Annotated in this window: 43 protein-coding genes, 10 tRNA genes, 1 other RNA gene and 1 riboswitch (1 of these 55 running past the window's edge); of the genes, 27 read left to right on the forward strand and 27 right to left on the reverse strand. The window is 71.1% G+C overall.

All coding sequences use genetic code 11. The features are described 5' to 3' along the window. Nucleotides 1-146: 146 nt before the first annotated feature. From ACIQZN_RS33075 to ACIQZN_RS33090, 4 genes are all read right to left on the reverse strand, one after another. Nucleotides 147-743: a LytR C-terminal domain-containing protein gene (locus ACIQZN_RS33075; RefSeq protein WP_404002143.1), complete on the reverse strand. Its 597-nt coding sequence runs from the start codon at nucleotides 741-743 to the stop codon at nucleotides 147-149. 128 nt (nucleotides 744-871) lie between these two features. Then, on the reverse strand, nucleotides 872-1,168 hold the full coding sequence (locus tag ACIQZN_RS33080; RefSeq protein ID WP_018101777.1) for a type II toxin-antitoxin system VapB family antitoxin: 297 nt from the start codon (nucleotides 1,166-1,168) through the stop codon (nucleotides 872-874). Between the two features lie 69 nt (nucleotides 1,169-1,237). Continuing rightward, nucleotides 1,238-1,858 (reverse strand): HhH-GPD-type base excision DNA repair protein, encoded by a 621-nt coding sequence (locus ACIQZN_RS33085; protein WP_404002025.1) that lies wholly within the window; start codon nucleotides 1,856-1,858, stop codon nucleotides 1,238-1,240. A 93-nt stretch (nucleotides 1,859-1,951) separates the two neighbouring features. Then, on the reverse strand, nucleotides 1,952-4,024 hold the full coding sequence (locus ACIQZN_RS33090) for a TerD family protein (protein ID WP_404002028.1): 2,073 nt from the start codon (nucleotides 4,022-4,024) through the stop codon (nucleotides 1,952-1,954). A 280-nt stretch (nucleotides 4,025-4,304) separates the two neighbouring features. On the opposite strand from ACIQZN_RS33090, the gene serS reads away from it, so the two are divergent. After that, entirely contained in the window at nucleotides 4,305-5,597 is a 1,293-nt protein-coding gene (gene serS, locus ACIQZN_RS33095) for a serine--tRNA ligase (RefSeq protein ID WP_404002031.1), read from the forward strand. A 7-nt stretch (nucleotides 5,598-5,604) separates the two neighbouring features. On the opposite strand, the gene ACIQZN_RS33100 is transcribed toward serS, so the two are convergent. Continuing rightward, complete coding sequence (locus ACIQZN_RS33100) at nucleotides 5,605-6,498, reverse strand: phosphorothioated DNA-binding restriction endonuclease (protein ID WP_404002034.1); 894 nt, start codon at nucleotides 6,496-6,498, stop codon at nucleotides 5,605-5,607. 535 nt (nucleotides 6,499-7,033) lie between these two features. Here ACIQZN_RS33100 and ACIQZN_RS33105 point away from each other — a divergent pair. Further along, on the forward strand, nucleotides 7,034-8,479 hold the full coding sequence (locus ACIQZN_RS33105; RefSeq protein WP_404002037.1) for a hypothetical protein: 1,446 nt from the start codon (nucleotides 7,034-7,036) through the stop codon (nucleotides 8,477-8,479). Between the two features lie 287 nt (nucleotides 8,480-8,766). Here ACIQZN_RS33105 and ACIQZN_RS33110 read toward each other — a convergent pair whose 3' ends face one another. The 4 genes from ACIQZN_RS33110 to ACIQZN_RS33125 form a co-directional block, all read right to left on the reverse strand. Beyond that, nucleotides 8,767-9,189 (reverse strand): PIN domain nuclease, encoded by a 423-nt coding sequence (locus tag ACIQZN_RS33110; RefSeq protein WP_124278040.1) that lies wholly within the window; start codon nucleotides 9,187-9,189, stop codon nucleotides 8,767-8,769. After that, nucleotides 9,186-9,401: a type II toxin-antitoxin system VapB family antitoxin gene (locus tag ACIQZN_RS33115; protein ID WP_111336282.1), complete on the reverse strand. Its 216-nt coding sequence runs from the start codon at nucleotides 9,399-9,401 to the stop codon at nucleotides 9,186-9,188. The genes ACIQZN_RS33110 and ACIQZN_RS33115 overlap by 4 nt, the downstream gene beginning before the upstream one ends. Before the next feature lie 105 nt (nucleotides 9,402-9,506). Further along, nucleotides 9,507-11,945 (reverse strand): helicase-associated domain-containing protein, encoded by a 2,439-nt coding sequence (locus ACIQZN_RS33120; RefSeq protein ID WP_404002040.1) that lies wholly within the window; start codon nucleotides 11,943-11,945, stop codon nucleotides 9,507-9,509. A 278-nt stretch (nucleotides 11,946-12,223) separates the two neighbouring features. Continuing rightward, nucleotides 12,224-12,308, reverse strand: a tRNA-Ser gene (locus tag ACIQZN_RS33125). A 110-nt stretch (nucleotides 12,309-12,418) separates the two neighbouring features. Here ACIQZN_RS33125 and ffs point away from each other — a divergent pair. The 6 genes from ffs to ACIQZN_RS33155 all read left to right on the forward strand — a co-directional run bounded on the left by ffs (nucleotide 12,419) and on the right by ACIQZN_RS33155 (nucleotide 20,784). Then, an RNA gene (gene ffs, locus ACIQZN_RS33130) (signal recognition particle sRNA small type) lies at nucleotides 12,419-12,515 on the forward strand. Nucleotides 12,516-12,578: 63 nt separating this feature from the next. Beyond that, nucleotides 12,579-14,807 (forward strand): DNA polymerase III subunit gamma and tau, encoded by a 2,229-nt coding sequence (locus ACIQZN_RS33135; RefSeq protein WP_404002043.1) that lies wholly within the window; start codon nucleotides 12,579-12,581, stop codon nucleotides 14,805-14,807. A gap of 70 nt (nucleotides 14,808-14,877) precedes the next feature. Continuing rightward, complete coding sequence (purD, locus tag ACIQZN_RS33140; RefSeq protein WP_404002046.1) at nucleotides 14,878-16,146, forward strand: phosphoribosylamine--glycine ligase; 1,269 nt, start codon at nucleotides 14,878-14,880, stop codon at nucleotides 16,144-16,146. A 241-nt stretch (nucleotides 16,147-16,387) separates the two neighbouring features. Beyond that, nucleotides 16,388-18,112 (forward strand): hypothetical protein, encoded by a 1,725-nt coding sequence (locus ACIQZN_RS33145; protein WP_404002049.1) that lies wholly within the window; start codon nucleotides 16,388-16,390, stop codon nucleotides 18,110-18,112. A gap of 194 nt (nucleotides 18,113-18,306) precedes the next feature. Continuing rightward, nucleotides 18,307-19,758 carry a N,N-dimethylformamidase beta subunit family domain-containing protein gene (locus tag ACIQZN_RS33150; protein WP_404002051.1) on the forward strand — a complete coding sequence of 484 codons (1,452 nt, stop codon included), beginning with the start codon at nucleotides 18,307-18,309 and terminating at the stop codon, nucleotides 19,756-19,758. 111 nt (nucleotides 19,759-19,869) lie between these two features. Continuing rightward, entirely contained in the window at nucleotides 19,870-20,784 is a 915-nt protein-coding gene (locus tag ACIQZN_RS33155) for a phosphoribosylaminoimidazolesuccinocarboxamide synthase (protein WP_404002054.1), read from the forward strand. Nucleotides 20,785-20,833: 49 nt separating this feature from the next. Here the strand turns inward: ACIQZN_RS33155 and ACIQZN_RS33160 are convergent. From ACIQZN_RS33160 to ACIQZN_RS33195, 8 genes are all read right to left on the reverse strand, one after another. Next, nucleotides 20,834-20,906 (reverse strand) — tRNA-Gly (locus ACIQZN_RS33160). Nucleotides 20,907-20,928: 22 nt separating this feature from the next. Next, nucleotides 20,929-21,540, reverse strand: coding sequence for a response regulator (locus tag ACIQZN_RS33165; protein ID WP_404002057.1), 612 nt, complete (start codon nucleotides 21,538-21,540; stop codon nucleotides 20,929-20,931). A gap of 2 nt (nucleotides 21,541-21,542) precedes the next feature. Further along, entirely contained in the window at nucleotides 21,543-22,874 is a 1,332-nt protein-coding gene (locus tag ACIQZN_RS33170) for a sensor histidine kinase (RefSeq protein ID WP_404002146.1), read from the reverse strand. An 18-nt stretch (nucleotides 22,875-22,892) separates the two neighbouring features. Then, nucleotides 22,893-23,693 (reverse strand): ABC transporter permease, encoded by an 801-nt coding sequence (locus ACIQZN_RS33175; protein WP_404002059.1) that lies wholly within the window; start codon nucleotides 23,691-23,693, stop codon nucleotides 22,893-22,895. Further along, on the reverse strand, nucleotides 23,690-24,634 hold the full coding sequence (locus tag ACIQZN_RS33180) for an ABC transporter ATP-binding protein (RefSeq protein WP_404002062.1): 945 nt from the start codon (nucleotides 24,632-24,634) through the stop codon (nucleotides 23,690-23,692). The genes ACIQZN_RS33175 and ACIQZN_RS33180 overlap by 4 nt, the downstream gene beginning before the upstream one ends. A 173-nt stretch (nucleotides 24,635-24,807) precedes the next feature. After that, nucleotides 24,808-24,880, reverse strand: a tRNA-Gly gene (locus tag ACIQZN_RS33185). Between the two features lie 79 nt (nucleotides 24,881-24,959). After that, nucleotides 24,960-25,031, reverse strand: a tRNA-Gly gene (locus tag ACIQZN_RS33190). A gap of 133 nt (nucleotides 25,032-25,164) precedes the next feature. Next, nucleotides 25,165-25,500, reverse strand: a complete 336-nt coding sequence (locus ACIQZN_RS33195) for an Lsr2 family protein (protein ID WP_404002064.1) — start codon at nucleotides 25,498-25,500, stop codon at nucleotides 25,165-25,167. A gap of 386 nt (nucleotides 25,501-25,886) precedes the next feature. Here ACIQZN_RS33195 and purS point away from each other — a divergent pair, with 386 nt between their 5' ends. From purS to purL, 3 genes are read left to right on the forward strand one after another with little or no spacing between them, the layout of a single operon-like run. Beyond that, nucleotides 25,887-26,147, forward strand: coding sequence for a phosphoribosylformylglycinamidine synthase subunit PurS (gene purS / locus ACIQZN_RS33200; protein WP_404002067.1), 261 nt, complete (start codon nucleotides 25,887-25,889; stop codon nucleotides 26,145-26,147). Further along, nucleotides 26,144-26,824: a phosphoribosylformylglycinamidine synthase subunit PurQ gene (gene purQ / locus ACIQZN_RS33205; protein WP_404002069.1), complete on the forward strand. Its 681-nt coding sequence runs from the start codon at nucleotides 26,144-26,146 to the stop codon at nucleotides 26,822-26,824. Before purS ends, purQ begins: the two co-directional genes overlap by 4 nt. Continuing rightward, entirely contained in the window at nucleotides 26,821-29,070 is a 2,250-nt protein-coding gene (purL, locus tag ACIQZN_RS33210; RefSeq protein ID WP_404002071.1) for a phosphoribosylformylglycinamidine synthase subunit PurL, read from the forward strand. The genes purQ and purL overlap by 4 nt, the downstream gene beginning before the upstream one ends. Before the next feature lie 123 nt (nucleotides 29,071-29,193). Here the strand turns inward: purL and ACIQZN_RS33215 are convergent, their stop codons facing one another. Continuing rightward, on the reverse strand, nucleotides 29,194-30,768 hold the full coding sequence (locus tag ACIQZN_RS33215) for an MFS transporter (RefSeq protein WP_404002074.1): 1,575 nt from the start codon (nucleotides 30,766-30,768) through the stop codon (nucleotides 29,194-29,196). A gap of 125 nt (nucleotides 30,769-30,893) precedes the next feature. Here ACIQZN_RS33215 and ACIQZN_RS33220 point away from each other — a divergent pair, with 125 nt between their 5' ends. The 4 genes from ACIQZN_RS33220 (at nucleotide 30,894) to purM (ending at nucleotide 35,456) form a co-directional block, all read left to right on the forward strand. Next, the gene (locus ACIQZN_RS33220; protein ID WP_404002077.1) at nucleotides 30,894-31,532 is read left to right on the forward strand and encodes a TetR/AcrR family transcriptional regulator; all 639 of its coding nucleotides are present in this window, start codon (nucleotides 30,894-30,896) and stop codon (nucleotides 31,530-31,532) included. Nucleotides 31,533-31,630: 98 nt separating this feature from the next. Then, nucleotides 31,631-32,431, forward strand: coding sequence for a sterol carrier family protein (locus tag ACIQZN_RS33225; protein WP_404002079.1), 801 nt, complete (start codon nucleotides 31,631-31,633; stop codon nucleotides 32,429-32,431). Between the two features lie 364 nt (nucleotides 32,432-32,795). Next, on the forward strand, nucleotides 32,796-34,322 hold the full coding sequence (purF, locus tag ACIQZN_RS33230; protein WP_026171337.1) for an amidophosphoribosyltransferase: 1,527 nt from the start codon (nucleotides 32,796-32,798) through the stop codon (nucleotides 34,320-34,322). 60 nt (nucleotides 34,323-34,382) lie between these two features. Next, nucleotides 34,383-35,456: a phosphoribosylformylglycinamidine cyclo-ligase gene (purM, locus tag ACIQZN_RS33235; RefSeq protein ID WP_404002082.1), complete on the forward strand. Its 1,074-nt coding sequence runs from the start codon at nucleotides 34,383-34,385 to the stop codon at nucleotides 35,454-35,456. Between the two features lie 126 nt (nucleotides 35,457-35,582). On the opposite strand, the gene ACIQZN_RS33240 is transcribed toward purM, so the two are convergent. Both ACIQZN_RS33240 and ACIQZN_RS33245 read right to left on the reverse strand, forming a co-directional pair. Beyond that, complete coding sequence (locus ACIQZN_RS33240) at nucleotides 35,583-35,840, reverse strand: DUF3073 domain-containing protein (RefSeq protein ID WP_404002085.1); 258 nt, start codon at nucleotides 35,838-35,840, stop codon at nucleotides 35,583-35,585. 290 nt (nucleotides 35,841-36,130) lie between these two features. Then, nucleotides 36,131-37,222 (reverse strand): Leu/Phe/Val dehydrogenase, encoded by a 1,092-nt coding sequence (locus ACIQZN_RS33245; RefSeq protein ID WP_404002088.1) that lies wholly within the window; start codon nucleotides 37,220-37,222, stop codon nucleotides 36,131-36,133. Nucleotides 37,223-37,399: 177 nt separating this feature from the next. Between ACIQZN_RS33245 and ACIQZN_RS33250 the strand changes: the two genes are divergently transcribed. Further along, nucleotides 37,400-38,245, forward strand: coding sequence for a hypothetical protein (locus ACIQZN_RS33250; protein WP_404002091.1), 846 nt, complete (start codon nucleotides 37,400-37,402; stop codon nucleotides 38,243-38,245). A 534-nt stretch (nucleotides 38,246-38,779) separates the two neighbouring features. Beyond that, nucleotides 38,780-38,986, forward strand: coding sequence for a developmental transcriptional regulator BldC (bldC, locus tag ACIQZN_RS33255; protein WP_003949541.1), 207 nt, complete (start codon nucleotides 38,780-38,782; stop codon nucleotides 38,984-38,986). Nucleotides 38,987-39,748: 762 nt separating this feature from the next. Here the strand turns inward: bldC and ACIQZN_RS33260 are convergent. From ACIQZN_RS33260 to ACIQZN_RS33285, 6 genes are all read right to left on the reverse strand, one after another. Beyond that, nucleotides 39,749-39,823, reverse strand: a tRNA-Asp gene (locus ACIQZN_RS33260). A gap of 105 nt (nucleotides 39,824-39,928) precedes the next feature. Further along, a complete protein-coding gene (hrpA, locus tag ACIQZN_RS33265) occupies nucleotides 39,929-43,849 on the reverse strand; it encodes an ATP-dependent RNA helicase HrpA (protein ID WP_404002094.1) in 3,921 nt (1,306 codons plus the stop codon). 138 nt (nucleotides 43,850-43,987) lie between these two features. Further along, nucleotides 43,988-44,061, reverse strand: a tRNA-Phe gene (locus ACIQZN_RS33270). 24 nt (nucleotides 44,062-44,085) lie between these two features. Next, nucleotides 44,086-44,160: transfer RNA gene (locus ACIQZN_RS33275), tRNA-Asp, on the reverse strand. Between the two features lie 38 nt (nucleotides 44,161-44,198). Next, nucleotides 44,199-44,271 (reverse strand) — tRNA-Glu (locus ACIQZN_RS33280). 80 nt (nucleotides 44,272-44,351) lie between these two features. Then, the gene (locus tag ACIQZN_RS33285; protein WP_404002097.1) at nucleotides 44,352-45,869 is read right to left on the reverse strand and encodes a metallophosphoesterase; all 1,518 of its coding nucleotides are present in this window, start codon (nucleotides 45,867-45,869) and stop codon (nucleotides 44,352-44,354) included. A gap of 85 nt (nucleotides 45,870-45,954) precedes the next feature. Here ACIQZN_RS33285 and ACIQZN_RS33290 point away from each other — a divergent pair, with 85 nt between their 5' ends. The 7 genes from ACIQZN_RS33290 to ACIQZN_RS33320 all read left to right on the forward strand — a co-directional run bounded on the left by ACIQZN_RS33290 (nucleotide 45,955) and on the right by ACIQZN_RS33320 (nucleotide 54,978). Continuing rightward, complete coding sequence (locus tag ACIQZN_RS33290) at nucleotides 45,955-46,305, forward strand: metallopeptidase family protein (RefSeq protein WP_018101725.1); 351 nt, start codon at nucleotides 45,955-45,957, stop codon at nucleotides 46,303-46,305. 136 nt (nucleotides 46,306-46,441) lie between these two features. Beyond that, nucleotides 46,442-47,029: a hypothetical protein gene (locus ACIQZN_RS33295; protein ID WP_404002100.1), complete on the forward strand. Its 588-nt coding sequence runs from the start codon at nucleotides 46,442-46,444 to the stop codon at nucleotides 47,027-47,029. A gap of 241 nt (nucleotides 47,030-47,270) precedes the next feature. Beyond that, nucleotides 47,271-49,361, forward strand: a complete 2,091-nt coding sequence (locus tag ACIQZN_RS33300) for a DEAD/DEAH box helicase (RefSeq protein ID WP_404002103.1) — start codon at nucleotides 47,271-47,273, stop codon at nucleotides 49,359-49,361. Nucleotides 49,362-50,153: 792 nt separating this feature from the next. Continuing rightward, nucleotides 50,154-50,798, forward strand: a complete 645-nt coding sequence (locus ACIQZN_RS33305) for a hypothetical protein (protein ID WP_404002106.1) — start codon at nucleotides 50,154-50,156, stop codon at nucleotides 50,796-50,798. Next, a complete protein-coding gene (locus ACIQZN_RS33310; RefSeq protein WP_404002108.1) occupies nucleotides 50,761-52,623 on the forward strand; it encodes an FG-GAP-like repeat-containing protein in 1,863 nt (620 codons plus the stop codon). Before ACIQZN_RS33305 ends, ACIQZN_RS33310 begins: the two co-directional genes overlap by 38 nt. Before the next feature lie 47 nt (nucleotides 52,624-52,670). Next, complete coding sequence (locus ACIQZN_RS33315; protein WP_404002148.1) at nucleotides 52,671-54,800, forward strand: FG-GAP-like repeat-containing protein; 2,130 nt, start codon at nucleotides 52,671-52,673, stop codon at nucleotides 54,798-54,800. A gap of 104 nt (nucleotides 54,801-54,904) precedes the next feature. Beyond that, nucleotides 54,905-54,978, forward strand: a tRNA-Lys gene (locus ACIQZN_RS33320). Nucleotides 54,979-55,049: 71 nt separating this feature from the next. Here the strand turns inward: ACIQZN_RS33320 and ACIQZN_RS33325 are convergent. Further along, entirely contained in the window at nucleotides 55,050-55,454 is a 405-nt protein-coding gene (locus ACIQZN_RS33325; protein WP_404002151.1) for an SHOCT domain-containing protein, read from the reverse strand. A gap of 168 nt (nucleotides 55,455-55,622) precedes the next feature. Here ACIQZN_RS33325 and ACIQZN_RS33330 point away from each other — a divergent pair. The 3 genes from ACIQZN_RS33330 to ACIQZN_RS33340 form a co-directional block, all read left to right on the forward strand. Next, nucleotides 55,623-55,696, forward strand: a tRNA-Met gene (locus tag ACIQZN_RS33330). A 169-nt stretch (nucleotides 55,697-55,865) separates the two neighbouring features. Continuing rightward, nucleotides 55,866-57,029: a PP2C family protein-serine/threonine phosphatase gene (locus ACIQZN_RS33335; RefSeq protein WP_404002111.1), complete on the forward strand. Its 1,164-nt coding sequence runs from the start codon at nucleotides 55,866-55,868 to the stop codon at nucleotides 57,027-57,029. A 209-nt stretch (nucleotides 57,030-57,238) separates the two neighbouring features. Beyond that, a riboswitch (cyclic di-AMP (ydaO/yuaA leader) is annotated at nucleotides 57,239-57,392 on the forward strand. A gap of 11 nt (nucleotides 57,393-57,403) precedes the next feature. Then, nucleotides 57,404-57,671 carry the beginning of a M23 family metallopeptidase gene (locus tag ACIQZN_RS33340; protein ID WP_404002113.1) on the forward strand. Its footprint extends 902 nt past the window's final position, so 268 of the gene's 1,170 nt are visible here — the first part of the coding sequence; the start codon lies at nucleotides 57,404-57,406; the stop codon falls past the right edge of the window.

Here is a 57,671-nt window from a genome sequence, read left to right on the forward strand (position 1 = left end):
CGCAATCCACACCGAACCCGGAAGGCCCTCACCCGTTCAAGATCCCTCAGCCGAGATATAACTCACCCGTCCACAACCTCCTCGGACAGAACAACTAGGGCGTCCTCCGGCGGTCCCGCCCCGGCGGCGTCCTCAGCAGTCAGCAGTCAGCAGGAGGAGGGCGCCGGGGCGGGCTTCGTCAGCGCGGACAGCGCGGAGGCGGCCGCCTGCGGCTTGCTGAACGCGGTGAACTTCTTGCCGATGATCAGATCGACCGCCCCGTTCTTGCGGGCGTCGGTCTTCGTCGTGGCCCCGGGAAGCTGGGCGCCCAGCACCGGGAACGTGCCGTCGGTGGCGGCCGGGGCACCGAGCAGGATGCCCGTACCCGGCACCTTCTTGTCGTACGCGGCGGGGGCGTTCCCCACCTCGCCGATCTTGAACCCGCGCTTCTTCAGCTCGTCGGCGGCCGCCTTGGCGAGACCGCCGCGGGTGGTCGCGTTGTAGACGTTGACCGTGATCTTCGCGGGCTGCGGCAGCACCTTGGCGGGTTTCGACGCCTCCGGGGACGGGCAGCGCTCGGTCCGGTCGGCGGCACTGGCCGTCTTGTCGCCGCCCGTGAAGACATCGATGAGCTGCAAGGTGCCCCATCCGGCCAGCCCGAGGGCGACCACGGAGGCGAGGGTCGCGAGGACCACTTTGCTGCGGCGGCGGGGGCGTCGCATGCGGGGGTACTTGTCACCCGTGATGCGGTATTTTCCGCCCATGCCGGGGGGAGTGAGCATGCTCATGGGCGCAGCGTAGTGCGACCCGGTGATGATGCCTACTAAATGATCAATGGATCGCACCCGTCCGGGTGGGAAAACACCCGAACGAACCCGGTGCGGGCGTCGTCCTAACCCAGTTCGAGGACGCGGGCGTGCAGCACCTGGCGCTGCTGGAGCGCGGCACGGACCGCGCGGTGCAGCCCGTCCTCCAGGTAGAGGTCGCCCTGCCACTTCACGACGTGCGCGAAGAGGTCGCCGTAGAACGTGGAGTCCTCGGCGAGCAGCGTTTCGAGGTCCAGCTGGCCCTTGGTGGTGACGAGCTGGTCGAGGCGGACCGGGCGCGGCGCGACATCCGCCCACTGCCGGGTGCTTTCCCGGCCGTGGTCGGGATAAGGCTTCCCATTTCCGATGCGCTTGAAGATCACACGGAAAGCCTACCGGTCAGGAGCCACCGGGCGCAGCCACGATTGCCACCACGCGGCGTGCGAGAAGGCTCACTTGCCCTTCGCCGCGGCTTTCGCGGCCTTCGCCGCCTGCTTGGCCTCCTGCTTGAACGCGCGCACCTCGGCCAGTGACTCGGGGCCGGTGATGTCCGCGACGGACCGGTGCGAGCCCTCCTCCCCGTATGGCCCCGCGGCCTCCCGCCAGCCCGGCGGGCGTACCCCGAACTGCTTGCCGAGGAGCGCGAGGAAGATCTGCGCCTTCTGCGTACCGAACCCGGGCAGGGCGTTGAGCCGCCGGCGCAGCTCCGCCCCGGTCGCGGCGTCGTTCCACACGGCGGCCGCCTCACCGTCGTACTGCGCCACCAGGAACTGGCACAGCTGCTGCACCCGCTTGGCCATCGAACCCGGATAGCGGTGCAGCGCGGGTTTGGCGGTGAACAGTCCGGTGAACGCCTCCGGGTCGTACGAGGCGATCTCATGGGCGTCCAGATCGTCCTTGCCCATGCGCTGCGCCAGGGCGTGCGGGCCCGCGAAGGCCCACTCCATGGGCACCTGCTGGTCGAGCAGCATGCCCACCAGGGCGGCGAGCGGACTGCGTGCGAGAAGCTCGTCCGCCGCCGGCTCCTGGGCGATCCGGAGGGTGATGTCTCGGCCATCGTCGCTCTTGGTCATGGGCGGCATCATGGCGAGCGCCGGGGGCGACGGCCAGCACAACCACCGTCGGCCGAGCGGTTTGCAGCCGTTTGCCGGTCAGCGGGGGCCGGTTCAGGCCCCCACGGGCGCCGGGACGGGGGCACTTCCCGGCTCCTGGGCCGCCGTGCGGCGGGTGCGGCGCTCGGCCTGCGCGAGGTGGGCGATCACGTGCGAGTGAAAGCGGTCCACGGCGTTGTCGACGCTGCGGATGAACCCGGTCTCCGCGTTGCCCCGTGTGGCGCCCATGCTCTTGAAGAGCGAGAGCCGGAATCCGGTGATCCGGCCGCCGTCGCGGGGAAGCATGTCGCCGGGCTCCGGGCGGAGGCGTTCCAGGGTGCCGCGCGGGCCGCTCTGGCCCTCGACCAGCGTCTCGACGTGGAGATCGGCGGGTGCCTCGGCGAGCTGCCGCATCAGGCGCTTGGCCGACGTCAGCGGGTAGGCGCCCTCGGGCACCGGGATCTCCACCGAGGTGCGCAGCTTCCCGGTCCGCAGGTCGGCGACGATCGTGATGGTGCCGGGCGAGCCGTCCACCCGCAGTTCGGCGGCGAGCCTCCCCTCCTCGCAGAGCCGCTCGGCGTGCGTCGCGCGCCGGGAGAGGGCGGTGGTGCCGCGCTGGGTGCGCTGGACGGGCAGGGCCTTCTGCCCCAGCTCGCCGCCGATCCGCAGGCAGACCTGGCGGATGAGCCGTTCCCAGCTCTCCACGACCTCCACGGCGCGCGGGTCGCCCTGGCTGAGCGTCTCCTCGTCGATGCCGTTGCGCACGGGCACCCAGGAGGGGCCCATGTTCTGGAAGCCGTGGCAGCCGGAGTTCTCGTGCTGGAGGTAGTGCAGCAGCTCCTGGAGGAGCCACGCGTGGGCGGCGTTGCCCACGCCCTCGTGCCGGATGAGCATCTGGGCCTGGTGCGCCACCTCCGCCCACGACAGGTGCCACAGGGCCACCTTGTGCTTGCGTCGCCCGTCGGTCTTGACGTCGACCAGTGGGCTGCCCTCCAGCGCCACGTCGTTGGAGAGCGTGACCACCGCCTCGTAGCCGCGGCGGGCGGCGATGTCCATGTAGTTCTGGACCTGCTCCGACCTCAGCGCGTTCCCGTTGGTCTTCGTCTCCACGAGCGCGGTCCACAGCTTCCCCGCTCGCTCGACCCGGATCACCCCGTCAGGACGCTTCGGGGTGTCGCCGTGCGGGAGGGAGACCTCGGTGAAGGTCTGCATGCGCCCTGCCGGGGCCCCGAAGGCGGCGGTGAGCCGGCGCCCGAACTCCGGCACCTGCGCCATCACGGACAGCAGCACGGAGGTCGCCCGGACCTCGCGCTCCTTGTCGCTCTTGAGGTTCGATGCGGGGAAGAGCCGGGCGGCCCGCCAGGAGTCGTTCTCGGCGAGCGACTTCGTGGCGACGGCGGGCAGGGTCACCTTCTTCTTCGCCGTGCGGGCGCGGGGGCGCTTGGGGGCGGGGGCCGGCTGTTCTTCGACCGCCGTGGTGTGCGGGCCCGGCTGCGCGGGAACGGCGGGGAGCGGCTGCGGGGCACCGGGGGACTCGACGGCGGTCGCGGTGCCTTCCCCGTCGCCCGGGTCCGCAACCGCGTCCGCCGCCTCGTTCTCGCCCTCGTCGTCCACATCGATGCCGAAGTCCGTGGCGAGGCCGGCGAGCCCGGTCTCGTAACCCTGGCCGACGGCCCGGTACTTCCACTCCGTACCGCGCCGGTACAGCTCGCCGAAGATGAAGGCGCTCTCCACGGACGCGTCGCCGATCGAGAAGCCGAGCAGCATCTCGCCGGACCGGTCCGCGACGGTCATCCGCAGGTCGTCCAGGTCGCCGAAGCGGGAGCCGCCGTACCGGCTCGCGGCGACGACCAGGCGCTCGACGTCCTCGGGGACGGCGGTCAGGTCGAGGCTGATGCGGTCCTCGCTGCCGCCGTCCGTCGGCGTCTTGCCCAGCAGCTGCACGCTGCCGTCGGCCGCTGCGGGGTTGTTGTAGTAGAAGAAGTCCGCGTCGCCCCGGACCTTGCCGCCGGCGTCCAGCAGGAGCACGGACACGTCCGCGTCACCGTCCCCGGCGGTGCTGCTCCAGCTCAGGCTCGCGATGACCGTGCCGGCATCGTCGCTGAGGTCCGCCAGCCCGACGTTGGCACCCTTGGTCATCTCACGCATGCAGTCCCCCTAGGACCTTTCGGCCCAGACGCGCGGCCGCGTCGGGTCGTGCCCTGGCGACGGCAGCAGGTTGTTCCGTGACACAGCGCAACTCGCCGCACACGGGAGAACCGTATCCCCCGTATGGACTACCCGTGAAGGAATCGTGAAGTCCGATTGTGGTCCGCGCGGAGCCGGCGGGGCCGTCCCGCCGATATTGCGGGTCGCGCGCGGTGCGTTGATTGCTACCGTCGGTGCGACAACGCACCGACCCGTTCGCCGGACCAGAAGGATCTTCCTCATGCATGATGCCCGCGCCCTGATCGACATGGGTGCCGAAGCGGTACGCCGGCTCGCTCGTCGCGGTTACACGCTGGACCTGCCCGCGCTGGAGGACCTCCAGTCCCGGCGCAACCAGAACATCCGCTCGGCCGACGAGCTGCGTGCGGAGTCCAAGCGGGTGGCGAGCGAGGTCCAGCAGACGGCACGTCAGGGCGGTGACATCACCAAGCTGAAGGAGCGCGCCCGCGAGCTGAAGGACGAGATCCGGGACATCGACGCGGACCAGGAGCAGGTCCAGGAGCAGCTGCGCGACCTGCTCCTCGGCATCCCCAACCTCCCGGCCGACGAGGCCCCCGACGGAGCCAGCGACGCCGACGCGGTCGAGGTCAGGCGCGTGGGCACGCCGCCGGTGTTCTCCTTCGAGCCGAAGGACCACGTCGACCTCGGCGAGGCGACGGGCATCCTCGACTTCGCCCGGGCGACCAAGCTCTCGGGCCCCCGCTTCGCGGTGACGCGCGGCGCCGGCGCGGCCCTGGAACGCGCCCTGGCGACCCTCTTCCTCGACCTGCACACCCGCCGCCACGGCTACGTGGAGCACTCGGTCCCGTACCTGGTCACCCGTAAGACCATGACCGGCACCGGACAGCTCCCGAAGTTCGAGGAGGACCTGTTCAAGACGGGGGTGGCCGACCGCGAGCTGTTCCTCATCCCGACGGCCGAGGTCCCGCTGACCAACCTGTACGCCGACGAGATCATCCCGCCCGCCGAGCTTCCCCTCGCCCTGACCGCCCAAACCCCGTGCTTCCGGTCCGAGGCGGGTTCGTACGGCCGGGACACCCGGGGCCTGATCCGCCAGCACCAGTTCTCCAAGGTCGAGATGGTGCGCATCGTCGACCCGGCGGAGGCCGACGCGGAGCTGGAGCGGATGGTCGGCCACGCCGAGGCGTGCCTGAAGGAGCTCGGCCTCTCCTACCGCGTCGTCATGCTCGCCGCCGGCGACACGGGCTTCTCGGCGCAGCTCACGTACGACATCGAGGTCTGGATCCCGAGCCAGAACACGTACCGCGAGATCTCCTCGGTCTCCAACTTCGGTACGTTCCAGGCCCGTCGCGCCCATATCCGCACCCGCGACGAGAACGGCAAGCCCAAGCTCGTCGCCACGCTCAACGGCTCCGGCCTCCCGATCGGCCGCACCTTGGCCGCCCTCCTGGAGCAGTGCCAGCAGGAGGACGGCTCCCTCGTCCTGCCCGAGGCCCTGACCCCGTACCTCGGCTTCCGCCGCATCACGCCGGACGGGACGCCGGAGGCGTAGCGGGGGCTCAGCCGGCCGCCGCGCGCGGCACGCCGTGGAACACCTCGCGCGCGTGCCAGGCGCGGTGCGCCGGGGCGACCGGGGCGGCGGAGGGCTGCGGCCCGAGGAGCGGGCGGCCGGCGAGCGCTATGACGTGCGCGCCGGCCGCCGCGCTGTGGCCGACGAAGCTCTGCGAGACGAGGACGCGGTCGTCGGCGCCGAGGCCGAGGACGCCCTTGTCGAGCAGCTTGTGATGCAGGGAGCAGAGGCAGAGCCCGTTCTCGACCTCGTCCGGCCCGTCGAACGCCCACCACCGCACATGCGCGGCCTCAAGTCCTACGGGAACCGCTCCGATCCGCCCGTCGTACCCGCAGAACGCGCACCGGTACTCGTACGCCGTCAGCACCCTCTCCCGCATCCGCGGATCCCGCCCCCGACGCGCGGCCGCCCCCGCCTCCGCGATCTCGGCCGGCTGGAGCTCCAGCCCGACCGCCTCGCACAACTCGTCGTGCAGGGAGGGCGGGAAGTTGAGGTCGAGCAGCACCCGAGCCATCCGCCCGAGCAACGACGGCTCCCGCCGCAACGCGTCCCGCAACTCCGGCACCAGCCGCCCGGTCGCCCCGGTCGCCCGCAACTCCCGTACGCCGGTGCCGGGACTCCCCGCCCCATGATCGGTGCGCACCTCCCACACCCCGTCACTCACGAGATGGTGGAACGGGTACGCGGGCGTCGTCGGCCGCCCCGGCCCGTACTCGTCGAGCAGCCGCTTCAGATCCGCCTCCACGGAGCTGTACCGCAGTTCCCCCGAGGCATCCCGCTGAAACCGCGCAAGCGCGTACAACACCAACAACGGCTTGTGCGACGCCCGAACCCCACTCCGGGTCCACTGCCGCAGGGTCGCAGTACGTTCCAGCCAGTCCATGCGTCAGCCGGATCTCCTCGTGAGGGCCAAGCTCTGCGAAACACCGCCGATCATGGCACACGGCTGTCCGGCGGATCAGCCCCATCGACGCCTCCCACGTCAGGTGCCGGAGCCTGCGGACCGAAACCGGTTGTCCGTACACCGTCCGCGATACGGAACGGCGTTTGTCCAAGGGGACTTGGGCACTACGATCCATGTTCATGACAGATATGGCAGGCAGCGGTTACGCACCCGTCCTGCTGGTGATCCGTCGCCACGTCGACTGCTGTCGGCAGTCCAGCGCGCTGTGTCGCTGACGTAGCCGGCCCGACCTCAGCCGGGCAGCCGTTCCCTTCCTCTCGGCCCTTGCCGCCGCGCCCCCGTCGCTGACCGCTTCCGGTCCGTACCGCGCGGACGTCGTTTCGTGCCGGGCCCACCCGATCCGATGTCCGGCGCGGGTAGTGATGCGGGACGGCCGAGGGCGTCGCTTTCCCGGTCCCGTAAGCCGGCCCCTTCCCGGCCGGCCCGCGTGTTACTCGCCCGATTGGACATCGCCATGCCGCGTCTCCCGTTGTTCCCGCGCGCCGCCGTGCTCGGTGCCACCGCTCTGCTCGCGTTGGGGTCCGCCTTCCCGGCGCAGGCCGCCACGGTCTTCGACCCGCTCCCACCGCACAACCCGTACGCGGGGCCTCAGGGCACCGCGACCATGCACGGCGACACCGGCTCGTCCGACGCCACCCCGCTGGCAGGCCCGGGCACCGGACCGCTGGCCTCCAGGCGCGTCGCCCTGCAGTCGGCCTGCCCGACCGTCCTGGTCGGCGCCGACGGATACCCGGTGGCGTTGTGCACGCCGATCCTCGGCCAGGTCCCCACCGTGCACCTGCTCGACCCGGCGACCGGCGACTCGCTGGCCCAGCTGAAGATCGCCAAGGGCTCGCTGCTCGGCGGGGTCTACGCGTACCTCGACCACCAGGACCGGCTGGTCGCGGTGGACGGCGACCGCACCCTGCTGCGCATCGCCCACCGCCGGACGGCCTCCGGTGGCTGGGAGCTGTACGTCGCCAACTCGCTGTCGCTGACGTCGGCCGTACCGGAAGGGGACGGGGTCACCGGCATCTCCCCGGACTGGCAGGGCCGCGTCTGGTTCGCCACCGGCGGCGGCATCGTGGGCACGGCCGACGACCGCACGGGCGCCGTCCACGCCCTGACGCTCCCCGCCGGGGAACGCGTCGACAACTCCATCTCGACGGCGCCCGCCGGCACCGCCGTGGCGACCACGCAGGCCACCTATCTGCTCACCGCCGGGGACGACGGCGTTCCCGGCATCGCCTGGCGGCAGCCCTACGACCGAGGGCCCGCGCGCAAGCCCGGCCAGCTCAGCTGGGGCACCGGCTCCACCCCGACGTTCTTCGGCCCTCGCACCGGCACCGACTACCTCACGGTCGTGGACAACGCCGCCCCCACCGAGAACCTGCTCGTCTACCGCACGGACACCGGTGCCCAGGTGTGCTCCGTCCCCGTTCTCCGGACCGGTGGCAGCGGCAGCGAGAACTCCCCGGTAGGCGCCGGCAACTCCGTCTTCGTCGCGAGCACCTACGGATACCCCTACCCCGCGCTCCCCGACGACGCGGGCCCGTCCACTCCGGCCTCCGCCGACTTCAAGGGCGGCCTCAGCCGCGTCGACGTACGCGCGGACGGATCCGGCTGCGACCTGAAGTGGGACACCAAGATCCGCTCGGCGGCCGTACCCCGGCTGTCCACTGCGGACGGCCTCATCCACACGGTCGTCCGCGCCCCCGCCCTCCCCTTCACCGACACCACCTCGATCCTCGACTCGTTCTTCTACGCCGAGATCGACCCCGCGACCGGCAAGACCGTCCGCACCCACTACCTCGGCACGAGCTCCCTCTACGACACCCTCCAGATGGTCGGCTCCATCGCCCCCGGCGGCGTGATCTACCAGGGCACCATCACCGGCATCCTGCGCATCGGCAACGGGTGACCGGGCAATCCGCCAGAGCCCGAACGCGTCGAAGGCCCCCGCAGCGAGCTGCGGGGGCCTTCGACGTATTGCCCGGTGAGAGCAATGGCGGAGGATACGAGATTCGAACTCGTGAGGGGTTGCCCCCAACACGCTTTCCAAATGTTCGTATGGGGGTCCGGTGGGGGTCAGGGGTGTCCTGACCTGCGGCGGAACGTTCGGGGCGGCCCCGTCCGGACAGGGGAGGACAGGTGTGAATGAGACCAGAAGTGAGACTGCGAACAGTGGGAGTTCGGCGTCCTTCTCCCTTACTTGCCGGCGTCCGGTCCGTACCACTGAAGGGCCTGGCCGGTGACCGTCGCGATGCATTCGAAATCGCGGTCGCAGTGCAGGAGCGTCAGCCCTTGCAGTTCCGCCGTAGCGGCCACGACCAGATCCACGGCTCCGGCACTGCGGTGTTGTCCTCGCTTGGTGAGCGCTTCCTGTACCTGCCAGGCGCGGTCGTAGGCGCGGTCATCGACCGGCACCCATCCGAACAGCAGACGCATGTCCTCGATGCCTTGAGCGCGGTCTGCCGCGGAGCGGGCGCTGTAGAAGAATTCGAGTTCCGTGATCGGGCACGTCGCGATGAGTCCGGCGGCGGCTGCCTGGTCCCAGCCGAACTGCTCGGCATCGGTGCGCATGAGGCGTGCCAGGGCGCTGGTGTCGATCAGGAACTGCGCGGCGTTCACCGGCGGTAGTCACCCTTCTTCTGGAAGAGCTCCAGGTCGAAGGCACCGTCGGCGGAGGCCGCGCGCAGTCGAGCGAGTGCGAGCGCCCTCCGCCGGTTCTCCAGTACCTCGCGCAGCGCGGTGTTGACCGTCTCCTTCTTGGTGCTGGTGCCGAGCGCTCGGGCGACATCGGCCAGCAGCTCGTCGTCGAGGTCGATCACGGTTCGACTCATGGGGCATACCTCCTGATATCACCTGTGCCATCAACTATATATCGATGGATGACAGGTGTCCCGGCTTTCGTCGGGGAGTGAGGCCGCCGCGCCTCGGCGTGGGCGTTACGCCAGGTCGTCTGCCCACGCCGGCATGACGCCTTGGATGCGGGAGAGGGTGAAGACACGATCGGCGTTTCGAAGGCGGCACAACGCTTCCAGGTAGGGCGGGTCGAGTTCGAGGCAGCTGAGGGTGCGCACGGTGCGGCTGCCCGAGGCGGCGACGTACTCGACGGTGATGGCCGTGCCCGTGTCGATGGCGTGTGCCAGCTGGCGGACGTCGGTGTACGGCAGATGCTTTGCGTATCCGGCGACGATCTCTTCGGTGTCCGTGCCGAAGGGAACCCCGGTGCCGAATGGATCGGGCTCCGGAACGGTCGGTGGGGTGATCAGCAACCGGGCCGCCACCGCGGACGGGTCGACTGCGGGCGCCTCCGCCGTTCGGTGTGGTGAGCGTCCGGTGCCGGCCCTCGTGGTGGCCTTCCGGGGGGCCGGAACCTCGGCGGCCCGCCGAGGCGGCACCCTCTCGATGCATACGGTTCCGTCCGCGGCCTCGGCGACAGGCGCATAGCCCTGCTCCCGGAGCGCGGCGAGGGTCTTGTCGGGCGAGCTGCCGCTGACGAGCACCGTCGGGGCGAGCTGTCGCAGCCCGAGTGCGGCGAGTGCCCGGTGGGCGGCGAGCTCGGCCACGAGCGCGGGTTCGCCGCTGTGGATGACACAGCCGGCGGGGGCGATGCGCATGCGGCCGTGCCGACGGGCGGTGTCGGCGATGAGATAGGACAAGGGCTGCGGCAGGGGCCCGTCGGCGACGGCGGTCAGCTCGGCCGAGATCTCGTCCGGAGTGCGGCCGGTGTCCAGGGCGCGGCGAACGCTGTCGCCGCTGAACCGCCATACCGAGGCCGTGCCACTGCTCTCCCGGTCGGCGGTCGAATCCAGGAGCTCGGCCAGGCGCACGGAGGGCGTGCCGGCGACGACGGCGGTGAGGTCGCCGCCGAACCGGGCTGTTCTCGTGGCCTCCGGCAGCAGCCGCCGACATGCGACGGCCAGTTTCTCCCGGTCGCCGGTCGCCAGGGCCGCACCGAGCCGGGAAAGAGCGCCTCGGGCGATGACGCCCGTCAGCTCGGCCTCGCGGACCGCTGCGGCGAAGGGCGTCTCGTCATGGAACGACGGGTGGGCGAGCGGACGGTGCCAGGCCACGAGCGGACCCAGATCGGTGCCGACCCGCACACCCTGGCTTTCCGGAAGCGCTGTCGCCGCTTCGAGCAGCCCGCGCCGGGCCTGCAGGCAGGCGCCGCAGCGAGGGGCCCCGGCCACGGCGGCAAGCGACTTGTTGTCCTCGTCGCGGGACTGCGAAGGAGTGAGCTGCAGGTTCCACCATGCGTGAAGCAGGTCGGCGAACTGCGCTGCAGGCTCCTGCGCCGCCCAGGTGTCGTATACCGCGGTGGGTGCGATGCGGTCGCCGTCGGCGCCCAGCAAACCGACCGAGTAGGCGACCTCCAGGGTGATGCGTACCACCGCGTCGTCGGCCTGCGCGGCCTTGCCGATCCGCCCCAGTTCACGCGCGCCGATCCCGCCGGACTTCAGCCGGACCGGTGGGGCCGCCGAGCAGGCCGACAGGACCGAGGCGGCGTGGATCGCGAAGGCTGTGGCAGCTGCGGTTGCCTCCCGTTCCACCTCCACCGCGGGGACGGGCACCAGCTCCGCCACGGGCGGTACGGGATCGAACGGGGCACTCCAGTCCGGCCCGCGCAGCGCGAGTGTCACTTCGGCGGGCATGCGGCCCGGCCCGAATCCGTGGCGGTCGGGGATCAGGAACCCCCTGTCCAGGGCCCATCGCTCTCCCGGCGGGACGTCGGCCATGGCAGCCCCGAACACGACGAATTCAGTTTCCTGTGGTGCGGACTTCGCCCGTCGCTGCAGCAACTGCCAGGCGGCCGGAGGTGCCTGCGCGATCACTGCGGCGACGCGCTGCGGATCGCCATGGTGTTCCAGGACGGCGGCCGTGCGCTGCCGCCTGGTGCCGGGCGGCTTGATGCCCAGCTCCACGAGCATGCCGCGCAGTTCCTCGGAGGTCACGCCTTCCAGTAGCTCCTCCAGCGGTGCGTCCAGCCCGAGGGGCGCGCCCCACGCCTGCCGCAAGGGGGCGACCATGTGGAGGTTCCCGGCGCCGTCCGGCCAGACCAGCGCGTGATCGGCCAGAGCCTCCAGAACGGCGTCCAGTTCCCGAGAGGCGGTGGGTGCCGTCGCTCCCAGCGCCCTCGCCAGGGCGCCGCGCGACAGGGGAGTTCCCAAGGCGGCCAGGGTCTCGGCCACTTGGAGGCAGGGCAGCGGTAGCTGTGGCAGGACGAGCGCCACCGAGCCTGGCCGCAGAAGACGTTCCGCCGACTCCTCCATGGAACGTGGCTCCGGTGGCGCCAGGGTGTCCTTACGTATCCCGAGTACGCGCGACAGCCGTGGCGCGTCGAGACCGGCCAACCAGGCCGTCAGCGTGGATCGGGACGTCATGCGGCACACCTCGCGAGGCCGGGAACACGGCTGGGGACCGGGGCGGCCCCCAGCGGAGCCAAGAATCGCGCATTCGACGGGTCCACCGTCGCCATCCGGTGGGTAGTTCACCCGCAGAGGGCGCTTGTCGACGGGATGGAGTGCGGGCGACCCTGGCACGCCGTACGAGATGTCGCGAATGCCTGAGATAAGCGAGACTGGAACTGAGACCAGGACATGCCGAAGAACCCGGCCGCCGAAGCGGTCCGGGTTCTTCGTTTCGCCTGTTCAGGCGACTGCGGAGGATACGAGATTCGAACTCGTGAGGGGTTGCCCCCAACACGCTTTCCAAGCGTGCGCCCTAGGCCACTAGGCGAATCCTCCGCCGCAAACAATACAAGACGTTGAGGAGTGCTCGCGAACCCGTTCCCCGGTGAGGGGTCGGGGCGGTGGTCGAGGTGGACTTGTGGGGGTGGGGATCGGTTAAGGTGGGCGTCAGCCCCTCACGTGGCGCTATCTGACTGAACTCCCCCAGGGCCGGAAGGCAGCAAGGGTAGGTTGGCTCTGGCGGGTGCGTGGGGGGCCCTTGCGTTTCCGGGTGGTGCGGGTCACGGTCGGGGCCGGTTGTCAGTGCGCCCCGATAACCTCGTAGGTGTGTCGTCCCTTGCGCTGTACCGCCGCTACCGCCCCGAGTCGTTCGCCGAGGTCATCGGTCAGGAGCATGTCACTGACCCGCTCCAGCAGGCCCTGCGGAACAACCGGGTCAATCACGCGTACCTGTTCAGCGGCCCGCGAGGCTGCGGCAAGACGACGAGTGCGCGCATCCTGGCCCGCTGTCTGAACTGCGAGCAGGGGCCCACGCCCACGCCCTGCGGGGAGTGCCAGTCCTGCCAGGACCTGGCGCGCAACGGGCCGGGGTCCATCGATGTGATCGAGATCGACGCCGCTTCGCACGGTGGCGTGGACGATGCCCGTGATCTGCGGGAGAAGGCGTTCTTCGGGCCCGCGTCGAGTCGTTACAAGATCTACATCATCGACGAGGCGCACATGGTGACGTCGGCGGGGTTCAACGCCCTGCTGAAGGTGGTGGAGGAGCCGCCGGAGCACCTGAAGTTCATCTTCGCGACCACGGAGCCCGAGAAGGTCATCGGGACCATCCGGTCGCGTACGCATCACTACCCGTTCCGCCTCGTGCCCCCCGGGACCCTGCGCGATTACCTCGCCGAGGTCTGCGGCCGGGAGAACAGCCACGTGGACGACGGCGTCCTGCCGCTCGTCGTGCGCGCCGGCGCCGGGTCCGTGCGTGACTCGATGTCCGTCATGGACCAGCTGCTCGCCGGTGCGGGCGACGAGGGTGTGACGTACGCCATGGCGACGGCACTGCTCGGCTATACGGACGGCTCCCTGCTCGACTCGATCGTGGACGCCTTCGCGGCGGGCGACGGGGCCGCGGCCTTCGAGGTCGTGGACCGGGTCATCGAGGGCGGCAACGACCCGCGCCGTTTCGTCGCCGACCTGCTGGAGCGGCTGCGCGACCTGGTGATCCTCGCCGCCGTGCCGGACGCCGGCGAGAAGGGGCTGATCGACGCCCCCGCCGACGTCGTGGAGCGGATGCAGGCCCAGGCGTCCGTGTTCGGGGCCGCCGAGCTGAGCCGCGCCGCCGATCTGGTCAACGAGGGGCTTACGGAGATGCGCGGTGCCACCTCGCCACGCCTCCAGGTCGAGCTCATCTGCGCCCGCGTCCTGCTGCCCGCCGCCTTCGACGACGAGCGCTCCATGCAGGCCCGGCTGGACCGGCTGGAGCGGGGCGCCTCCTTCGCCACCACCGGCCCCGGCCCCGCCATGGGTTACGTGCCAGGCCCGGAGGCCCTCGCCCACGCCCCGGCCCCGCACGCACCCGTCCCGCACGCCCCGGCCCCGGCCACCCCGGCCCCGCACGCCCCCCAGCCGGACGCCGGGCCCGCCGCCGCCCGCGCCGCCGCCCGGGGAGACGCGCAGCCCCCCGCCCCGGCCCCGGTCGCCCCCCAGACCCCGCCCCCCGCCCCCGTACAGGCACCGCCGCCCGCAGAGGCGCCCGCCGCCGGGCAGCGGCCCGGTGCCTGGCCCGCCGCCGCGTCCGCCCCGGACCAGGGGCGCCGCCCCGGTGGCTGGCCCACCGCAGCCGCGCCCGGCCGGGCCCCCGCACCGGCCCCTGCTCCGGCTGCGGCCCCGGTCCCGCAGAGCGCGCCCGCAGCCCCCGCAGCGTCCGCGACCGCTCCGGGCATGGCGCAGGGCGCCGGCCAGGTGCGCACCATGTGGCCCGACATCCTGGAGGCGGTGAAGAACCGACGACGTTTCACGTGGATCCTTCTCAGCCAGAACGCCCAGGTGACCGGGTTCGACGGCAGCACGCTGCAGATCGGCTTCCTCAACGCCGGTGCGCGGGACAACTTCACGAGCAGCGGCAGCGAGGACGTGCTGCGGCAGGCGCTGGCGGAGCAGTTCAACGCCCAGTGGAAGATCGAGGCGATCGTCGACCCGTCGGGCGGCGCCGGACAGCCCCCGCAGCCCCCGTCCGGCGGCGGCCAGCGCCCGTACAGCCCGCCGCCCGCCGCGCCGCCGCGCCCCGCAGCGCCGGCGCCGCAGTCGTACGAGCGGCCCGCCGCCCCCGCGCCCGCCCCGGCCCCCGCGCCCGCTCCGCAGCAGCCGGGCCCCGGCTCCGGCTCCCCGGCAGGGCCGCCGCCCGCCTCGTACGCGGCCCCCGAGGCGCCCAAGCCGGTCGCCCCCGAGGACGACATCCCGGAGGCCGACGACCCCGACCTGGTCGACTCCGCCCTCTCCGGGCACGAGCTGATCGTCCGCGAGCTGGGTGCCACGGTGGTCGAGGAGTTCAACAACGAGTAGGCGGGCCGCCCCCTGTCCACGGACCGGCGGCCGTCAAGGGCGCCGCGCCCCGGCGGCTAGGCTGCACCCCGTGAAGGTCCTCGTCATCGGCGGCGGCGCCCGCGAACACGCCCTGTGCCGCTCTCTGTCCCTCGACCCCGACGTCACCGATCTGTACTGCGCCCCCGGCAACGCCGGCATCGCAGAGGTGGCCGAACTGCACCCGGTCGACGCCCTCAACGGCGTCGCCGTCGCGCGCCTTGCCGCCGAGCTGGGCGCCGGGCTGGTGGTCGTCGGCCCGGAGGCGCCGCTCGTCGCCGGTGTCGCCGACTCGGTGCGCGCCGCCGGCATCCCGTGCTTCGGCCCGTCCGGCGCCGCAGCGCAGCTGGAGGGCTCGAAGGCGTTCGCCAAGGACGTCATGGCCGGGGCGGGCGTGCCCACCGCCCGCAGCTACGTGTGCACCACGCCCGCCGAGATCGACAGCGCGCTCGACGCGTTCGGCGCCCCCTACGTCGTCAAGGACGACGGTCTGGCCGCGGGCAAGGGCGTCGTCGTGACCGAGGACGTCGAGGTGGCCCGCGCCCACGCGCTGGCCTGCGACCGGGTGGTCATCGAGGAGTTCCTCGACGGCCCCGAGGTGAGCCTCTTCGCGATCACCGACGGCACCACCGTGCTGCCGCTCCAGCCCGCCCAGGACTTCAAGCGCGCGCTCGACGGCGACGAGGGCCCGAACACCGGCGGCATGGGCGCGTACTCCCCCCTGCCGTGGGCCGACCCCAAGCTGGTCGACGAGGTCATGGAATCGGTGCTCCAGCCGACCGTGGACGAGCTGCGCAGGCGCGGTACGCCGTTCTCGGGACTGCTGTACGCGGGCCTCGCGATCACCTCGCGCGGTGTGCGGGTCATCGAGTTCAACGCCCGGTTCGGCGACCCGGAGACCCAGGTCGTCCTGGCGCGCCTGCGGACGCCGCTCGCCGGTGTGCTCCTCGGCTCCGCCAACGGCACCCTGGACCAGCTCCCGCCCCTGGCGTGGCGCGACGAGGCCGCCGTCACCGTGGTCATCGCCTCGCACAACTACCCGGGCACCCCGCGCACGGGTGACCCGATCGAGGGCCTGGACGAGGTCGCGGCGCAGGACGCCCCGCACGCGTACGTGCTGCACGCCGGCACCCAGCGCGACGGCGACACGATCGTCAGCGCGGGCGGCCGCGTGCTGTCCGTGACCGCGACCGCCGACGACCTCGCGGGCGCCCGCGAGCGCGCATACGCGGCGGCGGCGCGGATCCGGCTCGACGGTTCCCAGCTCCGTACGGACATCGCGAAGAAGGCCGCGGAGGACGCGGCGGCCGCCGGAGCCTGAGCCGGACGCACGGCGGGCTCAGGCCCGTACCCCGCTGACCGCCCGCACCTCAACACCTTTGACCAAAGCCATTCCATCGAGTGACGGCTGAGCCATCCGGATGACGCCCGCCGCACCCCCAACTAGGGTGCGGCGCAAGCGTTCCGGCACTTGGCCCACCGGCATTGCGATGTCAGAGGCGGGTGCCACAGTGGGGGAGTGAGCAACACCGCCGTGGGGGCAGAGGGGGTGAGGTCCAGCCGTGTCCGGTACCGGTACGGGTGAGGAGCCGGGTGCGCGGGCAGCGAGGGCCCGGGCGCTCGTCCTGCTGCGCATCCGCGGCAGGGCGACGGCGGTCGCGCTGCTGCCCGCCGCGCTGGCCGTGGTGCTGTTCGCCGCGGGCGCGCGAGGGTTCGCGGACGGCGGCGGCTGGGACGCGGCGCGCTGGGCCGTGGCCGGCTGCGCGGTCGTGGTCCTGCTGATCGCGGGAGCCGTCGCGCTCGCGGTCGTACGGGCGAAGCCGGCGGTCAGTCCGACCGTCCCGCTGAGCGAGTCGGCGGCGCCCGACCTCTACCGCCTGGTCCGTGAGCTGGCGGACCGGCTCGACGTGCCGGCGCCCTCGGCCATAGCCCTCACCCCCGACTGCGACAGCTGGCTGGAGGACCGTACGCATCCGGCATCCGGCGGCTCCGCCCGCCGGACCGAGGCGGCCCCCGTGCTGGTCATCGGCTCACCGTTCCTGTGGTGGATGCGGGTCGCCGAGCTGCGCGCCCTGCTCGCCCCGGTCGTGGCGGGCACCAGTGCCTCCGCCCAGCCCGACATAGCCGCCGCCCGGCGCTTCGTCCGGGGGCTGGACGGGGCGGTCGCCGATGCCGCCGCGCCCGCCCGGGGGCCGGTGCGCCGGGCCCTGCGGCTGCCGCGCGTCTTCGTCGGGCGGATCGCCCGGATACTGCTGCGCAGCTGTCGCGGTCATGCCGCGGAGATGGAGCGGGGGGTCGCCGCCGCCGCGTCCTCGCGCGCCCGGGAAGTGGACTACGGGCTGCGGATCGTCGCGCAGGAGCAGGTGGGCCTCGCCTACGCCGGCTGGGACCGGCTGCTGACCCGGGTCGCCCTCCCCGCCTGGCGGATGGGTCGCTGGCCCGCGCGGCTGGACGCGGGCGTCGTCGCCGCGCTCACCGAGCTCTCCCGCCGCGACCGGCTGGCCGAGGGGTACGCCTCCCGGCTCGGCGAGCGGCCCGCCTGCGACCTCCTGGAGGAGCCGGGGGCGGCCGACGAGGCGGCCTCGCTGCTGGCGGCCCGGCTCTTCCACGGCGGGCCCGCCGAGACCGGCCCCGACTGGTCCCCGGTGGACTGGCAGCAGTATCCGGACGAGGTGGTCGACCGGAAGTGGCGCTCGGAGGCGGCCCGGCTGCACCGCGTCCTGGACGCCATGGGCGTTCCGCCCGCCGCCGCCCTCGGCGGGGTGCCCACGCTGGCCCGCGTGGTCGAGCACCTGGAGGCGGGGGAGGCCGGAGGCGAGGAGCTGGCGGCCGGGATCCTCGCGGCCGTGGCCCGCGAGGAGGCGCAGGCGGAGGCACGGGTGACGGCGCCGGGCGACCTGGCCGGCCCGGACACGGGCGGGAGCGGCTCCACGGCCTCGGCGAGTGCGGGCGACCAAGGCGCAGGCACCCCCGTCCCCGGCGACGACCTCCTCGCCCTCTGGGGCCCCGACCCGCTCCCCCTCTTCCCGCTCCAGCCGCCCCGTACAGGCACCGAACTGCTCGCCGACCACGTCGCGGCCATGGTCTGCTGCGCCGCCGTGGACACGGCGGGCGCGGCGCCCGGCCTGGACTGGCTCGACGGGCCCACACTGCTGGTCGACGGCGAGCGCCGCGCGGACCTCGGCAGCCCCGTCCTCAGCCTGATCGAGGACGGCGACGCCGGACCGCTGCGGTCCTGGCTCGCCTCGGTCGGCGTACGCACCGACAAGCCCGTCCGCCTCGTCTGAAACAGGCCCCCGCCGACATGGGACGCGGCGGACGGGATGGCCGAGAACAACCGCATAACCGGAGCACCAGCTTCCGTTCACGTCAATTCATGACGAACGGTGACGGAGTGCGTGCGTTATGTGATGTGCTGGGGAACGGCGCTGACTGACGGCGCACCACTGTTGATCCGGGGGCCTGAGGGAGGGGGAGCGTAATGGGGGCGGAACAGATCCGTCGGTGGGAATCGGGTGCTCTGGCGCATGCCGTGACCGACCCTTTCGGCCAGGGGCCGCTGCCCTGGCTGCGCGGCAGCGAGAACTACTTCGACGACACCGGCCAGGTCGTGCCCTGGTACGCGGACCCCACCCTGTCCGGCGGCGGCACGCGCACCGCCGACGACGTGCGCCGGCAGATCAAGGGCTTCACCTCCACGGGCGCCGCGGCCCCCGGTGAGGCGATCGACTTCCACATCACGGTGGACCCGCCGCAGCAGTTCTCCGTGGACGTCTACCGGATCGGCCACTACGGGGGCGACGGCGCCTCGAAGATCACCACGAGCCCCCGCCTGTCGGGCATCGTCCAGCCGGCGCCCCTCACCGCCGACCGCACGGTCTCCTGCCACCACTGGTGGCTGTCCTGGCGCATGCAGATCCCCAGCTACTGGTCGCTCGGGGCGTATGTCGCCGTGCTCACCACGCTCGACGGCCACCGCTCGCACATCCCGTTCACGATCCGCGACAACCACCCGGCGGACCTGCTGCTCGTCCTCCCGGACGTGACGTGGCAGGCGTACAACCTCTACCCGGAGGACGGCCGGACCGGCGCCAGCCTCTACCACGCCTGGGACGAGGAGGGCCGGCTGCTGGGGGAGGAGGACGCGGCGGTCACCGTCTCCTTCGACCGCCCCTACGCGGGCGCCGGCCTCCCGCTGCACGTCGGGCACGCGTACGACTTCATCCGCTGGGCCGAGCGCTACGGCTACGACCTCGCCTACGCCGACACCCGCGACCTGCACGCGGGCCGGGTCGACCCCACCCGCTACCGGGGCCTCGTCTTCCCGGGCCACGACGAGTACTGGTCGGTGCCGATGCGGCGTGCCGCCGAACGCGCCCGCGAGCACGGCACCTCGCTGGTCTACCTCTCCGCCAACACCATGTACTGGCAGGTCAGCCTGGGGCCTTCGGCGTCCGGGGTGCCGGACCGGCTGCTCACCTGCCGCAAGCGTCAGGGGCCCGGCAAGCCGGCGCTCTGGCGCGAGATCGACCGCCCGGAGCAGCAGCTGCTCGGCATCCAGTACGCGGGCCGGGTCCCCGAGCCCCACCCCCTGGTCGTGCGGAACGCGGAGCACTGGCTGTGGGACGGGACCGGCGCCGGTGAGGGCGACGAGATCGAGGGACTGGTGGCGGGCGAGGCCGACCGCTACTTCCCGCGCACCACGCTGCCGGAGCACGACAACCGCATCCTGCTCGCCCACTCCCCGTACCAGGACAGCGAGGGCGTGATGCGGCACCAGGAGACCTCTCTGTACCGGGCCCCGTCCGGCGCGCTGGTCTTCGCCTCGGGCACCTTCGCCTGGTCCCCTGCCCTGGACCGCCCCGGCCATGTGGACCCCCGCATCCAGAAGGCCACCGCCAACCTCCTCGACCGGATCTGCAAGCGCGCCTGACCGGAGGGCGGCCACCCCGCGCTTCCCCGTGGACGGCACCCCTCCGCAGCCGGACGTTCCCGGATACGGGACAATCGGAACGGTTCTTGGAACAACGTACGCGGAGGCAGCGTGTCCGGATTCGTAGAAAAGCCCGAGCCGGTGCAGGTGCCGGGACTCACCCACCTGCACACCGGCAAGGTGCGCGACCTGTACCGGAACGAGGCCGGTGACCTCGTCATGGTCGCCAGCGACCGGATGTCCGCGTACGACTGGGTGCTGCCGACCGAGATCCCGGACAAGGGCCGCGTCCTGACCCGCCTCTCGATGTGGTGGTTCGACCAGCTCGCCGACCTCGTGCCGAACCACGTCCTGTCGACCGAGGTGCCCGCCGGTGCCCCCGACGACTGGGAGGGCCGCACGATGATCTGCAAGTCGCTGCGGATGGTCCCGGTCGAGTGCGTCGCCCGCGGCTACCTGGCGGGCTCCGGCCTCGTCGAGTACAACGCCTCGCGCACCGTCTGCGGCATCGGGCTCCCCGAGGGCCTGGTCGACGGCTCCGAGCTCCCGGGCGCGATCTTCACCCCCGCCACCAAGGCCGCCGTCGGTGACCACGACGAGAACGTGAGTTACGAGGAGGTGGCCCGCCAGGTCGGCACGGAGACCGCCGTCGCGCTGCGCCGGACCACCCTGGACGTCTATGGCCGGGCCCGGGACATCGCCCGTGAGCGCGGGATCATCCTTGCGGACACGAAGTTCGAGTTCGGCTACGCGCCCACCGCCGACGGCGGCGAGGAACTGATCATCGCCGACGAGGTCCTGACCCCGGACTCCTCCCGCTTCTGGCCGGCCGCCACCTGGGAGCCGGGCCACGCCCAGCCGTCGTACGACAAGCAGTTCGTCCGCGACTGGCTGACCTCCCCGGCCTCCGGCTGGGACCGCAAGAGCGAGCAGCCTCCGCCGCCGCTGCCCCAGGAGATCGTGGACGCGACCCGGGCCAAGTACATCGAGGCGTACGAACTCCTCACCGGCACGCCCTGGCAGTAACGCCACGAAGAAGCCCCCGGCCGAAAGGCCGGGGGCTTCTTTTCATCTGAGCGGACGACCAGGTTCGAACTGGCGACCTCAACCTTGGCAAGGTTGCGCTCTACCAACTGAGCTACGTCCGCAAGCGCCGAAGCGCGAGACCTACTATACCCAACCCCGCTCGCGTGCGAGACGCACTGCCGCGTGACGGTTTTCCGCCCCGAGCTTCGACGCCGCCGACGACAGGTAGTTCCGTACGGTCCCCTGGGAGAGCGAGGCCCGCTCCGCGATCTCCGAGACCGGAGCACCGTCGACCGCGAACTCCAGCACCTCGGTCTCGCGCACGGTCAGCGGGGAATCCCCGGCGGCGATGGCGTCGGCCGCCAACTCCGGGTCCACGTAACGGTTCCCGGCCCGCACGGTACGGATGATGCCGGCCAGCTCGCGGGCGCTCACGGTCTTGGGCACGAAGCCCCGCACGCCCGCCGCGAGGGCCCGCTTGAGATGGCCGGGCCGGCCGTGGCTGGTCACGATCATGGTCCGGCAGTCCGGCAGTTCGGCCCGCAGCGATGTGGCCACGCTCACACCGTCGGCCCCGGGCATCTCCAGGTCGAGCACCGCGACATCCGGGCGGTGGGCCCGCGCCATGGCAAGTGCCTCCGGACCCGTCGCCGCCTCCGCGACCACCACCAGGTCCTCCTCCAGCGCGAGGAGGGCGGCGAGCGCGCCCCGGATCAGATGCTCGTCATCGGCGAGCAGCACCCGTACCGCGGTCATCGTCATTCCTCCACGAGGCCGGATCGCGACCTCATCATCACTGCCGGGGCCACCATGGCCGCGGGACGCAGGACCAGGGGCGCGCGGCGTGCCGGCGGGATCGCCGCCAGCGGGATCGTCGCCGTCAGCCGGAACAGGCCGCCCTTCGCCGGGCCCGCCTCCAGCGAGCCGTCCAGCGCGGCAAGCCGTTCGCGGAGACCGGCCAGCCCGGAGCCCGGCCCGTCGGAAGCGGGCGAGGGCGCCGTCCCGGAAGGCGTCGCGCCGTCGTTCTCCACGTGGAGCGCCACGGCGTCGGCGGTGACCCCCACCCGGATCAGGCAGTGGCGCGGGTCGCCGTGGCGCAGCACGTTGGTGGCCGCCTCCCGGACGACCCAGCCGAGCGCCGACTGCACGGGCGCGGGCAGATCCTCGCCGCTGTCGCCGGTCACCGTGCACTCGATGCCGGCGGCGCTCAACACGCCCTGCGCACCGGCCAGTTCCGTGCTCAGGTCGGCTTCGCGGTAGCCGCGCACCACATCGCGCACTTCCTGTTGCGAGGCGCGCGCTATCCGCTGCACCTCGACCATCTGGTCCACCGCCTCCGGCCTGCCGCGCTGGGCGAGCTCCACCGCCAGCTCGCTCTTGAGCGCGATGACCGCGAGGTTGCGGCCCAGCACGTCATGCATGTCCCGCCCGAACCGCAGCCGTTCCTCCGCCACGGCGAGCCTCGCCTGTATGCCCCGGGTCTGCTCGGCCTGCCACATCACGCTCATGCTCCAGGCGCTGGGCCGGACCGAGATCAGGACCAGCACACAGCCGAAGAGGCTGCAGGGCACCACTCCGGCCAGGATGCCGCCCCGGACGCCGGCCACCGCGAGGGCGCCGGTGATCAGAGCGGTGAGGCAGAGGGACTCGACCAGGAAGCGGCGGACCGGCACCAGGAGCACCCGCGTGATCACCAGGGCCATCGGCGCGTTCAACGTCATGAGCAGCAGCCCCGAGCCCCGGACGCCGTCCACCCCGGCCAGGGCCGCCAAGAGCCCGACGGCCACCACCAGAAGCACCCCAGGGGCCAGCAGGCGCCGCCCCGGGAAGACGGAGAGGCCCAAGTAGTTCGCATACGACGCGTGCAGGTTGCGGTTGCTCAGGAGGCACTGCGCGAGGCTCACCAGCAGCAGCGCCAGGCCGAGGGCCAGCGGAAGCGGTTCGTGGCGGATGTCGTGGTCGAAGGGCGCCCCCTGCCAGGCCAGGGCGAAGAGCCAGGGGATGCAGGAGATGGTGAACCGCGAGTACAGGTCGATCCGCTCCATCTTGCTGCGCTCCTGCCAGCCGCGGTACCAGCCCCGTACGCGCATCACGGTCCAACCTCCTCGTCAGCGGCGGGGATCCCAGCGGAACCACCGCTGCACAGCAAACACGGCCAGCGCCGTCCAGACCAGCCCGGTCAACGCGGCACCGAGCAGGTCGGTGCCCTCGGAGCCGCCGAACCAGCCGGCCCGGACCAGGGTCATCACACCGGTCAGCGGCAGGTACCCGCAGACGGCCGCGAGCCGGTCGGGGAATATGTCCAGCGGGATGAAGAGCCCCGAGCCCATCATCGAGACGAGGAACAGCGGCAGCGTCGTCAGCTGGGCGGTCTGCACGGTGCGGGTGATCACGGAGGTGACCGCGGCCAGGCCCGTCAGCAGCACCACACCCAACAGCAGCCCTGCCACGAGCAGTTCCGGGCGTTCCGGTGCGCCGAGGCCGAAGAAGGCCGTACCGGCGACGATGATCACCGCGCTCTGCGCCAGGGCGAGGGCGCCGGCCGGAAGGGCGGTCCCGGCCAGGATCTCCCCGTCGGTGACCTCGCCGGTGCGCAGCCGCTTCAGGACCAGCTCCTCGCGCCGGGCGACGTAGGCGGCGACCAGGTTCATGTAGACGGCCTGGATGAGCACCGTCCCGACGCCGCCCATGAGCGCCGCACCGGCGACGGTCAGCCCGGTTCCGTCGAGGTCGACCTTCTCGAACGCCGACTTCATCGCCATGATCATGGCCGCCGGCATGAGGAGCGCGACGAAGATCGCCGTCCTGTTCCGGGCGAGCAGCGACAGCTCGGCCCGGCCGAGGGCCGTCAGCCGGCTCACGGCCGTCGTGCGCGCGGGGTCGGCGGAGGGGGTGGTCGCGATGGTCATGGGACGGGCACCTCTTCGGTTTCGGCGGCGGACTGCGCGATGTCGAGGAACGCCTCTTCGAGGGAGGCGGAGCGGGCGTCGAGCCCGTGGAGCCGGACGCCCGACTCGGCGGCCCAGCGGAGGAGTTCGGCCAGGGTGTCCTGGAGGCCGTGCGTCCGTATCTCGACCCGGGGGCCCTCGGCGGCGGCGCGGAGATCCAGGGGCAGCCGTGCCGCCGGAACGCCCTCGGGCAGTTCGAAGCGGATGCGGGCGGGGCGGGCGGCCGTCACCTCGGCGGTGGTGCCCGCGGTCACGATCCGGCCGCGGTGCATGATCGCCAGCCGGTCCGCGAGAGCCTCGGCCTCCTCCAGATAGTGCGTGGTGAGCAGCACGGTGGTGCCGTCCTCCTGGAGCCGGCGGACCAGCGCCCAGGTGTCGCGGCGGCCCTCCGCGTCGAGACCGGTGGTCGGCTCGTCCAGGAAGAGCACCTCGGGTCGGCCGAGCAGCGCCAGCGCCAGGTCGAGCCGCCGCCGCTCACCGCCCGAGAGCTGCTTGACCCGCACGCGGGCGCGGTGGCCGAGCCCGACCAGCTCCAGGGCCTCGCCGGTGGGCCGGGCGCCGCTGGTGCAGCCCGCCCACATCCGTACCGTCTCGGTGACCGACAACTCGGACGGGAAGCCGCCCTCCTGGAGCATCACGCCTATGCGCGGGCGGACCCGCGCGCGCTCGTCGTAGGGGTCGTGGCCCAGCACGCGGACCGTGCCGCCGTCGGGCCGGGCGAGGCCCTCCAGGAGTTCGACGGTGGAGGTCTTGCCGGCGCCGTTCGTACCGAGGAGGGCGAAGAGCTCGCCGCGGGCCACGGAGAAGGAGACGCCGGACACGGCCTCGAAACCGCCGACGTAGCTGCGCCGGACGTCTTCCGCCTGGATCACGCACTCACGGGACATGTCGTCGCTGGTCATGTCTTCAGGTTTCCGTCCGCGCCGGGCCGGGGGCAGTGCGGACTGTCACCACCACTCATGACAAACGTCATGGGTGGTGGCGCACGGGCCGGGAAGACACACGGAACCGACCGGAAGAGAACGGGAACATGACGAAGGCCCCGGTCGAAATCGACCGGGGCCTTCGTATTCTGAGCGGACGACCAGGTTCGAACTGGCGACCTCAACCTTGGCAAGGTTGCGCTCTACCAACTGAGCTACGTCCGCATTGCAACCACTCGGCTTTCACCGGTGGAGCGAGCACTACTCTACCTGATCCACTGGAGTGGTCTTGCAAGTCGTGCAGAGCGGGTGACAGGAATTGCACACTGCGCCTTCCCCCTGGAAGGGGGATGTTCTACTACTGAACTACACCCGCACGCTGCGTGGGGTTCGGCCTTTTCGGCCTCGCCCCTCGGCGTGTTCCAGACTCTATCCGACCTGCGGGGGTGTCGCGCAAGTCGGCTCCCCCGCGGGCCTCCCGCCGGCACCCGGCCGGACCTGTCGCCGGGTCAACTCGCTTCCTGGAACGCCTCGTACACGCTCTTCGGGATGCGACCCCGGGCGGGCACGTCCATCCGGTGCGAGCGCGCCCAGGCGCGCACCGCCGCCGGGTCGGGCGCGAGCGAGGTGTGCCGGTACGGAACGGGAGCCTTGCCGTGCTTGCCGGCATTTGTCTGCTTGCGGCCGGCCGCCATGTACGGGGCCAGGGCGCTGCGCAGTTTCTTTGCGTTGGACGGATTGAGGTCGATCTCGTACGACTTCCCGTCCAGGGCGAAGGTGACCGTTTCCGCCGCCGTGCCCCCGTCGATGTCGTCGGAGAGTGTGACCACTACGCGCTGCGCCACGGATATCGGTCCTTTCCTACGGCATCGACGCGTCTGACATGCGCCGATGCCGGCCTTCCGGCTGTGAGCGCGGATGCGGGCCGACTGTTGTCGGTGCTCCGGGGCAATGCTGCATTCCCCGGTAATCATTTGTACAGCGAGTGGGACCGCATTGTGAAGCCCGTCCAATTACCTCCGCGTGTCCGCCCGCTATGTGTGCCGCTCGTGAGCATTTGTTTCGCGGCTTTTCCGCCGTCCGGTGATCGGCCGATATCCGGGCGTGATCTATCCCGATTGATATCTACCCGCGTAGAATTTCCGGCCAGGTACGCTGAGTGGACCCGCGGGGGTCCGGGGTACCCCCTCCGGAGAAACAGCCGCACCACACCACCACACCGGGAGTGCCAGTGGCACGCGTCGTAGTCGACGTCATGCTCAAGCCCGAGATCCTCGACCCGCAGGGACAGGCGGTGCAGCGCGCACTGCCCCGTCTCGGCTTCGAGGGAATCGCGGACGTACGTCAGGGAAAGCGTTTCGAGCTGCAGGTCGAGGGGCCGGTCGATGACGCCGCCCTCGCCCGTATTCACGAGATGGCGGAGACGTTCCTCGCCAACACCGTGATCGAGGACTTCACCGTGAAGGTGGAGAACGTCGAGGAGTCGAAGTGACTGCTCGTATCGGAGTCGTCACCTTTCCGGGCACGCTCGATGACCAGGACGCCCTCCGGGCCGTTCGCGTCGCGGGCGCCGACCCCGTATCGCTGTGGCACCGCGACAAGGACCTGCACCAGGTCGACGCGGTGATCCTGGCGGGCGGTTTCTCGTACGGCGACTATCTGCGCGCCGGAGCCATCTCCCGGTTCTCGCCGGTCATGGAGACGGTGATCGAGCAGGCGAAGGCGGGCATGCCGGTCCTCGGCATCTGCAACGGCTTCCAGATCCTGACCGAGGCGCACCTGCTGCCCGGCGCGATGCTGCGCAACAACCACCTGCACTTCATCTGCCGCGACCAGACCCTGCGCGTCGAGAACGCGGAGACCGCCTGGACCTCGGACTACTCCGCGGGCCAGGAGATCTCCGTACCGCTCAAGAACATGGACGGCCGCTACACCGCCGACGAGCACACGCTCGACGAGCTGGAGGCCGAGGGCCGCGTGGCCTTCCGCTACGTGGGCCGCAACCCGAACGGCTCGCTGCGCGACATCGCCGGCATCACCAACGCCGCGGGCAATGTCGTCGGCCTGATGCCGCACCCGGAGCACGCCGTGGAGCCGCTGATCGGCACCGGTCGCACCGACGGTCTCGGTTTCTTCACCTCGATCATCAAGAAGCTGGTCAACGCATGAGCCTGGACACGGTCAAGCACGCGGCCGAAACCCCGGACACCGCGCAGCCCTGGAAGGAACTCGGCCTCAAGGAGGACGAGTACGCGCGCATCCGCGAGATCCTGGGCCGCCGTCCCACCGGCGCCGAGCTCGCCATGTACTCCGTGATGTGGTCCGAGCACTGCTCGTACAAGAGCAGCAAGGTCCACCTCAAGCAGTTCGGCGAGAAGGTCCCCGCCAACGACGCCATGCTCGTCGGCATCGGTGAGAACGCCGGTGTGGTCGACGTCGGACAGGGGTACGCGGTCACCTTCAAGGTCGAGTCGCACAACCACCCCTCGTACATCGAGCCCTACCAGGGCGCGGCGACGGGCGTCGGCGGCATCGTCCGCGACATCCTCGCCATGGGCGCCCGCCCGGTCGCCGTCGTGGACCCGCTGCGCTTCGGCGCGGCCGACCACCCGGACACCAAGCGGGTCCTGCCGGGTGTGGTCGCGGGCATCGGCGGGTACGGCAACTGCCTCGGCCTGCCGAACATCGGCGGCGAGGTCGTCTTCGACGCCTGCTATCAGGGAAACCCGCTCGTCAACGCCGGCTGCATCGGTGTGATGAAGCACGAGGACATCCACCTCGCGCAGGCTTCCGGGCCCGGCAACAAGGTCATCCTGTACGGCGCCCGCACCGGCGGCGACGGCATCGGCGGCGTCTCCGTGCTGGCCTCGGAGACCTTCGAGTCGACCGGCCCGGCCAAGCGCCCGGCCGTCCAGGTCGGCGACCCGTTCCAGGAGAAGCTCCTCATCGAGTGCACCCTGGAGATCTTCAAGGAGAAGCTCGTCGCGGGCATCCAGGACCTCGGCGGCGCCGGGCTCTCCTGCGCCACGTCCGAGCTGGCCTCCGCGGGCTCCGGCGGCATGCGCGTCGAGCTGGACACCGTGCCGCTGCGCGACTCCTCCCTCTCGCCCGAGGAAATCCTCATGAGCGAGTCGCAGGAGCGCATGTGCGCGATCGTCGAGCCGCAGCACGTCGACCGCTTCCTGGAGATCTGCGAGAAGTGGGACGTCATCGCCACCGTCATCGGTGAGGTGACCGAGGGCTCGCAGCTGGAGATCTTCTGGCACGGCGAGCAGATCGTGGACGTGCCGCCGCGGTCCGTCGCCCACGAGGGCCCGACGTACCACCGCCCGTTCGCCCGCCCGTCCTGGCAGGACGCGCTCCAGGCCGACGACGCCGGCAAGCTGGCCCGTCCGGCGAACGGCGCGGAGCTGCGCGAGCAGGTCCTCAAGCTGGTCGCCTCGCCGAACCAGGCGTCGAAGTCCTGGATCACGGACCAGTACGACCGGTTCGTGCAGGGCAACACCGTGCTCGCGATGCCCGAGGACGCCGGCATGGTCCGCATCGACGAGGAGTCCAACCTCGGCGTGGCCATGGCGACCGACGGCAACGGCCGGTACGCGAAGCTCGACCCGTACACCGGTGCGCAGCTCGCGCTGGCGGAGTCGTACCGGAACGTCGCCGCGACCGGTGCCAAGCCGCTCGCGATCTCGGACTGCCTGAACTTCGGTTCGCCCGAGGACCCGGACGTCATGTGGCAGTTCGCCGAGGCCACCCGCGGTCTCGCGGACGGCTGCCTGGAGCTGGGCACCCCGGTCACCGGTGGCAACGTCTCGCTGTACAACCAGACCGGTGACACGGCGATCCACCCGACTCCGGTCGTGGCCGTGCTCGGTGTGATCGACGACGTCACGCGGCGTACGCCGGTCGCCTTCGGGGAAGAGGGCCAGCTCCTCTACCTGCTGGGTGACACCCGCGAGGAGTTCGGCGGCTCGGCCTGGTCCGAGGTCGTCCACAACCACCTCGGCGGCATGCCGCCCAAGGTGGACCTGGGCCGCGAGAAGCTGCTCGCCGAGATCCTGATCTCGGCCTCCCGCGACGGCATGATCGACGCGGCGCACGACCTGTCGGACGGCGGTCTGATCCAGGCGGTCACCGAGTCCTGCCTGCGCGGCGGGAAGGGTGCCCGGCTGGTCGTGCCGGACGGCCTCGACGCGTTCACGCTGCTGTTCTCCGAGTCCGCGGGCCGCGCGGTCGTCTCGGTGCCGCGCAGCGAGGAGCTGCGGTTCAACGACATGTGCGGGGCGCGCGGTCTGCCCGTGACCCGCATCGGTGTCGTGGACGGCGACGCGATCGAGATCCAGGGCGAGTTCAGCATCCCGCTGAGCGAGCTGCGCACGGCGCACGAGGAGACGATCCCGGCGCTGCTCGCGTAGTTCCCGGACGGCACACGCCGAAACCCCCGACCGGTTCTGCCCGGTCGGGGGTTTTCGCGTGGTGCGTACGGGGAAGTGCGGGGCCTCGGTGGGGGGTTCGGCCCCCGCCCGTACGGGGAAGAGTCAGGCGGTCGTACGGGTGCCGGGCAGCCGGGCCGCCAGGATCAGGGCGAGGACCATCGCGCCGGTGGCGCAGGCGAAGACCACGTCCGTCGAGGAGACGAAGGCGTCCAGGGCGTGGTCGCGGGCGGCCCCGGTGAGGCGGCCGATGTCGCTGGTCGTTCCGCCGGGGCCCTTGGCGGCGTAGACCCTGCTCAGTACGGCTCCGAAGAGGGAGGCGCCCAGGGCGGTGCCGAGGGTCTGGAAGAAGCGGACGCCGGTGGTGGCGACGCCCAGCCGGCCCGGCGGGGCGGTGTCCTGGACGAGCTCGATCAGCTGGCCGATGAGCTGTCCGAAGCCGATCCCCATGAGCAGCAGCGCGCCGCGCACGGTCCACAGGCCGGTGTCCGTGTCGAGCGTGCTCAGCAGGGCGAGGGCGGCCGAGGCGAAGACGGTGCCGCTGACGACGAAGGTCTTCTGCGACCAGCCGGCCGCGACCAGCCGGCCCGAGACGAGCCCGACGACGGTCATCCCGATCGCCATCGGGACCAGGAAGAGGCCGGCCGAGGTCGCGGCGACCCCGCGGACCACCTGGAGGTAGATCATCACGTAGACGATCGACCCCATCATCGCGACGCCGACCAGCCCCTGGATGGCGAAGCCGTACCGCATGAGCCGCAGCCGGAAGAGCGAGAGCGGCAGGATCGGTTCGGCGGCCGCGGCCTGGCGCCACAGGAACAGGCCGAGCGCGACGGCGGCGGCGACGGCGAGGCCGACGATGACCGGCGAGGTCCACGCGTAGTCCTCGCCGCCCCACTCGGTGACCAGGAGCAGCGCGGTGGAGAAGGCGGCGGCGAGACCGGCGCCGAGGAAGTCGATGCGGTGGCGCGTCGTGCGGACGGGGAGCTTGACCAAGAAGACCGCGGCGATCAGGACGGCGATGCCGACGGGCAGGTTGACGTAGAAGATCCAGCGCCAGCCCGCGTGGTCGGCCAGGGCGCCTCCCAGCCAGGGGCCGAGCGCCATGCCCGCGCCGGCGATGATCCCGCCGATGCTGCCCTTCCTGTCGCCGCCCTTGGCCGGGGAGCCCTTGCTCTCCTTGCCCGCGCCCTCCTTGCCCTTGCCCTCCTTCGCGCCGTCGCCCTCCTTCGGGCCCGCCGTGCCGAGCTGACGGAGGACGACCATGGTGACGCTCATCAGCCCGCCGCCGCCGATGCCCTGGAAGGCGCGTGCGGCGATCAGCTCGCCCATGGACTGGGCCATTCCGCACAGCGCGGAGCCGGTGAGAAAGGTGGCGAGCGCCCCGATGAAGACCTTCTTCGAGCCGAGGGTGTCGCAGAGCTTGCCGTACAGGGGCAGTGCGGCGGTCGCGGCGAGCTGGTAGGCGGCGATCAGCCACGGGATCCGGTCGACGCCGTGGACCGGGTCGAGGTCGCGGACGATCGGGACGGTCGCCGAGGACACGATGTTCGAGTCCAGCACGGCCAGCAGGATCGTGACGATGCAGAGCGCCACGGCGATCGTGACGCTCCGGCCGCCGGGCGGCCGTTCGTCCCCGGTCGTCTGTCGTGGCGCGGGCGCTGTGGCTGTTCCGGGCATGGCTGGGATCCCCCCTCCTGAGCGGTGCTGACGCGCACCGCCGTGGTGGATCCCACTGTTCCCGCATTCATATACCGAGTCAAGTTTTCATCCGGGATTAATTTTCATCCTGGTACAGTGAGGCCATGACCGAGGGGATGGGCCTGCGCGAGCGCAAGAAGATGGAAACCCGGCGGCGGCTGCTGGAAACGGCCACCAGGCTCTTCTCTGAGCGCGGGTTCGATCAGGTCTCCGTCGCGGAGATCGCCGATGCGGCCGATGTATCGAAGATGACCGTCTTTAACTACTTCGACAGCAAGGAAGACCTGGTCTTCGCGCCGTTGGAGGAACATGTCGGCGATTCCGCCCGGATCGTGCGGGAGCGCGCGCCCGGCGAATCGGTGGTCGCGGCGTTGCGTCGGCAGTTCGTCGAGGCCGTCGAGCGCCACGATCCCGCGGTGGGGATGGGTGACCACCCGTTGGCACTCGGCATCGCGCGGCTCATCGTGGAGACGCCCGCCCTGCTCACCCGCGCCCACTCCTTCTTCGTACGTACGCAGGACCAGCTCACCGAGGCCCTGATCGAGGAGGGCGAGGAGCCGGTCATCGCGCGCATCGTCGCGTCCCAGCTCCTCGGTACGCGAAACGCGCTGCTCACCGAGAACCGCAGGCGCCTGCTGGCCGGCGAACCGGCCGCCGCGGTCGTCCCCGACGCCGTCGCCCTCGCCCACCGGGGCTTCGACCTGCTGGAGAAGGGCCTCGGCGACTACGCGACGCGCACCTGACCCGGCGCTCCGCGTCCGCGTACGCGGGGCGGAGCGGCGGGCGCCCCGAGTACGCGCACCCGGACGCCCTGTCAGTGGCGCGTCGTAGGCTCCCCGACATGCCGCCCTCGCAGAAGCGCCCCCGTCGTTACGACCCGGCGAGGACCCGCGCCGCGGTCCTCGCCCAGTTCGGCCACGTCCGGGACGCCGTGCGCACGCTGACCCCGCAGCAGCTCGCCGCGCCGAGCGGACTCGGCGACTGGACGGTCCGCGAGCTCGCCGCGCACCTCACCATGGCCCTCTCACACGTCAGCCGGACGCTGGAGCTTCCCGCACCGGCCCTCGCGAAACCCGAGGTCTCCCTCCTGGAGTGGCCGTTCACCACAGCGGCCCGCGCCCCCCGGATCGCGGACGACACCGCCGAACGGGCCGCCGCCGCCCCCGACCTGGACGCGCTCTACGCGGAGGTCGCCGCCCGCTTCGAGGCCCTGGTGCCCGGCGCCTCCGAGGACCGCCTGCTGGCCACCCGGGTCGGGGCGATGCGCCTCGGCGACTTCCTGGTCACCCGCACCGTGGAGCTGGTCGTCCACACCTGGGACCTCAACGAGGCGACCGGGCTCTCCGTCCCGTACGACCGGCAGGCGCTCGCCGCGTGCAGCCGGCTCCTGGCCGACGCGCTCGCCGAGCGGGCGCCCGGCGGCTCGGTGGAGGTCCGGGTGCCGCCCTTCGCGGTGGTGCAGTGCGTCCAGGGGCCGCGCCACACCCGGGGCACCCCGCCCAACGTCGTCGAGACCGACCCGCTCACCTGGATACGGCTCGCGACCGGGCGTACGGAATGGGCGCGGGAGGTCGAAGCGGCGAAGGTGGCCGCGAGCGGGGAGCGCGCGGATCTCTCCGAGCTGCTGCCGCTGATGGGCTGACCCGACCCCGGAATGCCCGGCGGGCGGCCCGAGATGCCGCATACCGGGCGCCTCCGGTGTGAGGCTCGCCACGAAACGACCGGTCGGGCTGCTCGCTCCCGGCGCCCGCTCAACGGCTCACGCAGCGCCACGACGACTCTCCGGGTGGGACATTCCGGGTGGCCGGAACCAGTCGGTCGATGGCCGGCGATCCGGGCGTCGCCTGCCCTGCGGCGGTTGCCGCGCGTAGATCGGGGAAGGGTCGTGATGACTGTGCGTGACTGATCCGAAGGGTCCGGGAGCGTGCTTCGAGGGCGCTTCGCCGGTGGTGGGGCGAGGGATCCCCAATTCGGACCAGTGGTCGATCTCCCCTACACTCGATGGCGTGCCTCGTGGTGATGGACGACTCAACCACGACCTGCTCCCCGGAGAGAAAGGCCCCCAGGACGCTTGCGGCGTCTTCGGTGTCTGGGCTCCGGGCGAAGAGGTCGCCAAGCTCACCTATTTCGGACTGTATGCCCTGCAGCACCGTGGACAGGAGTCCGCGGGCATCGCAGTGAGCAACGGGTCCCAGATCCTGGTCTTCAAGGACATGGGACTGGTCTCGCAGGTCTTCGACGAAACCTCCCTGGGATCGCTCCAGGGCCATATCGCGGTCGGTCATGCCCGCTACTCCACCACCGGTGCCTCGGTGTGGGAGAACGCGCAGCCGACGTTCCGTGCGACCGCGCACGGCTCGATCGCCCTCGGTCACAACGGGAACCTGGTCAACACGGCCCAGCTCGCGGAGATGGTCGCCGACCTTCCGCGCAAGGACGGCCGCGCCACCCAGGTCGCCGCGACCAACGACACCGATCTGGTGACCGCGCTGCTCGCCGGCCAGACCGATGACGACGGCAAGCCGCTGACCATCGAGGAGGCCGCCGCCAAGGTGCTTCCCGAGGTCCGGGGCGCCTTCTCCCTGGTCTTCATGGACGAGCACACGCTCTACGCCGCCCGTGACCCGCAGGGCATCCGCCCGCTGGTGCTCGGCCGCCTGGAGCGCGGCTGGGTCGTCGCGTCGGAGTCCGCCGCCCTCGATATCTGCGGCGCCAGCTTCGTCCGCGAGATCGAGCCGGGCGAGATGGTCGCCATCGACGAGAACGGTCTGCGTACCTCGCGATTCGCGGAAGCGAAGCCCAAGGGCTGCGTCTTCGAGTACGTCTACCTGGCGCGCCCCGACACCGACATCGCGGGCCGCAACGTCTACCTCTCCCGTGTGGAGATGGGCCGGAAGCTGGCCGCGGAAGCGCCCGTCGAGGCGGATCTGGTCATAGCGACCCCGGAGTCCGGCACCCCGGCCGCCATCGGTTACGCGGAGGCCAGCGGGATTCCGTTCGGCGCCGGTCTGGTGAAGAACGCCTACGTCGGCCGGACCTTCATCCAGCCGTCCCAGACGATCCGCCAGCTGGGCATCCGCCTCAAGCTCAACCCGCTCAAGGAAGTCATCAAGGGCAAGCGCCTGGTGGTCGTCGACGACTCGATCGTCCGCGGCAACACCCAGCGCGCACTGGTCCGGATGCTCCGCGAGGCCGGTGCCGCCGAGATCCACATCCGGATCTCGTCCCCGCCGGTGAAGTGGCCCTGCTTCTTCGGCATCGACTTCGCGACCCGCGCCGAACTGATCGCCAACGGCATGTCCGTCGAGGAGATCGGCACGTCGATGGGCGCCGACTCGCTCGCGTACATCTCGATCGACTCGATGATCGAGGCGACGACGATCGACAAGCCGAACCTGTGCCGTGCCTGCTTCGACGGCGAGTACCCGATGGAGCTCCCGGACCCGGAGCTGCTCGGCAAGCAGCTGCTGGAGACCGAGCTGGCGGCGGGCCCCGCGGCCACCGCGGCGGCCGACGCGCTGCGGCGTCCGTGACCCGGACCGTCCGGCAGCCCTTCCCCCAGCCCCGTATCTCCACACGAAAGATCCCAGGCAATGTCTGAGACAACAGGTGCTTCCTACGCGGCAGCGGGCGTCGACATCGAGGCCGGCGACCGCGCCGTCGAGCTGATGAAGGAGTGGGTGAAGAAGACGCAGCGCCCCGAGGTCGCGGGTCTCGGTGGCCTCGGCGGCTTCGCCGGCCTCTTCGACGCCTCGGCGCTCAAGCGCTACGAGCGTCCGCTCCTCGCCTCCGCCACGGACGGCGTCGGCACCAAGGTCGACCTCGCCCGCCAGATGGGCGTGTACGACACGATCGGTCACGACCTCGTCGGCATGGTCGTGGACGACCTCGTCGTCTGCGGCGCCGAGCCGCTGTTCATGACCGACTACATCTGTGTCGGCAAGGTGCACCCCGAGCGTGTCGCGGCCATCGTCAAGGGCATCGCCGAGGGCTGTGTGCTGGCCGGCTGCGCGCTGGTCGGCGGCGAGACGGCCGAGCACCCGGGTCTGCTGGGCGCGGACGACTTCGACGTGGCCGGAGCGGGTACGGGCGTGGTCGAGGCCGACCGCCTGCTGGGCCCCGACCGCATCCGCGAGGGTGACGCCGTGATCGCCATGGCGTCCTCGGGGCTTCACTCGAACGGGTACTCGCTCGTCCGCCACGTGGTGTTCGACCGGGCCGGCTGGACGCTGGACCGCCAGGTCGAGGAGTTCGGCCGGACCCTGGGCGAGGAGCTCCTGGAGCCGACCCGGATCTACTCGCTGGACTGCCTGGCCCTCACCCGTACGACCGAGGTCCACGGCTTCAGCCACGTCACCGGCGGCGGCCTGGCCAACAACCTGGCCCGGGTCATCCCGGACGACCTGCACGCGACGGTGGACCGCTCCACGTGGACCCCTGGCGCGGTGTTCGACCTCGTCGGCAAGGCCGGCCAGGTCGAGCGGCTGGAGCTGGAGAAGACGCTCAACATGGGCGTCGGCATGATCGCGGTCGTCCCCGCCGAGTCCGTGGGCGCGGCCCTGACGACGCTGGCGGACCGGGGTGTCGACTCCTGGGTCGCCGGCGAGATCACCGCCCGCGGCGACCACGCGACCGGCGCCGAGCTGGTGGGTTCGTACGCACGCTGAGCGGGAACACCGGTCGGGCCGACGGGCCCGGCCGGTCACCGGCGGCCGCCTCGCCCTTTCCGTACGCAGGCAGCACAAAACCCGGTCCGGAGAAGCTCCGAACCGGGGTGATGTGTCAGCGCGAGGTCAAGCGCCGCGGCGCTTGGACGACGGACCGGACTGGTCGTTCTCGTCCTCGTCCTCGTCGTTGTTGTACAGATCCGCGTACTGTGCGTACGGGTCATCTTCCTCGTCGTCATCCTCGAACGGCTCCGCGTTCGGTGGCTGACTCGAAGTCGATGCGCCCAGCTCACTGGCCAGACGCGACAGGTCCGTCCCGCCGCTGCTGTACTTCAGCTGGCGGGCGACCTTGGTCTGCTTGGCCTTTGCCCGGCCGCGCCCCATGGCTCGACCCCCTCGGTGACGGGGCTCGACGGCCCCAGAGTCTTGACACGCGTTCATGTTTCAGGACGGACTCTCGGCAGAGAGACCGTGCCTGTAGAGCTTTAACGGTACCTGCTTCCGCGGCCATACGGTACGCCGCCCGCATCACGCGCCCCGGAAGAGGACCCTCGAGACGCCCCGTCCTCGCTGGTCAACTGCGATTTTAACCTCTTATCGGCAGGCGACCCGCCGACCGGCGTGAGTCTTGTCTCGCCGGTCGGCGGGTCGCGGCCGTACAGAGGGGTGCCGGCTCAGCGGCGACGGGCCTCCGCCATCCGCTGTTCGGCGATCCGGTCGGCCGCCGCGGCCGGCGGAAGGCCGTCTTCCTTCGCACGTGCGAATATGGCCAGCGTGGTGTCGAAGATCTTCGTGGCCTTCGCCTTGCACCGGTCGAAGTCGAAGCCGTGCAGCTCGTCGGCGACCTGGATGACCCCGCCCGCGTTCACCACGTAGTCGGGCGCGTACAGGATGGCGCGGTCGGCGAGGTCCTTCTCGACGCCCGGGTGCGCGAGCTGGTTGTTGGCCGCGCCGCACACCACCTTCGCGGTGAGCACCGGCACGGTCTCGTCGTTGAGGGCGCCGCCCAGCGCGCACGGGGCGTAGATGTCCATGCCCTCGGTACGGATCAGCGCCTCGGTGTCCGCCGCGACGGCGACCTCGGGGTGCTTGTCGGTGATCCGGCGCACGGACTCCTCGCGCACATCGGTGATCACGACCTCGGCGCCGTCCGCGAGCAGGTGCTCGACCAGGTAGTGGCCGACCTTGCCGACACCGGCGACCCCCACTTTTCGGCCACGCAGCGTCGGGTCGCCCCAGAGGTGCTGGGCCGAGGCCCGCATGCCCTGGAAGACGCCGAACGCGGTGAGCACCGACGAGTCGCCGGCGCCGCCGTTCTCGGGGGAGCGGCCGGTGGTCCAGCGGCACTCGCGGGCCACGACGTCCATGTCGGCGACATAGGTGCCGACATCGCAGGCCGTCACGTACCGGCCGCCGAGCGAGGCGACGAACCGGCCGTAGGCCAGCAGCAGTTCCTCGCTCTTGATCAGCTCGGGGTCGCCGATGATGACGGCCTTGCCGCCGCCGTGGTCGAGCCCGGCCAGGGCGTTCTTGTACGACATGCCGCGCGCGAGGTTCAGCGCGTCGGCGACGGCCTCGGCCTCGGAGGCGTACGGGTAGAAGCGGGTGCCGCCGAGGGCGGGGCCCAGGGCGGTGGAGTGGAGGGCGATGACGGCCTTGAGGCCGCTGGCCCGGTCCTGGCAGAGGACGACTTGTTCGTGTCCGCCCTGGTCCGAGTGGAACAGGGTGTGCAGGACATCGACAGGCGCGCCGGTCACATCGGTCACTGTGGTGACTCCCAAGTACGAAGCGGCGGAACGACCCTCCTGAAGGTGGGGAGGGCCCGCCGGACCGGCCGTACGGACGGCCCGGCTGGGCAAGAGCGTAAGTCCTACCCCCACGTAGATCTGTTCCAGTGCCAAGGATCACCCCCCACCGGGGGACAGGCGTGACACGATCACCGCATGTCGGTGGTGTCTTCGGTGCTGGTTCCCTACGCGTCCTACCTCCGGGTGTACGAGCCACTGGCGGCCTTCCCGGAGGGCGAGCGCGCCCACTGGGCCCGCTATGCGGCCCGCGACCGGATGCCCACGGCACAGGACGAACTCAGGCGCTCGCTGGCCGACTTGGTGGCGACCCCGCCCGCCGGTGTGCCGGCGCACGAGAGCGCCGACGCCTTCGTGGCCGAGGTGGACGGCGTGGTGTGCGTGTGCCCGTGGCGGACCCGGCTGCGCGGCTGGCTGGCGCTGGACGGGCTGGCGGAGCTGTTCCCCGGGCCGGTGCTCGACGCGGTGCTGCCGCCGGTGGTGCGCGGCCAGGCGCTGGCCGACCACGAGCGGTGGGCGGAGCGCAATCCGGACGCCCGGCCGTGGATCAGGACGGCGGTGTGGCAGGTTCCGGTGCGCTGGTTCGTGCTCTTCGCGGACGAGGAGCGGGAGCACGTGGTGGCCGGACCGGACGGGGAGCCTCCGGTTTTCCGGTACCGGACGCCGATGGTGGAGGCGCGGCGCCGGCTGGCCAGGTCGCTGCGGACGCTGCGGGAGACGATGGACGAGGGTCCGCTGACGACGGGGCTCGTGGACATCGGGCGGTGGCTGGAGGAGTTCCACCCGCGCTCGCTCGTGGAGCTGGACTACGGCGGGCTCGTGCACGCGCTGCCGGAGCGCGAGCTCAGTGTCGACCGGAGCGCCGCCGACGTGGCGGAGGGGATCGCCGCGCTGCGGGCGGGGGACGCGGAGCGGGCGGCCGAGGCGTATGCGCGTCTCGCGGAGCGCTGGCGGGCCGTAAGGGACCGTCAGTTCGCCAACTGACCGTCGGGACACCCTGGACGGACGGCTCGTGAACCGGTGTCGGATGTGACACGTGTGGGTGATGGGGCGGAAGGGTCCAGAGGGGCGGCGGGACCTACGTCCCGAACCGGGCCTTTGCCTCAACCGTGATGGATAGCACTTACGGGGCCCTTGCGCCCTTCCCTACCCCTCGTGCCAAAATAGGACAAGGAGTCCGGTGAGGACTCCATCCGTCCATGTATGGGCGGATCGCTCAGCATTGCACGCTATGGGGGGTCTGATGACTCCTGATCGCTCTGTGACTGATCGTCACGGTGGTGTGACTGTCCGCTATGGCATGGTCCATCGGCTTTCCGTCGCTGATGAACACCTGGGAGGGCAATTCCATCGGTTTGGCCGACCGGGCTGGACGGATGGTGTAGTTGTAGTGCCGAGGACAAGCCGTTCGTCCTATAACCGACTCGGCCCGCGTCCGCCATTTCGGGCAACGTGGGTCAAGGTGCAGAATTTAGAGGAAAGAACCGAGATGGTTCGGTTCTCCCGAGGAGGCCGCTCATGACCGCTCGCACCCCTGATGCCGAGCCGCTGCTGACCCCGGCTGAGGTTGCCACGATGTTCCGCGTGGACCCGAAGACGGTTACCCGTTGGGCGAAGGCAGGCAAGCTCACGTCCATCCGCACGCTCGGTGGGCATCGCCGGTACCGCGAGGCAGAGGTCCGCGCACTGCTTGCGGGTATTCCGCAGCAGCGCAGCGAGGCCTGACAAACCCCCTGTCACCCCGTCACACCTGGGCTTTTGGGTCCCCCAACCCACTTGCTCACCCATAGCTCCATATGACGGGCGCCATACCTGTGTCGTACGGGTCATGTCATCCGATCGCGCTGGACTCCGCCGGGTCCAGCGCGATTTTTTTTGCGCCCGGACCGGCTCCGCCTTGCGTCCGCTCCCCGTCGGCTTACGGCGCCGTTTGCGCAGCCCGGCCCGGCGGCCGGGGGGCTCGCCATGGGGTGTCGGCAGGGGGTTCGGGGGTATCCGGAGGACATCCCTCCGGGAAGTGCAATTGCACATATTAAATTCGCTAGTTGTAGGAAGGGAGTAAAGTCCCCCCTTCTCAAAACTGATTCAGTGACACCCGTCACACCGCACGAGTGTTGCCAACTACGAGCCTGCCACTGTGAGGAAGCCGACGGGTGCGCCGAAGGTCATGTCGTGGGAGGACTTACGTCCCCGCTTCGCGAAGGCCGTACGGGGACCTGCCGGCGCCTCGTGGGCGGCTCGGGCGGTCCGGGCGCCCTGCGGGGCGTCTGGGGGCCGCTACAGGCCCAGGGTGAGCCCCGGCGGGTCCGGTGCCCGCTCGCGCCGGTTCTCGCCCGTGGATGCCCCCATCGCGCCACCTCCCGGTGGATGCGCGCCGCCCCGCTCCGGGAATCCGGGGGCGGCCCATGGGATCTGAGTACTCGTCGGCGGACACCGCAGTCAAGACGCGCGAAAGCCCGGATCGATGCGATCCGGGCTTTCGTTCTGCGGTCCTGACGGGATTTGAACCCGCGGCCTCCACCTTGACAGGGTGGCGAGCACTCCTAACTGCTCCACAGGACCAGGTTTCGCTGCCTTCCTTGCGTCCGGCTGCGAAACCAGACTGTACAGGAGTTCAGCGGGTGCGGTCGAACTCACTGCGGGTGGCGGTCCCGTCACGGATGCGGGCTAAGGCGCGGCGGCGTCGATCGCCTTCACGATGCGCTTGTCCGAGACGGGGAACGCGGTGCCGAGTGCGTGCGCGAAGTAGCTCACCCGCAGCTCCTCGATCATCCACCGGATGTCCAGCACCTCCTGCGGGACGGGGCGGCCCTGGGGCAGCTGCTCCAGCAGCCAGGCGTACTCGTCCTGCATCTCGTGGACCTTCTCCATGCGCGTGGTGTCGCGCTGGACGTTGGTCGGCATCTGCTGGAGCCTGCGGTCCTCCGCGACCAGGTAGCGCATCAGGTCGGGCAGCCGGCGCAGTCCGGTCGCGGTGACGAACCCGGGCGGCATCAGGCGCGCCAGGTGGTCGCGTACGTCCGTGACGTTGTTGATCAGGACCAGGCTGTTGGTGGCCTTCAGCCGGCGCTCGCACGCCTGCCAGGCCGCCAGGATCTGCTGCACCTGGCCGATCGTGCGCACGGTCAGGTCCACCAAATCCGCGCGCACCTTGTCGTACAGCGTCCGGAACGACGCCTCGTCCCAGGCGGGGCCGCCGTGCGCCGCGATCAGCCGGTCGGCGGCAGCCGTCGCGCAGTCGTCGAACAGGGCCTGGATCGAACCGTGCGGATTGCGGGACAGGGCCAGCTTCTGCTGGTTCGTCAGCTTGTCCGACGCGAACTTCGCCGGGTTCACCGGGATGTTCAGCAGGATCAGCTTCCGGGTGCCGCGCCACATCGCCTGCGCCTGCTCGGCCTCCGTGTCGAAGAGGCGTACGGCGACGGTCTCGCCCTGGTCCACGAGCGCGGGATACGCCTTGACCGGCTGGCCGGCCCTGCGGGTCTCGAAGACCTTGTTCAGCGTGCCGATCGTCCAGTCCTTCAGGCCCGATCGCTCGATGGACTCGCCGGAGGGCCCCGCGGTGGCCGCAGCGGCCTTGGAGAGGGCCTGCCGGGCCTTCGGGCGCAGTTGGAGCTTCAGCGCCTCCAGGTCCTTGTCCTCGGCGACCCTGCGGCGCCGCTCGTCCACGATCCGGAAGGTGATCTTGAGGTGGTCCGGGACCCGGCTCAGGTCGAAGTCGTCCGCGGTGACCGGGACCCCGACCATCCGCTGGAGCTCACGGGCCAGCGTGGCCGGCAGGGGCTCCTGGAGGGGCACGGCCCGGTCCAGGAACTTGTCCGCGTAGTTCGGCGCGGGCACGTAGTGCCGGCGGATCGGCTTGGGCAGCGAGCGGATCAGTTCGGTGACGACCTCCTCGCGCAGACCCGGGATCTGCCAGTCGAAGCCCTCCGATGTGACCTGGTTCAGCACCTGGAGCGGAATGTGGACGGTCACCCCGTCGGCGTCCGCGCCCGGCTCGAACTGGTAGGTCACCCGGAACTTGAGCTTCCCCTGCCGCCAGGAGTCCGGGTAGTCGTCCTTGGTGACGGCCCCGGCCTTCTCGTTGATGAGCATCGAGCGCTCGAAGTCGAGCGCGTCCGGCTCGTCGCGCCGCTTGTGCTTCCACCAGGAGTCGAAGTGGGCGCCGGAGACGATGTGTTCGGGAATGCGCTGGTCGTAGAAGTCGAACAGCGTCTCGTCGTCCACGAGGATGTCGCGGCGCCGGGCACGGTGCTCCAGCTCCTCGACCTCGCCGAGCAGTTTGCGGTTGTCGTGGAAGAACTGGTGGTGCGTGCGCCAGTCGCCCTCGACCAGGGCGTTGCGGATGAAGAGGTCCCGCGAGGTCTCCTGGTCGATCCGGCCGAAATTGATCTTGCGCTGGGCGACGATCGGCACGCCGTACAGCGTGACCCGCTCGTACGCCATCACCGCGGCCTGGTCCTTCTCCCAGTGCGGCTCGCTGTAGGTGCGCTTCAGCAGATGCTGGGCCAGCGGCTCGATCCACTCCGGCTCGACCTTGGCGTTGACCCGCGCCCAGAGCCGGGACGTCTCCACGAGCTCCGCCGACATCACGAACCGCGGCTGCTTCTTGAACAGCGCCGAGCCGGGGAAGATCGCGAACTTGGCGCTGCGGGCGCCCAGGTACTCGTTCTTCTCGGTGTCCTTCAGCCCGATGTGCGACAGCAGCCCGGCCAGCAGCGAGGTGTGCACCGACTGCTCGGGAGCGTCCTCGTCATTGAGGGTGATGCCCATCTGCTTGGCGACCGTGCGCAGCTGCGCGTAGATGTCCTGCCACTCGCGGATGCGGAGGAAGTTCAGATACTCCTGCTTGCACATCCGGCGGAAGCTGGAGGAGCCGCGCTCCTTCTGCTGCTCGCGGATGTAGCGCCACAGGTTCAGGAAGGCCAGGAAGTCGGAGGTCTCGTCCTTGAACCGGGCGTGCTGCTGGTCGGCCTGCGTCTGCTTGTCGGAGGGCCGCTCGCGCGGGTCCTGGATGGAGAGCGCGGCGGCGATGACCATGACCTCGCGTACGCAGCCGTTGCGGTCGGCCTCCACGACCATACGGGCGAGGCGCGGGTCGACCGGCAGCTGCGAGAGCTTGCGGCCGAGCGGGGTGAGCCGCTTCTTCGGATCCTTCTCCGCGGGGTCGAGCGCGCCGAGCTCCTGGAGGAGCTGCACGCCGTCGCGGATGTTGCGGTGGTCCGGCGGGTCGATGAAGGGGAACTTCTCGATGTCGCCGAGCCCGGCGGCGGTCATCTGGAGGATGACGGAGGCCAGGTTCGTCCGCAGGATCTCCGCGTCGGTGAACTCCGGGCGGGTCAGGAAGTCGTCCTCGGAGTACAGCCGGATGCAGATGCCGTCCGAGGTACGGCCGCAACGGCCCTTGCGCTGGTTGGCGCTGGCCTGCGAGATCCGCTCGATCGGCAGCCGCTGCACCTTCGTGCGATGGCTGTAGCGGGAGATGCGGGCGTTGCCCGGGTCGATCACGTACTTGATGCCGGGGACGGTCAGCGAGGTCTCGGCGACGTTGGTGGCCAGCACGATCCTGCGGCCGGTGTGGCGCTGGAACACCCGGTGCTGCTCGGCGTGCGACAGGCGCGCGTAGAGGGGGAGCACCTCGGTGTTGCGCAGGTTCCGTTTGCCGAGCGCGTCGGCGGTGTCGCGGATCTCGCGCTCGCCGGAGAGGAAGACCAGGACGTCGCCGGGGCCCTCGCCCTGGAGCTCGTCCACGGCGTCGCAGATCGCGGTGATCTGGTCGCGGTCGGCGTCGTCGCCGTCCTCCTCCAGGAGGGGCCGGTAGCGGACCTCGACCGGATACGTTCGCCCGCTGACCTCGATGATCGGGGCCTCGCCGAAGTGGCGCGAGAAGCGTTCCGGGTCGATGGTCGCGGAGGTGACGACGACCTTCAGATCGGGGCGCCTGGGCAGCAGCCGGGCCAGATAGCCGAGGAGGAAGTCGATGTTCAGCGACCGCTCGTGGGCCTCGTCGATGATGATCGTGTCGTAGGCGAGCAGCTCGCGGTCCGTCTGGATCTCGGCGAGCAGGATGCCGTCCGTCATCAGCTTGACGAAGGTCGCGTCCGGGTTCACCTGGTCCGTGAAGCGGACCTTCCAGCCGACGGTCTCGCCGAGCGGTGTCTTCAGCTCGTCGGCGATCCGCTCGGCCACCGTGCGCGCGGCGATCCGGCGCGGCTGGGTGTGCCCGATCATGCCCCGGAGTCCCCGGCCCAGCTCCATGCAGATCTTGGGGATCTGGGTGGTCTTGCCGGAGCCGGTCTCACCGGCGACGATCACGACCTGGTGGTCGCGTATCGCCTCCAGGATCTCGTCCTTCTTCTGGCTGACCGGAAGCTGTTCGGGGTACGTGAGGGCAGGCATCCGGCCGGCCCGCTGCTCAAGCCGCCCGGCTGCCTTGTCCGCCTGGGCGGCGATCTCGTCCAGCACGGCCCGCTGGGCCTCGGGCTTGCGGATGCGGCGGGCGCCTTCGAGGCGGCGGCCGAGCCGGTTCGCGTCGCGGAGCGAGAGCTGCGCGAGCCGGGACTGGAGATCGGCGAAGGAAGTAGACATACGGATCCCAGGATCTCACCCGCGCCGGAGGAAGGGCGAACCCATTTCGGGCGGCGCTCCCCGGTGGGCCGTCGGCGACCTTCGGGAGACTTCCGGGAACGACGAAGGCCCCGTCCACCGGACGGGGCCTTCGGGAAGTGGCTGGGGCCGGGATCGAACCGGCGACCTATCGCTTTTCAGGCGATCGCTCGTACCAACTGAGCTACCCAGCCACAAGGTTTCACGTGAAACCTCAGCGGTCCTGACGGGATTTGAACCCGCGGCCTCCACCTTGACAGGGTGGCGAGCACTCCTAACTGCTCCACAGGACCAAGCAATGCGCGAGACAAGTCTCGCACACGTTCAAGCGTGCCCCCAACGGGATTCGAACCCGTGCTACCGCCTTGAAAGGGCGGCGTCCTGGGCCACTAGACGATGAGGGCTAAGGGCCCACCTGCGCGCCTTGCAGCGCGTCGGGGACGTGAGAAGCATATGGGATGCCGGGGGCGTTCGCCAAAACGGTTTACGGCGAAGGGGTCGGCGCGGTCGGGGAGGGGCTCGTGAGGGCCGGCTTCTGCTCGGGCAGATGGCGGCTGACCTCGGCCGTCGTCAGTCCGAGGCCGCCCAGGGTGATCTCGTCCCAGGCTTGCAGGCGGCGGGTGGAGCGGTCCAGATAGAGCACCGACGCGAGCACCTGTTCCGGCTTCTTGTTCTGGACGGCCCGCAGTCCGCCACCGCCCGTGGAGCCCTCGATCATCAGCCGGGTGCCGCCCTTCAGGACCTCGTTCTGCCGGTGGTGCACATGGCCCGCCAGCGCCAGCGGCACCTCGCCGTCCGTCTCCTTCACCGCCTCCGGCTCATGGGCGACGGCGATGTCGACGGGGGTGCCGGACCGCTGCTGCTCGCGCAGGGCGGCGGCGAGCGTGCGGCCGGCCACGCTCTGGACGTCCCCCGCCTGCTCGGGGCCCGTGCGGTCCGGGGTGAACTGCGGGTCCCCGACCCCGGCGACCCGGAGCCCGCCGACGGTGACGGCCCGGCCCTGGTCCAGGACGTGCACGTTCGGGAAGCGCTTCTTGTTGGACAGGTACTTCTGCGTCACCGGCGAGTCGTGGTTCCCGCGCACCCAGACATAGGGAGCGCCGAGATCGGCGATGGGGTCCAGGAAGCTGTTCTCGACGGCGGTGCCGTGGTCCATCGTGTCGCCGGAGTCGATGATCACGTCGATGTCGTACTGCTCCACGAGCGAGCCGATGATGTGCCACGCGGCCGGGTTGAGATGGACGTCCGAGACGTGCAGGACGCGCAGGGTCGCCGGGTCCGGGCTGTAGACGGGGAGCGTCGAGGTGGCGTCGTACAGCTTGGTGACGTTGGTGACCAGGCGGGCCAGCTCCTGCTGGTAGACGTCGAAGTCGCTGACGATCGAGCGGGCGTCGCCGACGACCGAGGGGGCGCTGGAGAGCAGCCCGGAGAACTTGGGCTCCAGCACCGACTTCGGGTTCCAGGTGGCGTACGCGCCGACGCCGGACGCGGCCAGCAGCGCGAGGGCCAGGCCCCCGGCGGCCAGGGCCCGGCGCGGCCGCCGGTAGACCACGAGGCCCAGCGCCGTCGCCCCGGTCACCACCGCCACGCAGGAGCGCAGGGCCAGCTCGCGGGTGCCCGACGCGACGTCCGACGTGACCTCGTCCTCCAGTCCGGCCAGCCGTTCGGGGTGCTGGACCAGGGCCTGCGAGCGGACCGGGTCGAGCCGGTCCACGTCCACGTCGAGGCGGACCGGGGCGTGGTGCGAGTCCAGTTCCAGGGCGCCGAGCGGGGAGACGTTGATCTTGGTGCCGCCGCTGAGCGAGGGCCGCAGGGTCATCGTCGTGTCCATCGGGCCCACGGTCGTCCGGACGCTGCCCACCGCGAGCAGCCCGAGCCAGGCGCCGAACAGCACCACGACGACCATGCCGAGCGCGCGGACGAACGGGCGGGAAGGGGCGAAGGGTCCATCGGTGGCGCGGCGGGGTATCGGGCGGCGGAAGGGGAGTCGGGCGCGGGCCATTGGGTGCCCCTGCCCCAGTCGTGGTGCGGGTATGCCCGGTGCGGGGACCTGGGCGGTCGGGGTGGCCGTACGGGACAATGGCCGGGTGCTGGAGATGACGCGGGAAGCGTTCGAGGAACTGGTCGCCGAGGCACTGGACCGGATTCCGCCGGAGTTGACCCGGCTGATGGACAACGTCGCGGTCTTCGTCGAGGACGAGCCGGAGTCCGACGACCCGGAACTGCTCGGCCTGTACGAGGGCACGCCGCTGACCGAGCGGGGTGAGTGGTACGCGGGCGTGCTGCCGGACCGGATCACGATCTACCGGGGTCCGACGCTGCGGATGTGCGAGACGCGCGAGGACGTGGTGGCCGAGACGGAGATCACCGTCGTCCATGAGATCGCCCACCACTTCGGCATCGATGACGAGAGGCTGCACGCGCTCGGTTACGGGTGAGCCGGGTGCGGGGCGCCGGTGGTGAAGGAGTCGGCCCGGCGGGCGTGTCCCGGGCGGGGTCAAGGGAGTTGGGCACAACGCACTCGGCTCGTTCATGTCAGGCCCCGTCCTTCCTCGCGCCCCCGGAGGTGCCCCCGTGCGCCAGTTCTCCGTCCCCGTCCGCTGGGCAGCGGTCACCGCTGTCACGCTCGCCACGTCCACCGGCTGTATGAGCGTCGGCTCCGACGGGGCGGAACCGGCGCCCTCGCGGTCCGCCGAGCCGAAGGGCGCCTCGGCCGAGCCGAACGGCTCCACGGTGACGGGGACCGGCCGCTCCCGGTTCGGCGGCGCCGGTGCGCAGTCCGAGCGCCGGGGCGCCGGGCCGAGCGCTTCCGCGTCGCCCTCCGGGAGCGCGCCGGCCGCCGAGGGGTCCGGGGGCGGGGCGGAGAAGGGCGAGGGCCGGGGCCGGGCAGCCCGTCCCCCCGTACCGGCGGGTCCGGCCGAGTCCGCGCCGCCGGAACCCTCGGCGCCGGCCGGCCCCGACCCCGAACCCGGTCCGCAGGACCCGGCGGACACGCCCGCGCCGCCGGACCCGCAGGAGCCCGAGCCGGAGCCCTCGGAGCCCGCACCTCCGGCGCCCTCGGCGTCTCCGGCGGCTCAGTTCCGTACCGACGCCCTGGGGTGGCCGGACGAGGTGGCGGAGCTGCGTACGCCGGAGGCATCACCGCAGGTGGGACCGGCCTGAGGGGAGGGGCGGGAGGAGGCGGGTTGCGCGATGGGGGTGAGAGTGCGTATGGTGGTAGATCGTTTGATCCCATTGCCCGGCGCCGACACAGAAGAGCGCCGTGTGGCGCGTACTCTCCCTTGCCGTGGCTGGACCGCATTGAGGCGGTCGACATTGCGAAATCACGGAGTTATGGGCGCGTGCCGAGACTCCGGAAGGTTTCGCATTTCGCATGTCAATTTCCAGTTCTGACCACACCGTCATGCCCGAGAACGTCGAGAACGACGAGCTCACCGCTGTCGCCGAGGCCGTCGTGGCCGAAGCCGCCGAGGCCGCTGAGCCGACCGTCACCTTCGCCGACCTGGGCCTGCCCGAGGGCATCGTCCGCAAGCTCGCGCAGAACGGTGTGACCACGCCCTTCCCGATCCAGGCGGCGACCATCCCGGACGCCCTGGCCGGCAAGGACATCCTGGGCCGCGGCCGTACCGGCTCCGGCAAGACCCTCTCCTTCGGTCTGCCGACCCTCTCCGCCCTGGCGGACGGCCGCACCGAGAAGAAGAAGCCCCGCGCGATCATCCTCACCCCGACCCGTGAGCTCGCGATGCAGGTCGCGGACGCGCTTCAGCCGTACGGCGACGTGCTCGGCCTGAAGATGAAGGTCGTCTGCGGCGGTACGTCGATGGGCAACCAGATCTACGCCCTGGAGCGCGGCGTCGACATCCTCGTCGCCACCCCGGGCCGACTGCGCGACATCATCAACCGCGGCGCGTGCTCGCTGGAGAACGTCCAGGTCGCCGTCCTCGACGAGGCCGACCAGATGTCCGACCTGGGCTTCCTGCCCGAGGTCACCGAGCTGCTGGACCAGATCCCCGGCGGCGGCCAGCGCATGCTCTTCTCCGCCACCATGGAGAACGAGATCGGCACGCTGGTCAAGCGCTACCTGAGCAACCCGGTCACCCACGAGGTCGACTCCGCCCAGGGCAACGTCTCGACCATGTCGCACCACGTCCTCGTCGTGAAGCCGAAGGACAAGGCGCCGGTCACCTCCGCGATCGCCGCCCGCAAGGGCCGCACGATCATCTTCGTCCGCACCCAGCTGGGCGCCGACCGCATCGCCGAGCAGCTCGTCGACGCGGGCGTCAAGGCGGACGCGCTGCACGGCGGCATGACGCAGGGCGCGCGCACCCGGGTCCTGGAGGACTTCAAGAAGGGTTACGTCAACGCGCTCGTCGCGACCGACGTCGCCGCGCGCGGCATCCACGTCGACGGCATCGACCTGGTCCTGAACGTGGACCCGGCCGGTGACCACAAGGACTACCTGCACCGCTCGGGGCGTACCGCCCGTGCCGGCAAGTCCGGTGTGGTCGTCTCGCTGGCCCTGCCGCACCAGCGCCGCCAGATCTTCCGCCTGATGGAGGACGCGGGCGTCGACGCCTCCCGCCACATCGTGCAGGGCGCGGGCGTCTTCGAGCCGGAGGTCGCCGAGATCACCGGTGCCCGTTCGCTCACCGAGGTCCAGGCCGACTCCGCGAACAACGCCGCGAAGCAGGCCGAGCGCGAGGCCGCCGAGCTGACCAAGCAGCTGGAGCGCGCGCAGCGCCGCGCCGTCGAGCTCCGCGAGGAGGCCGACCGCCTGGTGGCGCGTGCCGCCCGTGAGCGCGGGGACGACCCCGAGGCCGCCGTGGCCGAGGTCACCGCCGAGGCCGAGGCCGCCCTCGCGGCTGCCGCCGCCTCCGTGCCGGAGCAGCCGGCCGTGCGCGAGGACCGCCGCGACGAGCGGGGCAACTATGAGCGCCGTGACAACCGCGGTGGCGGCTACCGGGGCAACGACCGCCGCGACGACCGCGTCGGCGAGCGCTCCGGCCGTCCCGCCGGCCAGAGCGGCTACCGGGGCAACAGCGACCGCCCCTCGTTCCGCAGCAGCAACGACCGTCGTGACGACCGTCCTTCGGGCGGCTTCCGCTCCGGTGGCGACCGCCGGGACGACCGTGGTGGCCGTTCCTTCGAGCGCCGCGACGACCGTCCGTCGTTCAACCGCGACCGTCGTGACGACCGTCCTTCGGGCGGCTTCCGCTCCGGTGGCGACCGCCGGGACGACCGTGGTGGCCGCTCCTTCGAGCGCCGCGACGACCGTCCGTCGTTCAACCGCGACGACCGTCCTTCGGGCGGCTTCCGCTCCGGCGGCGGCGACCGTCCGTTCAACCGCGACCGTCGTGACGACCGCCCGTCCGGTGGCTTCCGCTCCGGCGGCGACCGCCCGAACGGCCGCCGCGACGACCACCGTTCGACCGGCACCAACACCGGCTCCTTCGGTCGCCGCGACGACAAGCCGCGCTGGAAGCGCAACGGCTGATCGTCGGGACGCCTGACTGCTGAGCAGGGCCCGCACACCACTTCGGTGGTGTGCGGGCCCTGCTGCGTTGAACGGGTTCGAAATCGTCTTCCGGTGCCTGTGAGGCTGCTGTTAAAGTCAGCGCACTCGCATGAGGGGTTGGGGCCGGGGGGCTTTCACACTTCGCACAGACCGCGGCACATGCTGCCGCGTCCTCCTCATGCTCTTGAAGCACCCAGGAGGGGCTCGTCTTGAGACGCCGTACGGCCGTGAGAAGTGCTGTCGCGATGATCGCGGCGCTGGGGATCGGGGCGGCGTTCGTGCCTCCCTCCGCCGGCGCCGGGGCTTCGCCGCCCGCCGGGATCGTCATCCCCGCGGAGCAGAACCAGAACCCCAACGCGGCCCGCCTGGTGGGCGCCGGGGCGACCGGGTATCTGTGGGGGCAGGCAGGAGAGGGCTACAACTGGACCTCGTACGCCGACGGGTCCACGCGAGCCGTCCCGGTGCCGGACAAGCAGCGGGTGGCCACGGTGGCAGGCACGGACGTCGTGACCTTCACCGGTTTGGCGTCGCCCGTCCAGCGGGACATGCGGAGCGGGCAGGAGTGGTCCCTGCCGATCCCCTCGGGGTGGCGCTACGCCGGCACCTACGGCGGCACGGTCGTCACGACCGCCACCACCGAGGGCAAGCCGGGACTGCGGCAGCTGTCCTGGGAGAACGGCCAGGTGGTGGAGACCCCGGTGGCCGGACGGGGCCAGGTCGCTGTACGTCCAGGAGCACGGCAGCGCGGACGGCGTGTTCGTCGAGGCGACTGTGAACAGCCGACGGGTCGTGTACCGGCTGGACGGGTCGGGACTGCACCCGACGGCCCTCCTCGACAGCTGGGTGACGCCCGGAGGACAGCGGGTGGTCCAGCGGTTCGGCGACACGGACACCTACCGCGTGTGGGACCTGACGGACCTCTCGAAGCCCGCCCACGAGATCACCCTCACAGATGCGGGTGGCGAGAAACTGCTCGGCGTGGTCGGCGACGAGGTCCTGTACACCCGGCCGTCGGCGACCGGCGGGGACACCGCGACCGACCACACCGTCCTCGCGGTCCCGGTGACCGGCGGCCCGGAGCGCGTGGTCCTCGACCGTGCCGCGGCGATCCCGGTGGTCGAGCCCGACGGAACGATGCTGCTGGGCAGGGCGAGCGGGAGTCAGGACGCGGCCAGTTCCGTGTACGCGCTGCGGGCGGGCGCGGAAGGCAGGGTCACCACGGCGAAGGTGGCCGACGTCGCCGCGATCGCCACCGTCGTCGAAGGCATGAGCATGGCTCAGGGGCGCCTGCACACCGTCGACAGGATCCCGTTCGGCCAGGCGCGGCTGCGCCGGAACCGACGTCTCGACGAGCGGCGGTCCGACGGCCGGTCCGCGCGTGGACCGGGGGCTGTTCAACCAGTACGCGGGCTGTGACTGGGACTGGTGCGAGGAGGTCCAGTCCACAGGTGACGGCCGGCTGGCGTACCAGGGCATCAACGGCGAGGGGCTGAGCGTCCTCGACGAGTCGGCGTCCCTGCCGGCCCGGAAGGTCAACGACCAGTCCACGTACCAGCAGCCGCACGACACGATGCAGGCTTCCGGCCGCTACACCGTGGCAAGGATTCCCGGACCGTCTTCGGAGGACTCCCGCCCGCGCCTGCAGGTCATCGACCTGGACACCGGGAAGCCGGTCTACACGGGCCCCGCCCAGAACGCGTATATGCCGGCGTTCGCGATCGACGGATCCACGCTGTGGGTGGAGGGCGCCTCGCAGGGCGTCGTCCAGGCGCTCGACGTACGCACCGGAGAGAACGTCAACAGCGTCGACGTCGGCGACTGCGACCTCACGGATCTTCGCGCCAACGGCACCGACCTCTACTGGGAGTGCGCGACCGGCACCTCCGGCGTCTACGGCACCGTCACGAAGAAGTCGGTCCGCCTCCCCGCCCACGGGGACGCGATGCTCGGTGACGGCTACGTCGGATGGGAGAAGGACGGGGTCCTCTCCGTCACCGATGTGCGGGGCACGACGGGCACCCACGTCGTCGGCCGGCCGGCCAATCCCGCGCAGGGCGAGGGATGGACCGTTGACCGGTTCGGCGGTCCGCTCGCCTTCGCCGACACGGACGGCAGGGTGCACGTGGTCCCGTCCGGTGTGACGGCCTCCGCACTGTCCGTCCGCGACGTCGCCGTCGCGGCATCGGCGAACGTCGCGAGCGCTCCCTGGTCACCCCGCTGGTGGCTGTCGAAGCCCGCGTCGTCCTGGCAGTTGACGCTGAAAAACGCCGCGACGGGGGCCACGGTCCGCACGCTGGCCGGTGGCGAGGCGCGGGGCCTGGTGAAGGCCGGGTGGGACGGCAAGGACGCGGGTGGCCGGTTCGCGGCCAACGGCGCGTACAGCTGGACGCTGACCGCGAAGCCCGCCGACGGCGAGGGCGCGGCGCTGTCCGCCTCGGGCACGGTCAAGCTGACCGGCGGGGCCGCCGTGCCCCGGGACTTCGTCGGCAACGACGGGTACGGGGATCTGCTCGCGTTCACCTCGGCAGGGAAGGCCGACTGGCGGGCCGGTACCGGGACCGGGGCCGGGCGGGTCGAGGACAAGGTGTCGGGCACCGGCTGGACGGGCGGCGACACCGTCACCGCCGCCGTGCCGTTCGAGGACATCAGCGGCGACCGGTGCAACGACGTGCTGGTCCGTACGGAGGCGGGCGAGCTGCGCGCGTACAAGCCGGGCTGCGGGGCCGCGCTCAAGCCCACCACGCCGTACACGAAGATTGGCACCGGCTGGAACATGTTCGACGCCCTGACCTCGCCCGGCGACATGTCGGGCGACGGGCGCGCCGATCTGCTCGGCCGGACGCCCTCCGGCGACCTGTACTTCTACAAGAGCAAGGGCAACGGCCTCTTCGAGCCCCGGGTGACGATCGGCTACGGCTGGCAGGGGTACCTCCTGGCCGGCATGGGCGACCTGGACGGCGACGGCAAGGGCGACCTGGTGGCCCGCGACCGCTCGGGCGACGTGTGGCGCTACCCCGCCACCGTCAACGGCACACTCGGGACCCGTACCAAGATCGGGTACGGCTGGACCATGTACGACACGATGGTCGGCTCCGGCGACCTGAACGGCGACGGCCGCGCGGATCTGCTGGCCCGCGACACGGCCGGCGTGCTGTGGAGCTATCGCGGTGACGGCAAGGGCGCGCTGGCGGCGCGTACCAAGGTCGGCGGCAGCTGGCAGACGTACAAGAACCTCTTCTGATCACTCACTCGACCTCCGGGCTTCCCGGAAAGGAACTTCTCTTGACCGTGTTCATACGCGGGCGCGTCGCGCTCGTGGGCGCCGTGGCCGGGGCGACCGTCCTCGCCACGGCCGCCGTGCCGGCGAGCGCCGCCGACCCCTCCCCGGCCACCGTGGCGACGACCGGGGTGTACGGCCTCGACTTCGCGGGCGGACGGCTGGTGACGACGGAGCTGAGCGCCGCCGGCGACCGCAGGGTGTACGAGCGCCGGGTGTCCGCCGACGCCACGACCGTGGGGGCACGCGAGAGCCGTGTCTTCGCCGGGACGTACGCCAACGGCGCGTACGTCAGGACCGTGCCGTGTGACAACGGCGGTTGCGTCGAGCTGGTCGCTTCGGGCCACGGTGACGTCGGCGTGGTGTTCGTCGACGGCGACGACGCCGGTACCGAGCAGGTGCAGTTCTGGGCGCCCGGAAGCTCGTTCCACGGTGGTGACGTCAGCTACCCCGTGGGCACCGCGCGGATCGTGGACATGACCGGGCGTGCCTACGTCGTCAACGGTGGCTCCCCCGCCAAGCAGCGGGCGGGGATGTACCCGAGCTACACCAACACCGCCGACGACATCGTCCGCACCCCGGGTGCGGCCTCCGTCTGGGGCACCGCGCTGTGGGCGGCGACCACCGCCACCGGGGCGCTCACCGCGACCGACCTGGAGACGAAGAAGGTCGTGGAGACGGCGGCCACCGGCGCCCCCTGCGTGATCAAGGAGGTGCGCGCGGTCGGCCGCTGGGTCTACTGGAACTGCGGGACGACCGGTGCGGCGGGCGTGTACGACCGTACGGCGAAGAAGTCGATCACCGTGCCGTCCGGGCCCGCCCTCGTGGGCGACGGCTACCTCGTCCGGCACGACCGGAGCGCCGGCGAGCTGCTGCTCACCGACTTCCACACGGGCAAGGCGGCCGCCCCGCGCGTGATTGCGGCGCTCCCCGCGGGGAAGACCGCCGACCAGCGGCGGCTGACCTGGGCGGTGGACAAGTTCGGCGGCGACATCGCGTATCTCGACGCCGCGCAGACGCTCCACATCGTGCCCAGCGGGGTGCCCGCGCAGCCCCTCGCGAAGATCGCCTCCCATGTCGGCGACCCGTACATGGACTTCAAGGGTGTGAACGGGCTCGAGGCGTGGAACAGCACCTGGCAGTTCAACAAGCCCGTCACCTGGACGTACACCGTCAAGGACTGGACGGGCCGCACGGTGCGCACCCTCAAGGGCGGTGACGGGACCGAGGCGGACGTCAACTGGGACGGCCTGACGGACGCGGGCAAGCACACGGGCAACGGCCAGCACACCTGGACCCTGACGGCGACGCCCGAGGACGGTGCGGGGAAGTACACCACCACCGGGACCATCGAGGTGAGCGGTGGCGCGCAGGGCTTCCACGACCAGGGCGGCCGCAGCATCGGCGACCTCGTCACCCTCAACTCCTACGGCGACGTGACCATCCAGTTCGGGCAGACGTCCGGCGTCTTCAGCGGCAAGAAGTCCGGCACCGGCTGGCCGGCCGGCACCCTCGCCGTGCCCTTCGCGGACACCGGCAGCGACCGCTGCTCCGAGCTGTTCGTCCGGATGCCCGGCGGCGAACTGCGCCGGTACGAGGGCAGCTGCGGGACCTCCGGCTACAAGCCGACCGGCAAGCACACCGTGATCGGCGGCGGCTGGCAGCAGTACGACGTACTGACGTCGCCCGGCGACCTGAACGGCGACGGGCGGGCCGACCTCGTGGCCCGTCAGACGTCCACCGGCGACATCTACTTCTACGCGGGCACGGCCGCCGGGAAGTTCCTCCCGAAGACGAGGATCAACACCGACTGGCGCACGTACGCGCAGATCACCGGCGTCGGCGACATCACCGGCGACGGCATCCCCGACCTGCTCGGCCACGACCGCAACGGCGGCCTGTGGCGCTACAACGGCCTGGGCAACGGCCGCTTCGCCGCGCGCGTGAAGGTGTTCACCGACTGGGGCCGCTCGTACAACACCATGGTCGGCGTCGGCGACCTGAACGGCGACGGCCGGAACGACATCGTCGTACGCGACTCGGCGGGCAAGCTGTTCCGGAACAACGGCAACGGCAAGGGCTCATTCGGAGCCCGTACGCAGATCGCCACCGGCTGGCAGACGTACAAGGGCATCTTCTGAGCCTGAGCCCGTGAGCCCGCCCCCACCGAGGTGACGGGGCCGCGCCGCCGATACCCGATCGGCTGCGCGGCCGGGGCGGGCTATGCTCGGGGGTGATCTGCCGAGGGCCGTTAGCTCAATTGGTCAGAGCAGCGGACTTTTAATCCGTTGGTTGTGGGTTCGAGTCCCACACGGCCTACTCGTGGCCCCGGGCAGCGCGTGCGCTGCCCGGGGCTCTTTCGTGTGCCGGGGTGTGCGGCGCCCGGTGCGTCAGACCAGGAGCTTCGACTTCGCCCGCTGGTACTCCTCCTCGGTGATCGCGCCCTTGTCCTTGAGGTCGGCGAGCTTCGACAGGTCCTCGACATGGCCGCCCTTGTGGCCGCCGCCCTCCGTACCCGCCGCGTCCCTGATGTACGCCTTGAAGGCTGCGTCGCGTTCCTTCGCCTCCTGGACGTCGCGCTTGCCCATGGACTTGCCGCGCGCGATCACGTAGATCAGCACGCCCACATAGGGCAGTACCAGCGCCAGGATCAGCCAGCCGGCCTTGCCCCAGCCGCTCAGGTCATGGCTGCGGAAGATGTCCATGATGACCCGGAAGAGGAGGAAGAGCCACATGATCCAGAGGAAGAACCAGAGCATCGTCCAGAACAGGTTGAGCAGGGGATAGTCGTCCATCGTCCACTCCCGGATCCGCGTCGGGTTGCTGAATCTGAAAACAGTCATATCACCGCATTCACCCCATTGCCCGTTGGTGTGGGCCGAGGGGTGGAGGGGTGCGCGGGCCGAGGCGGCCGGGCCGTGGTCATGAGGGCCCCGAACATGACGTAGAGTTGGGTTCACCGACGCGGGGTGGAGCAGCTCGGTAGCTCGCTGGGCTCATAACCCAGAGGTCGCAGGTTCAAATCCTGTCCCCGCTACTGAAACATCGGGCCCGGCACGCAAGCAGCGTGCCGGGCCCGATGCATTGTCGGCGCCCCGCCCCCTCGCCCCATCGGCGGCCGAGGAGTCGCCCGCCGGCCGGGCAGCGGCGAGGCTGGGGGAGGGTGCGCGGTACCGGCCGCGGCGGCACCGGGCAGGAGACCGCAGGTGGGGAAGTGGACGCGACGGTGGCGAGGGCGTGACGGCGCGGGCAGCCGCCGCTTCGTCCGGGTGCTGCCCGCCGCGATGATCGTCGTGGGGGTGGCCTTCGACTACTTCACCCCGCCCGCCTTCACCGCAGTCCCGATATTCGCGGCCGCCCCGCTGATCGCCGCGCCGTTCTTCGGTCTCGGCGCCACCCTCCGGATCGGGCTCGCCGGGGTCGTCGCGATCGCCGCGATGCGGCTCTACACCGGGGACCTACCGGGCGCGGTCCCGTTCATCGAGATGCTCACCGTGCTGACGGTCGCCTTCCAGGCCGGGGTGATCAACCGGGTCGTGCGGCGCGGGAACGATCAGCTGGCATCCGCCCGGATCATCGCCGAGACGGCCATGCGGGCCGTGCTGCCCGCCCCGCCCGAGCGGATCGGCGGACTCCAGGTGGCCGCGCGGTACGAGGCGGCGCAGGCGGACGAGTTCGTCGGGGGCGACCTCTTCGCGGCCGCTGACACTCCGTACGGCGTACGGCTGGTGTTGGGCGATGTGCGCGGGAAGGGGCTGGAGGCGGTCGGCGCGGTGGCGGTGGTGATCGGGGCGTTCCGGGAGGCGGCCGAGCAGGAGAAGTCGCTGGAGGGCGTGGCGCAGCGGCTGGAGCGCGCGCTGGCGCGTGAGTCGGTACGGCGGAGCAATCTGGACGCGTTCGAGGGGTTCGTGACCGCCGTGCTCGCGGAGATCCCGCCGGGCGCGGAGCACGTACGGATCGTGAACCGCGGCCATCCGGATCCGCTGCTGCTGCACGGGGACGGGGCGGTGGAGGCACTGACGCCCTCGGAGCCCGCGCTTCCGCTGGGCATGGACCTGGGGGTGCGGCCGGACCGCTCGGACGAGTGGGAGCTGCCGGCCGGCGGGACGCTGCTGTTCTACACGGACGGCCTGTCGGAGGCCCGGGACGCCGACGGTGTCTTCTACGACCCCGCGGAGCGGCTGGGCGGGCGGCTCTTCCCCGGCCCGGAGGAGCTGCTGTCCGCGCTGACCGACGACGTACGGCTGCATACGGGGGGCGAGTCGACCGACGACATGGCGCTGCTCGCGGTGGCCAGGCCGGCGAAGGGGCAGCCCGACCGGCGCAGGACGGTGAAGATCGTCAAGCGGGGTACCACGCTCAGTGACTGAGGGGCGCCGCTCCGCATAACAGTTGACGCAACGTCAGAAAACGCGTAGTGGCTGAACGCCGATCAACTCGCCCGATTCCACCCTGTTGTGCCCCGTAAGTCCAGGCCGAGCACGTGAACGATCAGTGGGAACAGCTTGGAATCGGAGCCGTCTGTCTATTAACGTTCGATAACGCAGCGCGGTTGTCCCAGCCGTCGTCAGGACGGCGCCGCGCGCGTGCGCCGAATTCCGCAAGGGAACCGGGGAACCACCTACATGGGGTGAATCGGGCATCGTCGTCTTCACAAGAGGCGAAGGAACCCGTAGGAGACCTTCCTGCTCCGAACCCGTCAGCTAACCCGGTAGGCGAGAAGGAAGGAAAGGAGCGCGCCCGCGTGGCGTCCAACAAGCCTGCCCCCGAATCGCCTTCCCGGTTCGTGCCCGAGTACGGCGCCGACTTCGCGTCCGGCCCCGGCACCGCCTACATCCCGGAACAGGGCGGTGACTACGTGACCGATCAGGGCAACGGCTTCGCCACCGGCGCCGGTTTCGGCAGCGGCTTCCGCGCCGACGACGCCGACTCCGAGCGGACCTGGGAGGAATGGAACCCCACCGAGGAGTCCGTCCGCCCCGTCCGCGGCAAGCACCGTGTCGCCAAGCAGC

The organism is Streptomyces sp. NPDC097595 (assembly GCF_044761525.1).
Lineage (GTDB): Bacteria > Actinomycetota > Actinomycetes > Streptomycetales > Streptomycetaceae > Streptomyces > Streptomyces drozdowiczii_A.

Excerpts from the sequence above, each read along its gene's own strand:
- ACIQZN_RS33120 (WP_404002040.1), bottom strand. The coding sequence starts at position 11,945 with ATGACGTCCCGATCCACGCTGACGGCCTGGTTGGCCGGTCTCGACGCG.
- ACIQZN_RS33075 (WP_404002143.1), bottom strand. The coding sequence starts at position 743 with ATGGGCGGAAAATACCGCATCACGGGTGACAAGTACCCCCGCATGCGA.
- ACIQZN_RS33325 (WP_404002151.1), bottom strand. The coding sequence starts at position 55,454 with ATGGACGACTATCCCCTGCTCAACCTGTTCTGGACGATGCTCTGGTTC.
- ACIQZN_RS33250 (WP_404002091.1), top strand. The coding sequence starts at position 37,400 with ATGTCGGTGGTGTCTTCGGTGCTGGTTCCCTACGCGTCCTACCTCCGG.
- ACIQZN_RS33225 (WP_404002079.1), top strand. The coding sequence starts at position 31,631 with ATGCCGCCCTCGCAGAAGCGCCCCCGTCGTTACGACCCGGCGAGGACC.
- ACIQZN_RS33090 (WP_404002028.1), bottom strand. The coding sequence starts at position 4,024 with ATGCGTGAGATGACCAAGGGTGCCAACGTCGGGCTGGCGGACCTCAGC.
- ACIQZN_RS33240 (WP_404002085.1), bottom strand. The coding sequence starts at position 35,840 with ATGGGGCGCGGCCGGGCAAAGGCCAAGCAGACCAAGGTCGCCCGCCAG.
- bldC (WP_003949541.1), top strand. The coding sequence starts at position 38,780 with ATGACCGCTCGCACCCCTGATGCCGAGCCGCTGCTGACCCCGGCTGAG.
- serS (WP_404002031.1), top strand. The coding sequence starts at position 4,305 with ATGCATGATGCCCGCGCCCTGATCGACATGGGTGCCGAAGCGGTACGC.
- ACIQZN_RS33285 (WP_404002097.1), bottom strand. The coding sequence starts at position 45,869 with ATGGCCCGCGCCCGACTCCCCTTCCGCCGCCCGATACCCCGCCGCGCC.
- hrpA (WP_404002094.1), bottom strand. The coding sequence starts at position 43,849 with ATGTCTACTTCCTTCGCCGATCTCCAGTCCCGGCTCGCGCAGCTCTCG.
- ACIQZN_RS33165 (WP_404002057.1), bottom strand. The coding sequence starts at position 21,540 with ATGACCGCGGTACGGGTGCTGCTCGCCGATGACGAGCATCTGATCCGG.
- ACIQZN_RS33100 (WP_404002034.1), bottom strand. The coding sequence starts at position 6,498 with ATGGACTGGCTGGAACGTACTGCGACCCTGCGGCAGTGGACCCGGAGT.
- ACIQZN_RS33300 (WP_404002103.1), top strand. The coding sequence starts at position 47,271 with ATGCCCGAGAACGTCGAGAACGACGAGCTCACCGCTGTCGCCGAGGCC.
- ACIQZN_RS33085 (WP_404002025.1), bottom strand. The coding sequence starts at position 1,858 with ATGACCAAGAGCGACGATGGCCGAGACATCACCCTCCGGATCGCCCAG.
- ACIQZN_RS33105 (WP_404002037.1), top strand. The coding sequence starts at position 7,034 with ATGCCGCGTCTCCCGTTGTTCCCGCGCGCCGCCGTGCTCGGTGCCACC.
- ACIQZN_RS33175 (WP_404002059.1), bottom strand. The coding sequence starts at position 23,693 with ATGACCATCGCGACCACCCCCTCCGCCGACCCCGCGCGCACGACGGCC.
- ACIQZN_RS33150 (WP_404002051.1), top strand. The coding sequence starts at position 18,307 with ATGGGGGCGGAACAGATCCGTCGGTGGGAATCGGGTGCTCTGGCGCAT.
- ACIQZN_RS33115 (WP_111336282.1), bottom strand. The coding sequence starts at position 9,401 with ATGAGTCGAACCGTGATCGACCTCGACGACGAGCTGCTGGCCGATGTC.
- ACIQZN_RS33170 (WP_404002146.1), bottom strand. The coding sequence starts at position 22,874 with ATGCGCGTACGGGGCTGGTACCGCGGCTGGCAGGAGCGCAGCAAGATG.
- purM (WP_404002082.1), top strand. The coding sequence starts at position 34,383 with ATGTCTGAGACAACAGGTGCTTCCTACGCGGCAGCGGGCGTCGACATC.
- ACIQZN_RS33180 (WP_404002062.1), bottom strand. The coding sequence starts at position 24,634 with ATGACCAGCGACGACATGTCCCGTGAGTGCGTGATCCAGGCGGAAGAC.
- ACIQZN_RS33215 (WP_404002074.1), bottom strand. The coding sequence starts at position 30,768 with ATGCCCGGAACAGCCACAGCGCCCGCGCCACGACAGACGACCGGGGAC.
- purL (WP_404002071.1), top strand. The coding sequence starts at position 26,821 with ATGAGCCTGGACACGGTCAAGCACGCGGCCGAAACCCCGGACACCGCG.
- ACIQZN_RS33220 (WP_404002077.1), top strand. The coding sequence starts at position 30,894 with ATGACCGAGGGGATGGGCCTGCGCGAGCGCAAGAAGATGGAAACCCGG.